Source organism: Sphingomonas sp. Leaf32 (assembly GCF_001421765.1).
Classification (GTDB): Bacteria; Pseudomonadota; Alphaproteobacteria; order Sphingomonadales; family Sphingomonadaceae; genus Sphingomonas.
This window is the reverse complement of the sequence record NZ_LMLA01000013.1, coordinates 1-57,671: the sequence shown is the minus strand read 5'-3', so window position 1 is coordinate 57,671 and position 57,671 is coordinate 1. Positions and strand designations below refer to the sequence as shown.

The 57,671-nt window shown below is 66.0% G+C and carries 47 protein-coding genes and 1 pseudogene; 24 read left to right on the top strand and 24 right to left on the bottom strand.

Annotated elements, in window-relative coordinates:
* Nucleotides 1–209: 209 nt before the first annotated feature.
* From ASE83_RS16965 to ASE83_RS16925, 9 genes are all read right to left on the bottom strand, one after another.
* Nucleotides 210–1,148: a fumarylacetoacetate hydrolase family protein gene (locus tag ASE83_RS16965; protein WP_055793204.1), complete on the bottom strand. Its 939-nt coding sequence runs from the start codon at nucleotides 1,146–1,148 to the stop codon at nucleotides 210–212.
* The gene (locus tag ASE83_RS16960; RefSeq protein WP_055793201.1) at nucleotides 1,145–1,945 is read right to left on the bottom strand and encodes a cyclase family protein; all 801 of its coding nucleotides are present in this window, start codon (nucleotides 1,943–1,945) and stop codon (nucleotides 1,145–1,147) included. The genes ASE83_RS16965 and ASE83_RS16960 overlap by 4 nt, the downstream gene beginning before the upstream one ends.
* Nucleotides 1,942–3,099, bottom strand: a complete 1,158-nt coding sequence (locus ASE83_RS16955; protein ID WP_055793198.1) for an alpha/beta hydrolase family protein — start codon at nucleotides 3,097–3,099, stop codon at nucleotides 1,942–1,944. The genes ASE83_RS16960 and ASE83_RS16955 overlap by 4 nt, the downstream gene beginning before the upstream one ends.
* Nucleotides 3,100–3,104: 5 nt before the next feature.
* Nucleotides 3,105–4,007, bottom strand: coding sequence for a VOC family protein (locus ASE83_RS16950; RefSeq protein ID WP_055793193.1), 903 nt, complete (start codon nucleotides 4,005–4,007; stop codon nucleotides 3,105–3,107).
* 62 nt (nucleotides 4,008–4,069) lie between these two features.
* The gene (locus ASE83_RS16945; protein ID WP_055793190.1) at nucleotides 4,070–6,388 is read right to left on the bottom strand and encodes a TonB-dependent receptor; all 2,319 of its coding nucleotides are present in this window, start codon (nucleotides 6,386–6,388) and stop codon (nucleotides 4,070–4,072) included.
* 126 nt (nucleotides 6,389–6,514) lie between these two features.
* Nucleotides 6,515–6,967, bottom strand: a complete 453-nt coding sequence (locus ASE83_RS16940; RefSeq protein WP_055793187.1) for a nuclear transport factor 2 family protein — start codon at nucleotides 6,965–6,967, stop codon at nucleotides 6,515–6,517.
* The gene (locus tag ASE83_RS16935) at nucleotides 6,964–9,309 is read right to left on the bottom strand and encodes a glycoside hydrolase family 3 protein (RefSeq protein ID WP_055793184.1); all 2,346 of its coding nucleotides are present in this window, start codon (nucleotides 9,307–9,309) and stop codon (nucleotides 6,964–6,966) included. Before ASE83_RS16935 ends, ASE83_RS16940 begins: the two co-directional genes overlap by 4 nt.
* Nucleotides 9,306–9,872, bottom strand: a complete 567-nt coding sequence (locus tag ASE83_RS16930; RefSeq protein ID WP_082443100.1) for an NADPH-dependent FMN reductase — start codon at nucleotides 9,870–9,872, stop codon at nucleotides 9,306–9,308. Before ASE83_RS16930 ends, ASE83_RS16935 begins: the two co-directional genes overlap by 4 nt.
* 5 nt (nucleotides 9,873–9,877) lie before the next feature.
* On the bottom strand, nucleotides 9,878–10,981 hold the full coding sequence (locus ASE83_RS16925) for an LLM class flavin-dependent oxidoreductase (RefSeq protein WP_055793177.1): 1,104 nt from the start codon (nucleotides 10,979–10,981) through the stop codon (nucleotides 9,878–9,880).
* A 128-nt stretch (nucleotides 10,982–11,109) separates the two neighbouring features.
* Between ASE83_RS16925 and ASE83_RS16920 the strand changes: the two genes are divergently transcribed.
* The 4 genes from ASE83_RS16920 (at nucleotide 11,110) to ASE83_RS16905 (ending at nucleotide 15,675) form a co-directional block, all read left to right on the top strand.
* Complete coding sequence (locus ASE83_RS16920) at nucleotides 11,110–11,778, top strand: TetR/AcrR family transcriptional regulator (protein ID WP_055793175.1); 669 nt, start codon at nucleotides 11,110–11,112, stop codon at nucleotides 11,776–11,778.
* A gap of 87 nt (nucleotides 11,779–11,865) precedes the next feature.
* Entirely contained in the window at nucleotides 11,866–12,495 is a 630-nt protein-coding gene (locus tag ASE83_RS16915; protein ID WP_055793172.1) for a gluconate 2-dehydrogenase subunit 3 family protein, read from the top strand.
* On the top strand, nucleotides 12,495–14,189 hold the full coding sequence (locus ASE83_RS16910; RefSeq protein ID WP_055793170.1) for an FAD-dependent oxidoreductase: 1,695 nt from the start codon (nucleotides 12,495–12,497) through the stop codon (nucleotides 14,187–14,189). The genes ASE83_RS16915 and ASE83_RS16910 overlap by 1 nt, the downstream gene beginning before the upstream one ends.
* Before the next feature lie 166 nt (nucleotides 14,190–14,355).
* A complete protein-coding gene (locus tag ASE83_RS16905) occupies nucleotides 14,356–15,675 on the top strand; it encodes an MFS transporter (RefSeq protein WP_200921921.1) in 1,320 nt (439 codons plus the stop codon).
* Nucleotides 15,676–15,720: 45 nt separating this feature from the next.
* On the opposite strand, the gene ASE83_RS16900 is transcribed toward ASE83_RS16905, so the two are convergent.
* From ASE83_RS16900 to ASE83_RS16885, 4 genes are read right to left on the bottom strand one after another with little or no spacing between them, the layout of a single operon-like run.
* The gene (locus ASE83_RS16900; protein ID WP_055793163.1) at nucleotides 15,721–16,569 is read right to left on the bottom strand and encodes a 3-keto-disaccharide hydrolase; all 849 of its coding nucleotides are present in this window, start codon (nucleotides 16,567–16,569) and stop codon (nucleotides 15,721–15,723) included.
* Entirely contained in the window at nucleotides 16,566–16,943 is a 378-nt protein-coding gene (locus tag ASE83_RS16895; protein ID WP_055793160.1) for a C-glycoside deglycosidase beta subunit domain-containing protein, read from the bottom strand. Before ASE83_RS16895 ends, ASE83_RS16900 begins: the two co-directional genes overlap by 4 nt.
* Nucleotides 16,944–16,954: 11 nt before the next feature.
* On the bottom strand, nucleotides 16,955–17,965 hold the full coding sequence (locus ASE83_RS16890; RefSeq protein WP_055793157.1) for a sugar phosphate isomerase/epimerase family protein: 1,011 nt from the start codon (nucleotides 17,963–17,965) through the stop codon (nucleotides 16,955–16,957).
* Nucleotides 17,966–17,985: 20 nt separating this feature from the next.
* Nucleotides 17,986–19,218: an MFS transporter gene (locus tag ASE83_RS16885; protein ID WP_055793153.1), complete on the bottom strand. Its 1,233-nt coding sequence runs from the start codon at nucleotides 19,216–19,218 to the stop codon at nucleotides 17,986–17,988.
* Between the two features lie 109 nt (nucleotides 19,219–19,327).
* Between ASE83_RS16885 and ASE83_RS16880 the strand changes: the two genes are divergently transcribed.
* Complete coding sequence (locus ASE83_RS16880; protein WP_055793150.1) at nucleotides 19,328–20,758, top strand: MFS transporter; 1,431 nt, start codon at nucleotides 19,328–19,330, stop codon at nucleotides 20,756–20,758.
* Nucleotides 20,759–20,932: 174 nt separating this feature from the next.
* Here ASE83_RS16880 and ASE83_RS16875 read toward each other — a convergent pair whose 3' ends face one another.
* Complete coding sequence (locus ASE83_RS16875; RefSeq protein ID WP_082443111.1) at nucleotides 20,933–22,060, bottom strand: DUF3667 domain-containing protein; 1,128 nt, start codon at nucleotides 22,058–22,060, stop codon at nucleotides 20,933–20,935.
* A 196-nt stretch (nucleotides 22,061–22,256) separates the two neighbouring features.
* On the opposite strand from ASE83_RS16875, the gene ASE83_RS16870 reads away from it, so the two are divergent.
* The gene (locus tag ASE83_RS16870) at nucleotides 22,257–23,105 is read left to right on the top strand and encodes a formate/nitrite transporter family protein (RefSeq protein ID WP_055793144.1); all 849 of its coding nucleotides are present in this window, start codon (nucleotides 22,257–22,259) and stop codon (nucleotides 23,103–23,105) included.
* A gap of 53 nt (nucleotides 23,106–23,158) precedes the next feature.
* Here the strand turns inward: ASE83_RS16870 and ASE83_RS16865 are convergent, their stop codons facing one another.
* Nucleotides 23,159–24,049 (bottom strand): hypothetical protein, encoded by an 891-nt coding sequence (locus ASE83_RS16865; protein WP_156353270.1) that lies wholly within the window; start codon nucleotides 24,047–24,049, stop codon nucleotides 23,159–23,161.
* Nucleotides 24,050–24,295: 246 nt separating this feature from the next.
* Here ASE83_RS16865 and ASE83_RS16860 point away from each other — a divergent pair, with 246 nt between their 5' ends.
* From ASE83_RS16860 to ASE83_RS16845, 4 genes are read left to right on the top strand one after another with little or no spacing between them, the layout of a single operon-like run.
* The gene (locus ASE83_RS16860; protein WP_235513033.1) at nucleotides 24,296–24,574 is read left to right on the top strand and encodes a hypothetical protein; all 279 of its coding nucleotides are present in this window, start codon (nucleotides 24,296–24,298) and stop codon (nucleotides 24,572–24,574) included.
* A 57-nt stretch (nucleotides 24,575–24,631) separates the two neighbouring features.
* Nucleotides 24,632–25,945 carry a TolC family protein gene (locus tag ASE83_RS16855; protein ID WP_055793133.1) on the top strand — a complete coding sequence of 438 codons (1,314 nt, stop codon included), beginning with the start codon at nucleotides 24,632–24,634 and terminating at the stop codon, nucleotides 25,943–25,945.
* Nucleotides 25,942–27,102 carry an efflux RND transporter periplasmic adaptor subunit gene (locus tag ASE83_RS16850; protein WP_055793130.1) on the top strand — a complete coding sequence of 387 codons (1,161 nt, stop codon included), beginning with the start codon at nucleotides 25,942–25,944 and terminating at the stop codon, nucleotides 27,100–27,102. The genes ASE83_RS16855 and ASE83_RS16850 overlap by 4 nt, the downstream gene beginning before the upstream one ends.
* A 4-nt stretch (nucleotides 27,103–27,106) precedes the next feature.
* Nucleotides 27,107–30,328 carry an efflux RND transporter permease subunit gene (locus ASE83_RS16845; protein ID WP_055793126.1) on the top strand — a complete coding sequence of 1,074 codons (3,222 nt, stop codon included), beginning with the start codon at nucleotides 27,107–27,109 and terminating at the stop codon, nucleotides 30,326–30,328.
* Here ASE83_RS16845 and ASE83_RS16840 read toward each other — a convergent pair.
* Nucleotides 30,250–30,726, bottom strand: a complete 477-nt coding sequence (locus tag ASE83_RS16840; RefSeq protein WP_443024331.1) for a MerR family transcriptional regulator — start codon at nucleotides 30,724–30,726, stop codon at nucleotides 30,250–30,252. The two genes, ASE83_RS16845 and ASE83_RS16840, sit on opposite strands and share 79 nt — an antisense overlap.
* Nucleotides 30,727–30,798: 72 nt before the next feature.
* Here ASE83_RS16840 and ASE83_RS16835 point away from each other — a divergent pair, with 72 nt between their 5' ends.
* The 7 genes and pseudogenes from ASE83_RS16835 (at nucleotide 30,799) to ASE83_RS16810 (ending at nucleotide 38,167) form a co-directional block, all read left to right on the top strand.
* Nucleotides 30,799–31,566: a glutaredoxin family protein gene (locus tag ASE83_RS16835; RefSeq protein ID WP_055793121.1), complete on the top strand. Its 768-nt coding sequence runs from the start codon at nucleotides 30,799–30,801 to the stop codon at nucleotides 31,564–31,566.
* Between the two features lie 173 nt (nucleotides 31,567–31,739).
* Complete coding sequence (locus ASE83_RS16830; RefSeq protein ID WP_055793117.1) at nucleotides 31,740–33,689, top strand: beta-N-acetylhexosaminidase family protein; 1,950 nt, start codon at nucleotides 31,740–31,742, stop codon at nucleotides 33,687–33,689.
* A gap of 66 nt (nucleotides 33,690–33,755) precedes the next feature.
* Nucleotides 33,756–34,985: a glycoside hydrolase family 5 protein gene (locus ASE83_RS16825; RefSeq protein WP_055793115.1), complete on the top strand. Its 1,230-nt coding sequence runs from the start codon at nucleotides 33,756–33,758 to the stop codon at nucleotides 34,983–34,985.
* Between the two features lie 50 nt (nucleotides 34,986–35,035).
* Nucleotides 35,036–36,457, top strand: a pseudogene (locus ASE83_RS16820) (GH39 family glycosyl hydrolase); the annotation flags it as partial.
* A 232-nt stretch (nucleotides 36,458–36,689) separates the two neighbouring features.
* Nucleotides 36,690–36,812, top strand: coding sequence for a hypothetical protein (locus ASE83_RS18720; RefSeq protein WP_443024329.1), 123 nt, complete (start codon nucleotides 36,690–36,692; stop codon nucleotides 36,810–36,812).
* Nucleotides 36,781–37,491: a sigma-70 family RNA polymerase sigma factor gene (locus ASE83_RS16815; RefSeq protein ID WP_082443098.1), complete on the top strand. Its 711-nt coding sequence runs from the start codon at nucleotides 36,781–36,783 to the stop codon at nucleotides 37,489–37,491. The genes ASE83_RS18720 and ASE83_RS16815 overlap by 32 nt, the downstream gene beginning before the upstream one ends.
* Nucleotides 37,481–38,167, top strand: a complete 687-nt coding sequence (locus ASE83_RS16810) for an anti-sigma factor (protein ID WP_055793110.1) — start codon at nucleotides 37,481–37,483, stop codon at nucleotides 38,165–38,167. The genes ASE83_RS16815 and ASE83_RS16810 overlap by 11 nt, the downstream gene beginning before the upstream one ends.
* Before the next feature lie 87 nt (nucleotides 38,168–38,254).
* On the opposite strand, the gene ASE83_RS16805 is transcribed toward ASE83_RS16810, so the two are convergent.
* From ASE83_RS16805 to ASE83_RS16795, 3 genes are all read right to left on the bottom strand, one after another.
* On the bottom strand, nucleotides 38,255–39,199 hold the full coding sequence (locus tag ASE83_RS16805) for a glycerophosphodiester phosphodiesterase family protein (RefSeq protein WP_055793107.1): 945 nt from the start codon (nucleotides 39,197–39,199) through the stop codon (nucleotides 38,255–38,257).
* Nucleotides 39,193–41,685 carry a TonB-dependent receptor gene (locus tag ASE83_RS16800; protein WP_055793104.1) on the bottom strand — a complete coding sequence of 831 codons (2,493 nt, stop codon included), beginning with the start codon at nucleotides 41,683–41,685 and terminating at the stop codon, nucleotides 39,193–39,195. The genes ASE83_RS16805 and ASE83_RS16800 overlap by 7 nt, the downstream gene beginning before the upstream one ends.
* Nucleotides 41,686–41,758: 73 nt before the next feature.
* Entirely contained in the window at nucleotides 41,759–42,901 is a 1,143-nt protein-coding gene (locus ASE83_RS16795; RefSeq protein ID WP_235513031.1) for an ROK family transcriptional regulator, read from the bottom strand.
* A gap of 65 nt (nucleotides 42,902–42,966) precedes the next feature.
* Between ASE83_RS16795 and ASE83_RS16790 the strand changes: the two genes are divergently transcribed.
* Entirely contained in the window at nucleotides 42,967–44,235 is a 1,269-nt protein-coding gene (locus ASE83_RS16790) for an MFS transporter (protein WP_055793101.1), read from the top strand.
* A 31-nt stretch (nucleotides 44,236–44,266) separates the two neighbouring features.
* Here ASE83_RS16790 and ASE83_RS16785 read toward each other — a convergent pair whose 3' ends face one another.
* From ASE83_RS16785 to ASE83_RS16770, 4 genes are all read right to left on the bottom strand, one after another.
* A complete protein-coding gene (locus ASE83_RS16785; RefSeq protein ID WP_055899503.1) occupies nucleotides 44,267–46,963 on the bottom strand; it encodes a TonB-dependent receptor in 2,697 nt (898 codons plus the stop codon).
* Between the two features lie 707 nt (nucleotides 46,964–47,670).
* On the bottom strand, nucleotides 47,671–47,856 hold the full coding sequence (locus ASE83_RS16780) for a hypothetical protein (protein WP_055793094.1): 186 nt from the start codon (nucleotides 47,854–47,856) through the stop codon (nucleotides 47,671–47,673).
* 163 nt (nucleotides 47,857–48,019) lie between these two features.
* Entirely contained in the window at nucleotides 48,020–49,096 is a 1,077-nt protein-coding gene (locus ASE83_RS16775; RefSeq protein ID WP_055793091.1) for an ABC transporter ATP-binding protein, read from the bottom strand.
* The gene (locus ASE83_RS16770) at nucleotides 49,093–50,169 is read right to left on the bottom strand and encodes a LacI family DNA-binding transcriptional regulator (protein ID WP_055793088.1); all 1,077 of its coding nucleotides are present in this window, start codon (nucleotides 50,167–50,169) and stop codon (nucleotides 49,093–49,095) included. The genes ASE83_RS16775 and ASE83_RS16770 overlap by 4 nt, the downstream gene beginning before the upstream one ends.
* A 135-nt stretch (nucleotides 50,170–50,304) precedes the next feature.
* On the opposite strand from ASE83_RS16770, the gene ASE83_RS16765 reads away from it, so the two are divergent.
* Genes ASE83_RS16765 through ASE83_RS16740 form a run of 6 tightly spaced genes read left to right on the top strand, consistent with a single transcriptional unit; the run spans nucleotide 50,305 to nucleotide 56,693 of the window.
* A complete protein-coding gene (locus ASE83_RS16765) occupies nucleotides 50,305–51,588 on the top strand; it encodes a hypothetical protein (RefSeq protein WP_055793085.1) in 1,284 nt (427 codons plus the stop codon).
* The gene (locus ASE83_RS16760) at nucleotides 51,585–52,868 is read left to right on the top strand and encodes an ABC transporter substrate-binding protein (RefSeq protein ID WP_055793081.1); all 1,284 of its coding nucleotides are present in this window, start codon (nucleotides 51,585–51,587) and stop codon (nucleotides 52,866–52,868) included. Before ASE83_RS16765 ends, ASE83_RS16760 begins: the two co-directional genes overlap by 4 nt.
* The gene (locus ASE83_RS16755; RefSeq protein ID WP_055793078.1) at nucleotides 52,865–53,746 is read left to right on the top strand and encodes a carbohydrate ABC transporter permease; all 882 of its coding nucleotides are present in this window, start codon (nucleotides 52,865–52,867) and stop codon (nucleotides 53,744–53,746) included. Before ASE83_RS16760 ends, ASE83_RS16755 begins: the two co-directional genes overlap by 4 nt.
* Entirely contained in the window at nucleotides 53,743–54,591 is an 849-nt protein-coding gene (locus ASE83_RS16750) for a carbohydrate ABC transporter permease (protein ID WP_082443094.1), read from the top strand. The genes ASE83_RS16755 and ASE83_RS16750 overlap by 4 nt, the downstream gene beginning before the upstream one ends.
* A gap of 30 nt (nucleotides 54,592–54,621) precedes the next feature.
* On the top strand, nucleotides 54,622–55,680 hold the full coding sequence (locus ASE83_RS16745; protein WP_055793075.1) for a glycoside hydrolase family 130 protein: 1,059 nt from the start codon (nucleotides 54,622–54,624) through the stop codon (nucleotides 55,678–55,680).
* Between the two features lie 20 nt (nucleotides 55,681–55,700).
* The gene (locus ASE83_RS16740; RefSeq protein WP_082443093.1) at nucleotides 55,701–56,693 is read left to right on the top strand and encodes a DUF1861 family protein; all 993 of its coding nucleotides are present in this window, start codon (nucleotides 55,701–55,703) and stop codon (nucleotides 56,691–56,693) included.
* A gap of 48 nt (nucleotides 56,694–56,741) precedes the next feature.
* Here ASE83_RS16740 and ASE83_RS16735 read toward each other — a convergent pair whose 3' ends face one another.
* Nucleotides 56,742–57,305 carry a TetR/AcrR family transcriptional regulator gene (locus ASE83_RS16735; RefSeq protein ID WP_235513029.1) on the bottom strand — a complete coding sequence of 188 codons (564 nt, stop codon included), beginning with the start codon at nucleotides 57,303–57,305 and terminating at the stop codon, nucleotides 56,742–56,744.
* Between the last annotated feature and the right edge of the window lie 366 nt (nucleotides 57,306–57,671).

Sequence of the window (57,671 nt, the reverse complement as noted above, 5' to 3'; positions counted from 1 at the left end):
CCGTTCCTTAGAACAGGATGCCAGCCATCCAGAACGATCCCACCAGGGTCGTCAGTGCGCCGATCGCCATCGCGGCGCAGCGCAGATTGTCCAACCGGCGCATACTCGGTCGATCGTCTGTCCGCATCGTCCCACTCCCATGATCGCCGCCCTGGCATCGTTGGCCCCGGTGGCGGCAGGTTGAAATTCGTCACGCAGCCCGGTCATCGTCAGCCCTGCACGACCCGCTGGTCGATCCGGCCGAATAGTTCCCCGGCGTGCATCGTCACGCGGTCGCCGAAGCGGAGGAACGGAGTCATCGCCCGACCGGCGATGGCGTCGATGGCGCGACGTTCGGACAGGCACGTCGAACCGACATCTGCGTGGTTCGCGTTCGACACGGTGCCCGAGCCGATGATCGTGCCAGCGGGCAAGTCGCGGGACCGCGCGGCATGGGCGACAAGGTCGTGAAAGCCATGGGCCATCGCATCACCGACCGGACTGCCGAACCATTCGCCGTTGATCTCGACCGTCAGGGGCAGGCAGACGCGGCCATTGGCCCAGGCAGTGCCCAGTGCGTCGGGCGTGACCGCGAACGGCGCGACCGAACAGGCGGGCTTGGCCTGTACCCAACCGAAACCGGTCTTCATCTCGACGGGCGCGATCGTGCGCAGCGACCAGTCGTTGAGCAGCAGGACCAAGCGGATATGGCCCAGCGCGTCCTCAGGCGTGCAGCCCATCGGCACATCGCCGGTGACGACCGCGAACTCGCCCTCGAAGTCGATGCCGTCCGCTTCGTCAGGCAGCGGCACGTCCTCGCGACCCGACAGGAAACGGTGCGACATGCCCTGGTACATCAGCGGCCTGTCCGTCTCGATCGGCGGCAGGTTGAACGCCTGCTGCATCAGGTCGCCATGGGTCGGGAACGCCGACCCATCGAGCCACTGCCACGCGCGGGGCAGCGGCGCGAGCAGGGTAGCGACGTCGAGGCGGTCGCCCTGCCCCGCCGCCAGTCGCTCGGACAGCGCCCTGAGCACCGGTTCGCTCCGCGTCCAGTCGTCGAGCGCCGCCTGCAACGTCATGCCGGCTGACAGGCAGCGGCGCACGTCATCCGATACGACGATCAGCGTGCCGTCGCGGCTGCCATCGGCGCGGGTGGCGAGCCTCACTCGCCGTCCTCCAGGAACGCGACCGCGCGGCACCAGCCCGCCGAACCGCCCTTCACCTTGACCGGCAGGCACGACACGGTGAAGCCGGTCGCGGGCAGCTGGTCGAGATTGGTGAGCTTCTCCATGTGGCAGTACCCGATGTCACGCCCGGCCTTGTGCCCCTCCCACACCAGCGCATAATCGCCGGTTTCGGCGACCTTGGCGGCGGTGTGGCTGAACGGTGCGTCCCAGCTCCACGCATCGGTGCCGGTGACACGGACTCCCTGGCGGGTCAGGTACATGGTCGCGTCATAGCCCATGCCGCAGCCTTTCCCGAGAAAGTCAGGCCGCCCCAGCGCCGCACCGGCGGCTGTGTTGACCAGCACGATGTCGAGCGGTTGCAGGGTGTGGCCGATCCGCGACAGTTCCGCCTCCACTTCGGCCGCGGTCACGACATGACCATCGGGCAGGTGGCGGAAGTCGAGTTTCAGCCCGGGTCGCAGGCACCAGTCGAGCGGCACCTCATCAATGGTCAGTGCCGGTTTCCCGCCGTCTCCCAATGCCGCATCCATCGTCGGATGATAATGCCATGGCGCGTCGAGATGCGTGCCGTTGTGCGTGCTGAGCGTCAGCGTCTCCGATGCGGCGAAGCCTTCGCCCCCGGCCATCTTGTCGGCGGTGATGCCGGGAAAGAACATCGCCGCCTCGGCGACCGTCCCGGCATGGTTCTGGCGGGTGATGGTCGGGCGCATGAACGGCGGGTCGGTGACGACCTCCGGATCGATCGCGATCGACAGGTCTATGATGCGGCGGGTCATGCGGTGGCACCCCCCAGCGTCTCGGCGAACCAGTCGGCCAGCAGGTCGCGACCATAGGCCATGTTGTCGGCGCCGACATGCTCGACCCCACCTTCACGGGCAGTGAAGATCACCTTTTCACGGCGGGGGGAGTTCACCAACTGGTCATAGAGATCGTCGGCATAGGCGACGCCGATCTGCCGGTCGTTGGCGCCGTGGGTGACGAGGAACGGGACCTTGATCCGGTCCATGTGGCCGTTGAGGTTCATCGCCTCTGATTTGCCGAGGAAATCGTCCTGGTCGCTCGCGCCGAACGCCCAATGGACATGGCGCCAGTAATGCGGGACCGGGTTCTCGCCCTCGCGCGCCATGCGCCTGTCCTGCACCTCGCGCCAATTGTGGTTCGCCCCCCACACCGCGCCGCTGGCGAAGCGCGGTTCATAGGCGACGGCGCGCGGGGCGAAATGGCCGCCCAGCGAAATGCCGGTCATGCCGATGCGCCGGGGGTCTACATCGTCCTGCTGCTCCAGCCAGTCGACCGCCCTGCCCGCCCAATGTTCGCTGTGCGGATCGACGGGCAGGTCCTGCAATCGCAACGCCTCGCCAGACCCCGGCTGATCGACGCACAGCGTCGAGATGCCGCGCCGTGCCAGTTCATGCGGCAGGCGCGTCCAGAACAGCAGCTCCTTACAGCTGTCGAGACCGTTGCAGAACACGACCACCGGCTTGGCACCCTCGCCCGGCGCGCGGGTGTAGAGCGCCGGCATCGTGCCCTTCGCCAGCGGGATCTCCACCCGTTCGCGGTTCAGCGCACCCAATGCCGTCGACCGGTCGAACGCCTCCCTGGCGCGGGCATAGGTTTCCTTGCGCCCCGGCGCGCCGTGGCCCTGCATCCGCTCGGCGGTGAACATATAGAGCGATGCCCGCTCCAGCTTGTTCGATGCCGAGAAGGATCGCCCCTTCGCCGCATCCTCGGCCGCCAGCGCGATCAGCTTGTCGCCGACCGAGGCCCATGCCGCCATGAACTGCGGCGTGCCGGCATCCGCCCCGGTCGCCGCCGCGTCCTTGAGCGGCTGACACATGTCGATGATCTCGCCGAGCTGCGCGCCCGACTCCATCGCGATCGCGACCGACAGGTTCCAGATATAATTGGGGAAGGGTTCGTACAGCGCCATGTCGGTTACGCCACCGCCGCCTGCCACAGCCCGGCATCGGGCTTGGGGCTCGGCATGGTCTGCGGACCGCCGATGCCGCTGCCCCACTGGTCCATCGTATCGGGGCGCGGCACATGAACCTGATGCTGGTGGTGGTCGTCGTCGACCTCCTCCAGCTCCGAAGTATACTCGACGACATTGTTGTTGGGCGTCGTGAAGTAGCTGAAGGTGTTGTTGCCGGCGGTGTGGCGGCCCGGCCCCCATTTGATGTCGACGTCATGCTTCTTCAGCCGGCCGACGCCCTTCATCATGTCGTCGATGGTCAGCACATCATAGGCGACGTGGTTGAAGCATGGCGGTCCGGGCAGGAAGGCGAGCCGGTGATGCCAGCTGTTGCAGCGCATGAAGCACATGAAATCGCCCAGCCAGTCCGACACGCGAAAGCCCAGCGCCTTTTCATACCATGCGACCAGCGCCTTGTGGTCGGGCGAGTGCATGACGACGTGGCTGATCTTGACCGGGATCGCCTCGCCGCGAGTCAGGTCGCGCTTCGTCCCGCGCTCGACATCCGCCGAAATCTGGAGCGTGAAGCCGTTGGGGTCGAAGAAACGAAAGCCATAGCCGCCGCCCAGCGTGTCCAGTTCGTGCGGCGCGCTGATGATCCTGCCGTCATTGGCCTTTACCTGTTCGAACAGGGCATCGACATCGGCGCGCGTCTCGGCGGCCCAGGCGATGACGTCGATCCGCTGGGTCGCATCCTCGCGCAGGCGGACGACATATTGTTCATCGGTCCCCTCGGCCGCGAAATAGACCATGCCGTCGTCGGCCGGCACTCCGCGCAGGCCCCAGACATCGGCGTAGAAGCGGCGCTCCGCCACCAGATCGGGAACGGCATAGCCGACGAAACGGATTTCAGACACGCGGGCCATGGTCGCCTCCTTCGTAACGCAAAAGGATGGGCCGGCGGGGGAAGCGCCGGCCCAGTTGGGGATCAGAAACGGAAGGTGCCCTGCACGCCGTAGGTGCGCGGCTGGCCGAAGTTCCAGTTATAGATGTTAATCCCGCCGCCGGTGAACGCGGCATAAGTCTTCACCCGGTTGTTCTCGACGTTGCGGACATAGCCCTGGATGCTGAGCGTATCGCCCGGCAGCTTCAGTTCGAGGCTGAGGTCGGTCGTCGTGAACGCCTCCACCCGATCGCCGCGATAGTTGAACGCGGTCAGGTAATATTCCGACTTGAACCGGCTGAACCCGTTGGCCACCAGTTCATAACCTTGGCCCAGATCGATCGACTTGTTGTAGTTAATGCCGATCGTCCATTTCGGCGCCTGCGGCGGAGCATTGCCGGCAAGGTCGAGCGTCAGCCGGGCCACATTGGCAGGCGGGTTCGACAGTGTCGGCGCGGGGATACCGGCGAAGTTCTGGAGCTTCGCATCGATGTAATTGACGATCAGGCTGATCCGGTCGTTCGGCGATAGCTTGACCGTGGTATCGGTCTCGATACCCCATACCCGGCTCTTGCCCGCATTGAACGTCCGCGCGCCGACCGTGGTGTCGATATAGACCTGCACCTGCTGGTCCTGGTAATTATAGTAGAAGGCCGATGCGTTGAACTCCAGGGTGTTGTTCAGGAACCGGTTCTTCGATCCGATTTCATAGGCGGTCAGGTTTTCCGCATTGAACGCGCCGACCAGATCGAAGCCGCCGCTCTTGAAGCCGGTGCTGACCTTTGCATAGAGCATGTTGTCGCGCGCCGGCTTGTATTCGACGCCGGCGGTCCAGGTGACCTTGTCCTCGGCGTAGCTCGGATAGCGGATGACCGCCCCCGCGCCGCTCCCATCCGACGGCGGGCGGACCATGTTCTGGGTGCGGAAGAAGCCGTAGTTGATATATTCGGCGTTCTTCTTGTCATCGGTATAGCGCACGCCGCCGGTGAAGCTGAGCGTGTCCGGCACCAGCCAATAGGTCGCCTGGGCAAAGGCGGACTTGGATTCCGACTTCACATAGGGGCGATAGAAGAAGTTCGCGAAGGCACCGACGAGCGGCAGGTACAGGCCGCGGGCAATGATCTGGTTCTCGTGGAAATAGAAGCCACCGACCTGCCAGACGAAGCTGCCCTGCGTGCCGCCGTTCAGCCGGAGTTCGTGGCTGTGGGTGCGCGTGTCGTAGCGGTCGTTGTAGAAGGTGAACTGTTCGGGAAGATACCCGTTCTGCGGCAGGATGACCTGGTTGTCGACGTGGCGATAGCCGCCGATATAGCTGAGCGTCGCCGGTCCGAAATCATAGGCGACGCGGCCGCGCACCGCATATTGCTGGCTCTTGAAATTGCCGCGACGGCCGAGCGGGAAGCTCGCCGGATCGAAGGTCTGCGGCAGGTCGACGAAGCTCGGCACCAGGCGCTGCGTCAGCGTCGGATAGGTGGCGGGCGGCGCGACCGACGCGGGCAGTTCGGTCAGGCCCGGCGTCGCGCCGTTGACCTGCAGGCCGTACTGGACTGGCCCGGTCTGGTTCACGTCGACATATTCGCCGGCCAGATAGACTTCGAGCGCGCCCGGCGCGAACAGGATGCTGCCGCGCACCGCATCGACATTGGCATCGTCGCCCTTGCCGGCCAGCGACCCGTTGTCGACATAGCCGTCATGTTCGTTGTGCAGCCCGGCAATGCGGATCGCGACGTCGTTGCCCAGCGGCACGTTGACCGCGCCGGTCGCATAGATCGCGTTGTAGTTGCCGTAGCCGGCCGTGGCCGATCCCTCGAAGCTGCCCAGCACCGGCTTGGCCGCGACGATGTTGAGCGCGCCTGCGGTCGAATTGCGGCCGAACAGCGTCCCCTGCGGACCGCGCAGCACCTCGATCCGTTCCAGATCGAAGAAATTGGCGTTCAGCGCGACCGGGCGGTTCACATATTCACCGTCGATCGACACGGTCAGGGCCGGGTCGGCGCTTTCGGAAATGTCCTGGCTGGACACGCCGCGGATCGCGATCTTCGTGAAGACCGAGTCCGGCGTGATGCCCAGATCGGGGGCCACACGCTGCAGGCCGCTGACGTCGGTGACCGCCGCCTTGGTCAGGTCCGCACCGCTCACCACGCGGATGGCGATCGGCGTATCCTGAAGCCGGGTCGTGACCTTCGTCGCGGTGACGACGATCTCCTCGAGCTGGTTGTCGTCCACCTGCTTCACAGTGGTCGCGTTGGCGGTGGTCGGCGGCGTAGCGCCCGCCGGTTCGGCAGTCTGTGCCCATGCCGGGGCAACCACCCCGATGGCCGTGCTAGCAAGCGCCATGCTGGCGATGCGGCGGAACGTCGTCATACGATCCCCTCTCCATAATAGTCGGGGACGTATTCGCCCCTCGTTTAGAACTAGAATTGCTATTCTATTTAACAGCCATGTCAAGCGACTGAATCGGCCATCGCGTCGATTTAATCCCGGTCGTGGTCAGAACATCGGATGCGGATTGCGCGCCGTGGCCGGCATCGGTTGGATCACGTCCCAATGTTCGACGATCTTACCGTCCTTCAGCCGGTAGATGTCGGCGACGGCACCGCCGGCATTGGCCGGATCGGTGCGCCCGTGCAGGTGGATGACGGCCAGATCGCCATCGACGATGATCCGCTTCACGTCAAAGCGCGCACCCGGTGCCGAGAATTTCGGCGCCAGCGCGGCGACGGCGGCATCGCGCCCGTCGGGAAGGCCGGGATTATGCTGGATGTAGTCCGGCACGACGAACTTCTCGAACGCGCCGGCGACGTCGCGACGGCCGTAGAACTGGTCGGCGAACGCGGTGACGATCGCCCGGTTGCGCTCGGTTTCCGACGCGCGCGGTCGTGCCGGTGCGGCAGAGGCGAACAGCGTCGCGGCGAGCAGGGCGGAAACAACGATCCGGGTCATAGGGCAATCTCCACGGTGAAGGGCAGACGGTCGCTGGCCGGTCCGGCGGCAATATGCGCGGTGGCCGGCCGATTCCGCCAGCCATCGCCCTGCCAGATGCGGAACAGGCGCGGTTCGGGCGTGACGCGAACGACCGCCATTTCCCCGGCCGCCAGCGTGACCTTGGCAAAGCCGACCAGCGCGAATTCGGGATCGTGGCGATAGAGCTGGACGACCTCGCTGCCGCTCCGCGCGCCGGTGTTGCGCAGCGTGACCAGCACGTCGCCGCCATCGGCAACCGCATCGATCCATTCGAAGCGGGTATAACCCCGCCCGGCCCCAAAGGCGTACAGCGGTGTATGCCCTCGCGCGACCAGTCCGCGATAGCCCACCAGCACGTCATCGTCGTAGCGCAGGTCGCCGGCCGCATCGGGTTGCAGGGACAGCGCGGGATACTGCGCTTCGCTGCGTGCCAGCGTCACCGGCAAGCGTCCGCCCGGCTCGACATCGCCGGACAGCACCGCCGCCAGCGCCGGACCGAACCCCTCCCCCGGATACCATGCCGATAGCAATGCCGCCGCCCGGTCGCCCCAGCGCGCGTCGAAGGCGTGACCGATATTGGCGACGATCGCGACGTTGCTGTTCGCGGCACACACCGCCTCGATCAACGCGACCTGATCGGCCGCCAGCGTGGTATCGGCGCGGTCCTTGCTCTCGACGCTGGAATCCGATGTCTCGCCGACCATCAGGATCACCGCGTCGGCCTGGCCCGCCGCCTCGACAGCGCGGGCGAGCATCGCCGCCGCGCTATCTGGACCGCGAACGCCGTACCACAGGCCGTGGACCCGCGCGCCGTCATAGATGAACTCGACCTCGACCAGCACGCGCTGCCCGGCGGTCAGGTGCACCTCGACGCTGTCGGCATCCCCACGCTTGAGCGATCCCATGACGTCGGATGCGGCCATGCGTTCGGCATGATCGTGGACGACGCGGCCATCGACCCGCATCCGCACGGCACCGGTCGCACCGACATAGAAGCGATGCGCGCCCTCCGCCGCAGCGGTGAACCAGCCACTGGCGCGCACTCCGGCGGGACGGTCGAACACGCCATCGTCATGGACCCCGACGAACCAGACCAGCGAATTGGTGTCGCGCAACTCGCGAAAGATCGGATCGCCGGTCAGATCGGTGTCGGCGAAATACTCGACGGTCATGCCCCTGCCTTCGCCGTAGAGCGATGCCACCGGCATCGATGGCAGGCGCGGCTGTGGATCGACGCCCGGTTCATAGACGATGGCATCATCGCCATAGCGCGCGCGGAGCGCGTCGAGTGGACGCAGCGCGTCGGGCGACAGCGCGATCTTGGCGAACGTGCCGCCCTGATAGCAGGGGGCAGCGGCATTGGGGCCGATCACCGCGATGCGGGCATGTCGCCCCGGCACCAGCGGCAACAGCTCTCCTTCGTTGCGCAACAGCACCATGCCCGCCGCCGCCGCTTCGACCAGCAGCGCGTCGGCGTCCTCGGTCGGCGGCGTCTTGACACCCGACCAACGCCGCCCGGCCCGCGCCACCCGGTCGGCGGCATCGGCCAGACGGTCACCCGGTACCTCGCCACCTTCGACCGCATTGACCGCCTTTGCGCCGACGAAGCGCGCGGGGCCGGGCATTTCTAGGTCCAGCCCGCCGTTCAGGCTGCCGGCGGTCGAATGGGTCCCGAACCAGTCGCTGATGAACGGACCGTCGAAGCCCCATTCCCGTTTGACGATGGTCGAGATGTGACCGTGTTCGGCGCACCAGGTGCCGTTGACGCGGTTATAGGCGGTGAGCATCGCCCCTGCCCCCGCCGCCGCGCAGAGTTCGAATGGCAGCAGATAGATTTCGCGCAGCGCCCGTTCGCCGACGACCGCGTTCATCCGGTCACGATCGGTCTCGCTGTCGTTGCATACCAGATGCTTCACGCACGCGCCGGTACCGGTCGATTGCAGCCCGCGCGTCCATGCTGCGCCGGCAAGGCCGGTCAGCAGCGGATCTTCGGAATAATATTCGAACGCCCGCCCCGCGAGCGGGCTGCGCGCCAGGTTGACGTTGGGGGCCAGCACCATGTCGACGCCGCAGCGCACCGCCTCTCCCCCGACCAGCGCGCCCATCCGTTCGATCAGCGACAGCTCGAAACTGGCGCCGAGCGCAGTGGCGCAGGGCGATAGCCGGGCGACGTCGCGTTCGTCGACCCGCCCGCTGGCGATGCCCATCGGCCCGTCGCTCAGGTGCAGCGAGGGGATGTCCGCGCCCGGAATGGCGACGGTGCGCCACATCGATGCACCGGCGGTCAGGCTCGCCTGTTCGGCGATGGTCAGCGCGGTCATGCGACCGGCTCCAGTCGAAACGCCATGATCTGTCGCGCCATCGTTGCGATCTGTCCGGCGATGCCGGCATCGGCCAGCGCGCCATCGGCCCCGAACGGCTTTTGCGCGATCGAGTTGATCGCGATGCCGGCCGGCGTCGGCCAGCCGCGCATGGCGTGGACGATGCCGCGCAACGCGGCCAGCGTGACGCCGCCCGCCTGCCAGCCCGCAGCCGACACGATCAGCCCGACCGGCATCCCGTCGAAATAGACGCGTTCGTCGCCGCGCAGATCCTCCAGCAGGTCGATCGCGTTCTTCACGACCCCCGACACACCGCCATGATAGCCCGGCGTCCCGATCACCAGCGCATCCGCGTCGCGCAGCGCGGCGACGAACGCCGCCTGTTCGGGCGTCCGTTCGGGCCGTTCGGGATTGAAGTGTGGCAGGGCGGCGAGTGCCGGGCCGTCGAACATCGTCGTCCGTGCGCCCAGCCCTTCGCATTCGCCCAACACGGCGCGCACGAGCATCTCGCTCGACGAACGCGGGCGGAAGGTGCCGCCGATCCCCACGATATGCCGGGCCATCGCGCTCAAGCCTTCCGGAACGCGGGCATGACCTTTTCCGACAGCAGCCGCAGCGTCTGGTCGCCCAGGCGCAGCCGTTCGTCGGTCAGCGGCCCGGTGGTGGTGCCGCACAGGATGTTGCCGATCCCGAGTTCTTCATAGGGCTTGAGGTGCTCGATCACCGTTTCGGGCGACCCGTACAGGCACCAGGTGCCGATCCAGTCCTCGGTCAGCGCGTTGGGCGTCCGGTCGGTCTTCTTGTTCGCGTCGTCGGATTCGGCGCGGGCGTTGAACGCCGCCTCGCGTTCGATCGCGTCCTGGTAGGCGCGCAGGATCGCCATCATCTCGTCGCGGGCCTGTTCGTCGCTGTCGGCGACATGGACGAGCTGATAGGTATGCGTCGTCCAGTCGAGCGCGCGGGCGATCTTGTCGGCGCTGTGCCCGGCTTCTTCCAGCATCGTGCGATAGATCCCGAAGAACTTGGCGACATGCTTCATCGGTTCGGTGCCGCCGATCTGCGGCGGGGTGAAGGCAGGGATGAACGCTGGCCACGCATTCTCGGCGGCGCGGCGGGCGCTCGATTCCTTCATCGCCACCGGCATCAGCCGCGCATGGCCCTCGCTATAGGCGGCGGGCGCGATACGTTGCAGGACGCGGCCCTGGTGCGGACCGTTGTCGATCTCGACCGCCGGATCGTCCATCGTCTTGGCCCATAGCCGTTCGGCGAGGGCGAGGTTCTTTTCGGAGATCGCACCGGCATCGCGGTAGTCGACGCCGAAGCCGATCATCTCTTCGGGCGTGGTGCCCGATCCGACGCCGACCAGCAGCTTGCCGTCGGTCAACTGGTCGAGGATGTTGATGCGTTCGACAAAGCGCACGGGGTGATGCAACGGCACCGACGTCACCGAAAAGCCGAAATGCATGTGCGGGAACTTTGCCGCCAGATAGGATGCGAACATGTAGCTGTCGCTGGCGATCGGCATATAGCCGTTGAAATGATGGTCGGGCATGAACAGCGCATCGAAGCCGAGCGCGGCGGCGCGTTCGGCATGGCTGGTCAGGTTCTGGATCAGCGCGCGGTCCTGCTCCGGCGCCATCGAACGTGCATTGAGGAACACCGAAAACCGCATCCGACCTCTCCCTTTTCACGCCCGGTTATCCCGGTGCGCGGTTGCCGCTCGCTGCCGAACGGACTAAACTGAAATTAGAACTGTTATTCTGATATGCTCACGGTCCGGGGGCTGTCAATGGGGTGCCTATGGATATCGAAACGATCATGGCGAAAGCGCGCGTGCCGCAGCAGGGACGCAGCAAGGCCAGCTTCGAACGGATGCTGGCCACCGCCGAGCAATTGATGACAGAGCGGGGATCGGACGAATTCACGCTCAACGAGGTAGCGAAGCACGGCAAGGTTTCGATCGGATCGATCTATTGCCGGTTCGACAGCAAAGAGGACCTGGTCCATGTCGTACAGCTGCGCGTGTTGGAGCGGGTCGACACCGACATGCTGGCGGCGATCGCGGCGGTGCAGGAGCGTGGTGGCGACCTGATCGACCTGGTGCATGATCTGGTGCAGTCGATCGCCGACGTCCTGCGTCGCTATGCCGAAGTGATGCGCCCGCTGATGCTGCGCGCGAGCGGCGATCCCGTCATCGCCTCGATCGGCAAGCGCAGCTATTCGCGGACCAGCGATGCGGTAATCGATGCGCTGCTGACCTGCGAAACGGAAATCCGTCACCCCGACCCGCGCCACGCCGCCGATGCCGGGTTCCGCATCGTCTATGCGGCGATCGCGCGCTATCTCGGCTTCGGGTCATCGCTCGACGCGGCCGGCGAAGGCGACTGGAACCAGCTGAAGAACGACTTGGGCGACATGCTCGCCGCCTATATGACGACAGCGCCCAAAGGAAATCACCGGCCCGCTTGACAACGCCCACGATCCACGTTCAAATCAGAATAATAATTCTGATAAGCGTCGGTTTCGTCGGCGCACGGGACGAGGATGGGAAGCGTCATGGCCGATACGGGCTGGACCCGGCGCGATACGCTGGGGGGTGCCGCGCTGTTCGCGCTGGTGGTGGGACTTCCCGTCGCGGCGGTGCGGATGAGCGATGCCGCCGCCGATGTTACCGACCGGCAGCGCCGGATTCTGCGCGTCGCGGCGCAGACGGTCATCCCGCGCACCGCCACGCCCGGCGCCGGCGACATCGGCGCGCATGACTTCGTGATTCTGGCACTGGCGCACGGCCTCGACGGCACCCGCGCGCCTACAGCCGGGGCGGCGCTGCCCGCGACCGTGGCGCGCCATCTGCGGAGCGACGGGACGCTGGATTATCTCGACTGGCTGGAATGGCAGCTCGATGCCCGCGCCCATGGCGATTTCCTCGCCGCCGCGACCGCCCGGCGACAGGCCGCCCTCGGCGCCATCGATGCCGAGGCCTTTGCCGAAAGTGATCGCGACGCGCCGGAATCGCCGTGGAAGAAGCTGAAGGCGCTGATCCTGACCGCCTATTACACTTCCGAAACCGGTGGCTCGCGCGAGCTGCAATATGAGCTGGTCCCTAGCAAATGGGAACCGGACCTCCCCTTTGTCCCCGGCAGTCGCGCATGGTCGAGCGACTGGACCGCGGTGGAGTTCAGTTGATGAGCGATGCACTGTTCGACGCGATCGTGATCGGGTCGGGAATTACCGGCGGCTGGGCGGCGAAGGAACTGACCGAGGCGGGACTGAAGGTCCTGATGATCGAACGCGGGCCGATGATCGAACATGGCACGGGCTATGTGAACGAAACCAAGGCGCCATGGGACCTTGAGTTCCGCGGCCTGGGCGATGCCGCGCTGTACGAGACCGACTATGCGGTCCAGCGCAAGAACCGTCATTTCACCGAATTCACGCAGGACCGGTTCGTCAACGACCGCGAAAATCCGTACACGACCGAAGGCGACACGCAATTCAATTGGTGGCGCAGCCACGGCCTGGGCGGGCGCTCGCTCGCCTGGGGGCGGCAATGCTATCGCTGGTCGGATTACGACTTCGACGCCAATCGCCGCGACAGATACGGCACCGACTGGCCGATCCGCTATGCCGACATCGCCCCGTGGTATGACAAGGTCGAGGAGTTCGTCGGCGTGGCGGGGATGGCCGAGGGGCTGCCCCAGCTACCCGACGGCCGCTTCCTGCCGCCGATGGCGCTGAACCCGGTCGAAACCCATGTCCGGTCGGTGATCGGCGAACACTGGCCCGAACGGCGGCTGACGATCGGGCGCAACGCCAATCTGACGCAGGCCAAGCCCGAACAGGGTCGCGCGGCGTGCCAGTATCGATCGATCTGCCCGCGCGGCTGTTCCTATGGCGCTTATTTCTCGACCCAGAGTTCGACGCTGCCCGCCGCGCAGAAGACCGGCAACCTGACGCTCATCACCGATGCGGCGGTCGAGGCGATCGAACAGGACCCCGCCACCGGCCGGGCGACCGGCGTCCGCTTCATCGACACCAGGAGCGGCGAGCGCAAGCGCGTGACGGCACGGATCGTGTTCCTGAACGCGGGATCGTTCAACAGCGTCGGCGTGCTGCTGCGATCGGTGACCGAGGCCAACCCGAACGGCCTCGCCAATTCGAGCGGCGTGCTGGGCACGCACATCATGGATCATGCTCAGACGGTCGCCGGCATCGCGATCATGCCCGGGTTCGAAGAGCACACCTATTTCGGTAATCGCCCGACCGGCGTGGTCATCCCCCGGTTCCGCAACCTCGATACGATGGACGGCAAGGGGCACAGCCGCGGCTTTTCCTATCAGGGCGGGGCGTTTCGTGCCGCCTGGACCCGAGGCAAGCGCGACGCCGGAATCGGTGCCGACTACAAGGATGCCCTCCGCGAACCGGGTCCGTGGCGGATGGTGCTGGTCGCCTTTGCCGATTCGATTCCGCGCGCGACCAACCGCATCACGCTCGACCCGACCGTAAAGGATTCGATCGGCCTGCCCGCGCTGCGCATCGCGTTCGAGCATGGTGCACAGGAACATGCCGCCCTGGCGGATGCTAAGGCAGAGGCCGCCGCGATGCTGACCGCAGCCGGCGGCCATGTCATCATGGGCCTCGACCAACCCAGTCCCGGCGGGTCGGCAATCCATGAAATGGGCGGCGCGCGCATGGGGCACGACCCCCGGACCAGCGTGCTGAACCAGTGGAGCCAGGCGCACGACGTCGCCAACCTCTTCGTCACCGACGGCGCCCAGATGTCGTCTTCGGCCTGCCAGAATCCGTCGCTGACCTACATGGCGTTAACCGCGCGTGCCTGCGCGAACGCCGTGTCGATGCTGAAGGAAGGCGCGCTCTGAACCCAGTTTGCTAGCGGGCACATCCCGCCAGGTGCCGCGACGCCGGCGCCGCCCGGAGTGAATGAAGATGGTCGTTGCCGCATCTACCAAAGGGCCGTTCGCCGCCGGGGAACCGCACGCTCCCCTCAGCCACCGCACCGCGCCGGGGCTGTAGGCCATGCAGGCGGTGCGGGAAGACCTTCCGCTCGCTTCGCGGCCGCTCCGTGCGTCGGCGAAGCTCGCTTATGGCCTGGGCGATTTTGGTTTCGGCCTGTCGTGGAACATGGTGGGCGCGTTCCTGCTGTTCTTCTACACCGATGTCGCATTGTTGCCGGCGGCGGCGGTCGGCACGCTGCTGCTGGTGTCGCGCCTTGCCGATGCCGCGATCGATCCGGTGATCGGCGTGCTGGTCGACCGGACACGCGGCCGCAGCGGCCGGGCGCGGCCGTGGTTCAAATCGGGCGCGGTCCCGTTCGGGCTGCTGTGCGCCGCGACCTTCTGGATGCCGCCGCTGGGGGAGAATGCCCGGCTGATCTGGGCGATCGCGACCTTCGCCGCGCTCGGCATCCTGTTTTCGGTCATCAACATCCCGTACGGCGCGCTGTTGCCGATGATGACCAACCGCAATGGCGAGCGATTGACGCTGGGCAGCCTGCGCGCCGCCGGCACCGCGGTCTCGGTGATCGTCGCGACGGCGGCGACGATGCCGTTGGTGAATATGTTGGGCGGTGGCGACCAGCGGCAGGGCTTCCTGCTGGTCGCCGCGCTGTTCGGCCTTGTCACCACCTTGACCACGCTCAACCTGCTGCGCTGTCCCGAACAGGTCGAGGCGCTGGAAGCCCCGCGCGATCGGGCGATCTGGCCGCAGGTGCGCGCGATGGTCGGCAACCGGGCGTGGAACACCGTATTCCTGTTCGCGCTGCTCAACTTCGTCCGCTTCGGCGCGGTGCTGGCGATCACGCCGTTCTTTGCGATCAACGTGCTGGGCAAGCCGTGGATGATCTCGATCCTGCTGCCCGCGGTATCGGGCACGCTGCTGATCGGATCGATCCTCGCCCCACCCTATTTCAAACGGATGGGGATGCGACGCGGCAACCTGATCGCGCTGCTGGCGGCATTGCCGCTGTTCGCCGCGTTGCCGCTGGTGGAGGGATCGACCGCCGGGTTCCTGACCCTGTACCTGCTGGGATCGGTGTTGCTCAGCATCACCATGACCGCGATCTTCGCGATGGCGGCCGAAGCGATCGAATATCACGAACAACTGACCGGCACCCGCAACGAGGGGTTGCTGTCATCGGGCATCAGCTTGTCGACCAAGATCGGCATGGCGCTGGGCGGCGCGCTGGTGGCGTTCGGCCTTGCCAGCATCGGCTATGTACCGGGCAAGGGCGGCGCGGAGGTCGTGACCGGGCTGCGCTGGCTCTATTACGCGCCGATCGTCGCGTGCCTGATTGCGCAGATGGTGGCGATCGCGCGGTATCCGACGATCGGTCGCCCGGTCGGGTAACGGTCCTGCTCCCCGACCGCCCGTCGGGGAGCAGCCCTCTTGCGATCAGGCGCCGCCCGCCTTCAGCCGGTCGATATCCCGCGCCGAAAGCGACCGGATCATGACGTTGCGATACAGGATTTCCGCCGCCTCGAATTCGAGGGCGATACGACCACCGGTCAGCGGCACGTTGCCCCGGTCGCGCATGGCGAACAGGGTCATGACGATCCGGCCGTTGACCAGATGCGCGGCCTGATCGCCGAAAGCGTAGAGGTCCAGCGTGTTCCACCCGTCCAGCGTTTCATAGGCACCTGCATGGCGGAACCATTGGCGGGCGATGCCGCCCGCGACGACGGGCGGCTCATAGGTCGTCGGCAGTCCGGGGAAATAGGTCGGCCAAAGCGGCGTGCCGCCCAGCACCGGACCGGCCAGCGCCCGCGTGTTTATCATGATCGCGTCGCCGACATCACCCTCTTCGACCTGAAACTCGACGCCGTCGAGAAACAGCCAGTCCCGTTCGGGACCGAGATGATACAGGATGCCGCTGTTGCGGCGTTGCAGAGCACGCGGTGCGAACCGCGCCTGGCCCCAGCGATAGTCCAGACGCAGGTGATAGTCGGACCAGCGGTCGACCGTCGCGATGTGACCGAAGGCGGCCTTCTCCGGTCCGCGATAGTCGCGGCCATGGAAATGCAGCACCCCGTCGTCGATCGCGACGACGCCCAGCGTATCGCGCGCGCCGATACCATCCTGATTGAAGGTCCAGCCATCCAGGCTGTCGCCATCGAACAGCGCCCGCCAACCGGCCTGCGTTCGCGGCCCCGCCGCGCCCGCCATCCCCGGCAGGCCGAGCAGCGCACTGCCCGCGACACCCGCCAACACCGCGCGGCGGTCGACGCGGGGGCAGGCGTTCATGCCGCCAGCCGAAGCGTCTTGGCATCCTTCGTCGTCGGCACGAACGGCAGATAGGAAATCCGCATCGTCTCCGCGAGTTCGATGCGGTGCTCGCCCGGCATCAGCCCGCCGGCACGCTTCACGCCGATCACCGCCTTCTCGCCGAAGTTCCAGCGGTCGCCATATTCGCGCTCCATCTGGTCCAGCGTCCACGTCCGGCCGCGCAAGGTCACGGTGATGTCCTCGCGCGGCACCGCCTCGCCATCGATGGTGACCGCCACATTCTCGATCATCGACAGGCCGAGGCCGCGATAATAGGGCAGCCGCGCCTCGATGCTGAAGCCGTCGGAGGTGCCCTTCAGGCTGTTTTCCACGATCATCTTGTTGTCGAACATCTGCGCTTCCTTCAGGCGGCAAGGGCGGTGTCGGCGGGGCCGTCGATCAGGGTCTTCAGCATCTCCTGATGGCGGCGGACCTGTTCGACCGAGTCGACCTCACAGGCGTCCTCGATCCACCGATTTCCCTCATATTCCGAACAGATATAGCCGTCATAGCCGCCCTGTTTGAGCACCCGGACGATCTGGTCATACGGAATGCAGGGTTCGAACAGATCGGCGTCCATCTGATAGAATTTGCCGTGGATGTTGTGGATGCGGGGCATGTAGTCGAGCATCCGCTTCGGCTCGAACGCGGCATTGTGGCGCAGCGTCTCGGCCATCGCGATGGCAGGTCCGGTGCCGCCCATCTCGCGCACGTTCAGGATGACATATTCACTGAGAACGCGGTCTTCATACGCCTTCACGATATAGTCGGCGATATGCTGCGGCACGCCGTTGCGGATGAAGCGCTCTTTCCACACCGGCGGAAAGGCGAACAGGAACATGCCCATGTCGGGCAGGAAGCCCAGCGCATCGCTGCCCGCCTTCTCGAAAGCCTCGGCATGGCGGACGATCCACGGATGATCGAAGTGCAGCGGGGCGTGCACCTCGATCAACAGCTTGATGCCCTTTTCTTCCGCATAGGGGGCGGCGGCGACCAGCACGCCGGGGGCGATCGAAACCAGCGCGCGCAGATATTTCATGCCGAGGCGGGCACCGAAATCGATGTCCTTGCGGATGCTCGCGACCTGTTCGTCGAACGGCATCTCGCGGCCCTTGTACCGTTTGTAATCGAGCATGAAGTCGTGCGCGACGGGCACCGCGTCGTACTTCTCGATCAGCTGATGCCACTCGGTGATCTTTTCATCGGCGACGCCGGCTTCGGGCCAGCCCCAGAAGGTCTGTTCGCCGATGACCTCGATCCCGCGCGCGCCGAAGCCGACGCTGGTGCGGATGCAGTCCTCCAGCGTCATTTTGCCGAGGAAGGTTTCGTGCTGATAGCTGTAGAGGCTGACGCCCCGCTTGATCGTCATGACCATCGTCCTGAAAAGGGGGTGGATCAGGCGACCGCCGGCGTGGCGGGGTTTGACCCGCCGCGCCGCGTCACCGCGAGAAGGAAGGCGACGACCGCGCCGACGACGCCGGCCGCACCCATGATGAGGAACGCGCCCTGCATTGCGCCGGTCTGGACGCGGAACAGCGACACCAGGAACGGGCTGGAGAATTGTCCGAAGAAGAAGCAGGCGGTCCACACCCCCATGCCACGCCCGCGATGTTCGAACGGCAGCTTGGTCTGTGCCCAGGCGATCAGCGTCGGCACAGCCATGCCCGCCCCCGTCTGCTGCACCACCAGCCCCGCCACCATCCAGCGCCAGTCGGGCGCCAGTCCGATCATCGCCAGCCCGCCACCGATCATCGCCAGGAAGATGCCGAGCTGCACGACCGGGCGGGCGCGGCCCGTGGCCCAGAAGATCGCCGAGCCGACCATGACGAACAGGCTGGGGATGAAGGTCAGCTTGCCCAGCTCCTGCGACGACTGGATGCCGACCTCGCGAAACGCCATGCCGCCGTTGATGATAAAGACGTAATAGAGCGCCGACGCGAACAGCGTGACTGCGCCGATGATCGCGACCGATGCCGCCGGGAACGCGGTGCGCGCCGGTTCCGCACCGATCCCCAGCATCTTGCGCGCGGTGGCGTCGCTGGCTGGCTCGTAGAGGAACTTCGCGGCGGCGAGGAAGGTCGGAAACGCGATAAGATAGATCAGGAAGATACCGTTCCAGCGCAGCCCGGTCAGGAACCCCGACGCCAGAATGACGCCGCTGGCGAGGAACGGTCCGGCCAGTCCCTGCAGCGTCAGCCAGTTGCGCCGCCCCTTCTCATCCCAATAATCGCCGATCAGCGTGTTCATGGTCGTCAGGATCGCCGCCTCGGCGACACCCAACAGCAGGCGCGAGGCATAGATCGCGTTCAGGTCGTTCAGAAAGAACGGTGCCGTTCCGAACACGCCGAACAGCAAGGTGGCCACCAGCAGCAATTTGCGCCGACCGAACCGGTCGACCAGAATCCCCGCGAACAGCGCGAAGATAGCGATGGTGAGGCCCGGTGCCGATACCATCGCCGGCACCTTCCACGCGGCGGTCGGCTCGGCGGCGAAGTGATCGATGATCGACGGGACCGCCGGGAACAGCGATACGATGGCCAGGATCGGCAGGAAGCCGGCGATGATGACGGTCAGCCCCTGACCAAGGCCGGGGCTGCGCACGCGCAGTTGCTCTGTATCGGCGGTCATCCGAATCCTCTCCCACATCCATCGACCGGTATGCCGGCTTAATTAGAACTTGCATTCTGATACGTGGTATCGTCATGACCTGCAACCCTGTCAAGCAAGGATCGATCAGGTGGCGAATGCAGCGGTTTCGGAACGGTTGAGCGAGCGACAGCGCACGCTGGCATTCGCAACGGTGCTGGTCGCGTTCGTCATGGACGTGGTCGATTCGACGATCGTCAACACCGCGTTGCCCGCGATCCAGTCGGGGCTGGCCGCATCGGACAGGGCGATTCAGTGGGTCGTGTCGGGCTATTTCCTCACCTTTGCCGTGTTGTTGGTGGTGGGCGGTCGGCTGGGGGACCTGTTCGGCTATGCCCGCATGTTCGTGATTGGGGTGGTCGGCTTTACCTTGGCCTCGCTGGCCTGCGGGATGGCCGGGGGCGGCAGTTCCCTGGCGGTAGCGCGACTGGCGCAAGGCGCGGCGGCCGCAATCATGGCACCGCAGGGGGTCGCGCTGATCCAGCTTCTGTATACGCCGACCGAGCGTATCGGTCGCCTGGCGGCATTCGGCGTGATCGGCGGCTTGGCGGCAATCGGCGGTCCGGTGTTGGGAGGGCTGCTGATCGAGTGGAGCCCGTTCCAGCTAGGGTGGCGCAGCGTGTTCCTCATCAACCTGCCGTTCGGCATCCTGGCGCTGATCGCCGGCATTGCACTCTTGCCGCCGGGCCGGTCCGGCCATGCCCTGCGCCCCGACGTGCCGGGATCGCTCCTGCTGTTCGGCGCCCTTGGTCTGCTGCTTCTGCCGATGATCGAGGGACGAGCGGCCGGATGGCCATGGTGGACGGCGATGATGGTGCTGGTCAGCAGCGGCCTCTGGTGGGCCTTCTGGCGCTACGAGCGGCGGCGAAGAGCGATGATCGGTTCGGCGTTGATCGAACCATCGCTGTTCGCGGACCCCAGCTTCCGCATCGGACTGGTCGCCACCACCGGCTTCGCAATGGCATCGGCCGGCTTCCTGCTGACCTTCAGCCTGACGTTGCAGCGGGGCCTGGGCTATGAGCCGATCGATGTCGCGCTTCTGCACATCCCCTTTGCGCTGGGTGTGATGGCGGGGATCAGCCAGATCGGGCGCAAAGCGCTCCCCCGCCACGGCAAGCGCGTGCCGATGATCGGGGCATTTGTCATGGCCGCCGGCTGCCTGACGACCGCGCTTGCGATCCGGCTGGCGCTACCGCCGGGGATGATTGCGGCAACGCTACTGGTCGCCGGCATCGGCATGGGTACGCTCAGCGGGCCGCTGGGACCGATCACGCTTGCCGCCGTCGACCGGAACCATGCGGGCGTTGCCGGTGCGATGCACAAGACCGTACAGCAGATCGGCGGCGCGCTCGGCACCGCCCTCATCGCCACGATCTACTTCACGATGACGGCCAACCGGTCCGCGCAAGCGGCGCCGGCGGCGTTCTTCGTGGCGACCGGGATCGTCGCGATCGATCTGGCCGGACTGGCATGGCTCTTGAGCTTTCTGCCACGCCGGCTGTTCGATCAACGCCCGGCATAGAATGGCGGAAGACCGAGCGGTGATCCATGCCTCCACGCACTGCCGTGCCTATAGTGCAACTCCGCCGGATTATTGCGCCATCCGCAACAACGCAGGCCCGGTCGGGACAACGCTCACATCGAAAGCATTAGTCGGTCCTGCGGTAAGGATGTTCCGGGTCACAACCTTAGCCGATCAGTCCGCCAGCCCGAGCGAAAGGAGCAACAGGAAGAACGCGAGCGACGTGAACGACACGACGTGCAGCAATGCGACGGTTCGCCAGAACGCACTGAACCGACGCAGTTCGTAGCCATGGCGCAACTGCTTGTACATGTGCACCGGGGGCACCAGGAACAGCGCGCCCCACGCGATCGTCCGCCCGAAACTGCCAAAGGTCCAGCCGACGAGCGTCAGCACCACCACGAGCAGCGACATGAACGCGATCGAATAGGTGGCGAAGACCGCATGGTCGTACAGGCCGAAACGCCGCCGCCAGGCGAACATGGCCCACAGGAACGGCAGCGACATCGGAATCAGCGCCCAGCTATATTTATACCCGCTGCTCTTCATCTTGTAGAACAGCAGTTTGGGGTTTTCGCGTGCGTGGTCGAATTTCTGCTGGAGCCAGGTGCCGGTGCGATCCTGTGCCGCCGCCCCCAATAACGGCGACGTGACCCGCAGCTTGGCCGCATCCGCCGCCTGACCGGGGATGAAGCGTTCGGCGACGCGCAGCCCGCGCAGTGCGTTGCGTGTCTCGGCCAGCTTCCGGTCGATCGGAGCGGTGTCGCCGCCCGCCCTGGCCACCGTTGTGCGCTGGGCGACAAGCCGGTCGAGCCGCGCCTGCCCCCTGCCGATCGACTGGGCGATGTCCTGCCGCGCCACCTCGACGCTCGGGCCCTTCGCCTCGACCTCGTCCGGGGAGAACCAGCCGGGCACGTTGCCGACGACGAGGAACATCAGGAACACCGAGAACAGGAACATCGCCATCGGGGTCACGAACTTCGCGCGTTCGCCGTCGATATAGCGGCGCGTCAGCCTGCCGGGCTGAAAGGCCAGCAGCGGCAGCGTCGACCAGAACTTGCCGTCGAAATGGAACACGCCGTGCAGCACGTCATGCGCGAAGCCGACCATGTCGCGGTGCAGATGCGCAGCCTGGCCACAGGCCTGGCAATAATCGCCGGTCAGCCGCGCGCCGCAATTGGCGCAGTCATGGCCCTGCAAATGGTGCGCGTCGGCATGACCGGGGGTTTGCCCCGCATGTTCCACCGTCCGCGCCGCCATGCCCGCGGTCACCAGCGCCCCTACATCATCGATACTGTCCATGCTGCCGTCCCCCCGGTCGGTCATTCTCGATTGTTGCTGACTGTGCAGTCCAACCGTTGCGCAAAATCGTCTGTCGGCGAGGGTGTAGTGAAGAACGGCGCAGTGTGCGACCCCCGAACGTCACGGCGCGGTGGTCCATCGCCGCCTGCATCGGCAGGTTGTCGGACCTGCCTCGTTTGTCGAGCGTTCGCACCTGATGGAACCGAACAGCCGCGCCGATGATGTCGAAGCCCGGGAACAGGACGTCGACCTGTCACCCGACGAACGCCGTGACGTCGAGGACCGCGAGGTAGCCAGCGCCCTCGTCACCCACGAAGTGATCCGGCGTCATGGCGACGAGGAAATGGAGCGTCCCGCGCTTTCGCTGGCATGGTCCGGGCTGGCCGGCGGCGTGGCGATCAGCGCATCCGTCATGGGTCAGGCTCTGATCGCGGACACCCTGCCCCCTGCCCCGTGGGCGGATGCGGTTGCCAGCATCGGATACACGCTCGGGTTCCTGATCGTCATCCTTGGCCGGATGCAGTTGTTTACGGAAAGCACCCTGTCCGCGGTGATACCGGTCGCGACCCACCCGACGCTGGCGAACTTCGGGCGGCTGGCCCGGTTCTGGATCATCGTCCTGGTAGCCAATCTGACCGGCACGTTCCTCGTGGCGCTGATGGTCGAGAGCGGTGTGGTGGGCGAACCGGGCCTGCGCCTGGCGATGCTCGATCTGTCGCGGCATCTTCTCGAGCGCGAACCGCTACAACTGATCGCCATGGGCATCCCGGCCGGATTCCTGATGGCCGCCATCCCTTGGGTGCTTCCATCCGCAAAGGGGCAGGAGTTCTGGGTAATCCTGTTCATCACGTGGTTCATCGCGGTCGGCAAATTCGCACATGTCGTCGCAGGCTCGGGCGAGGCGTGGCTGTTGGTCCTGGCCGGTGAGGCATCGGTCGGATACGCGCTTGGCGGCATCATCCTGCCTGCCCTGATCGGCAACATCATTGGCGGGACCGGCTTGTTCGCGCTTCTGGCCCATGCCCAGGTCCGTCAGGAACTTTGAAGACATGATGGCTCATCATAGCGCTTCTCTCCGTCCCTCTCCTCTATCGCGCGTTACGGAAGCAGGACGGCATGATCCGACGCAATCTTCTGAAAGTACGGATCGCGCGCCACCGCCGCTACCGATCCCACTTCCTTCGAGTCGTCCTCCACACTGCCGATGATGGTTCCGAAAGCGCTGGCAACCTTGGCTCCCATCTGACGCCATACCGGGGTTACGGTCGAATGCGCGCCGCCCATGACGAAGTCCGTCGTGTGTTTGAAGACGGCATGGCTGTACCGTTCCGCCGCTGCGGTTTCGAACACCCAATGATCGCCCCGTTCCCCGAAATCTGCCGCCGTACCCATGTGAAACGAGCGCCGGCCGGCGAGGAAGTGATACTGATTGATCTCGATGGCGATGTCCGCGAGCGGCTTCGACAGGCGCTGGCCGTATAACGCGATGAGCGCAACGAGCGGCGGTATCGATGTGGCGGCCAGAACGAACGCCATGTGCACCGCCGCGCGGATCTTTGCATCGTCGCCCGTTTCGAACCGTCGGCGCAGCGTCTGCACGGTAAAGGCCGAAGGCTTCAGCGATACCAGGCCTACGGAGTCGGTATGAACATCCGGCATCATCCAGTCCCGAATACTTTCCGGAACGCCGATCCGCTTCACTGATTCCGGCACCCAGTCCGGCAGCGGGAGGGGGATCGAACCAAGCATCGCGAATGGCCGCACCCGGGCGACGCCACGAAACATCAGCGTCGGCCTGCCATGATGGGAATGCGCGGCGTCTCGCCAAACCGCCGCCGTCTTCGCATCCATGAACTTGGGCATCAGCTCCGCCAGTCCAAGCCCGGTGGGCATCTTTACCCCTGGTCGCGGCTTGATGCGCGTCCTGAACCGGTTGAGGTGAACGGGGCCGACACCGTTGCGGATCGGAAGCTCGTAAAACGTCGGCAAAGGCCATTCCCTTCATCGAGTTCGGACTACCGCTTGCACCGCGGCATATCGCTGCCGTCAGGAATGGAGATGCCGTGCATTAGTTCCGCAATACGGCGTCGGCGACAGCTATCGGGTTCAGCACTCGGTTACCTGCACACCGCCGCATGTTAAACGATGACACTAAACACCGTTTCGGCTAGGCGGTACAGGATGCTGCTCAGGCTCTGGTCCCTCTTGCTGATCGTGATCGCCTCGTCCCTCGTGATGACGGCGGCCGTCCACGCGCGGGAGATTCCGGGGCCGGTCACGATCGAATGCACCGGGATCGTACATAGCGACGGCGATGCCGATCAGTCGCAGGGCGATGGCGATCAGGCGATGCCGCACCATCATGGCACCTGCCACGGTCAATCGCTCGATATGCCTGCGGGCAATATGTTGTCGTCGTTGACCCGTGCCGATGCCCTGCGTCCGGTCCCGGCACCTGCCAGCGCGATCGCGTCGCATCCGGTCGATCCCGCGCTGAGGCCGCCGGCCGCCTGACGATACCCGCCGACCGGCAGCCGCCGGTCCGACGTGTTCTGTCAGGATCGATATTCCATGAAAACATTGCTCGCGGCCCTGCTGGCCGCGGCGTCCTGCGCTTCGATCGCGCAGGCGCAACCGGGGCAGTCGCCACAGTCGACCGCTCCGTCCGAAACGCCGACCGCAACGCAACCGCTTCCGACTTTATCGCTGGATGAGGCCGTGTCGGCCGCCGGCGGGGCCGCACCGGCGGGAGCAGATGCCACCGCTTCGGTCGAGGCGGCACAGGCGGCGCGCACGGTGGCCGGGCTGCGCCCCAACCCCGTGTTCCAGGGGCAAGTCGAGAACGTCGTCGGTTCCGGTCCTTACCAAGGCTTGCGGAGCGCCGAGACGACGGTCGGGGTCGCGATCCCGATCGAACTCGGCGGTAAGCGCGGCGCACGCATCGGCGTGGCTGACGCCCAGCTGTCGCGCGCGCAACTGCAGCGCGCGATCGTCGCTGCCGATATTCGCGTGCAGGTCACGCAGCTCTATATCGAGGCGATCGCCGCCGAACGCCGGCTGGTGACCGCACGCGACCAGGCACGGATCGCGGCCGAGGTGCTGCGCGGTGCCGGCGTCCGTGTGCAGGCCGGGCGCGCCTCACCGCTGGAGCAGCAGCGCGCCGACGTCGCGCGGATCAACGCCGACGCCCATGTCGAGCGATTGACCCGGCTGGCCGAGGCGGCCCGGACGAACCTCGCGCGGCGGCTCGGTCGTCCGATCGACGGTACGCTCGACGCAGACCTGCTCGACCGGTTGCCACCGGCGACCTTCGGCCCGACCGCACCGGTGCAGACCAGCGGCACGCTGGCGCTGGCGGCGGCGGACGCCGATCTCGCCATCGCCGATGCCGGCATCCGGCTGGCGCGCGCCAACCGCGTGCCCGACCTCAATGTTGGCCCGGCGCTCCGGCGACTGGAAGCGACCAACGATACCGCAGCCGTGTTCGCGGTCTCGGTGCCGATCCCGCTGTTCAACAACGGCCGCGCCGCCATTGCGCAGGCAACGGCGGAGCGGACCCGCACCGAGGCATTGCGGCGCGTGACGGCGATGGACGTCGAACAGGCGATCACCGACGCGCAGGCGGAAGCGGCGAATGCGGCGACGACTGCGCGCACCGCCGTCGGGCCGGCGCTGGCGGCGGCGAGCGAAGCCGCCCGGATCGCCCGGATCGGTTATCGCGAAGGCAAGTTCGGCCAGCTCGACCTGCTCGATGCAGAACGCACGCTCGCCGAAACCCGCGTCGCCGCGATCGACGCGCTCGCCAATTACCAGAATGCCCGTGCGCGACTGGAGCGGCTGACCGCACCCGCGCCGACCATCACCACCGGGGGAACCGACCGATGAAGACCATCCTGACCGGCGGCGTGCTGCCGTTCGCCCTCGCCTTGTCGCTCGTGGCCTGCGGGGGCAGCACCGAACCGGCCGCAGACGAGGCCGCGCCCGGTGCCAGCGCGGACGGTCACGAAGCCGATCATGGCGACGAAGGCGCGGTGACGCTCACGGCGGACCAGATCGCGGCGGCCGGCGTCCAGATCGGCCGACCACTGACCGGCGGTGCGGGGACGATCGACCTGCCGGCAACGATCGAGGGCGATCCGGAGGGCACGCAGGTCGTCTCGGCCGCGATCGGCGGGCGTGTCGTCGCGCTGACCCGCAATCTCGGCCAGTCGGTTGGGCGCGGACAGACGATCGCGATCATCGAAAGCCGCGAGGCCGCGCAACTGAAGGGCGAGGTCGAGGCATCGCGCGCCCGGCTCGCGCTCGCCAATTCCAATCTCGCCCGCGAGCAACGGCTGTTCGCGCAACGCGTGTCGCCCGAGCAGGACCTGATCGCCGCGCGCACCGCCGCGGCCGAGGCACGCATCGCCTACCGCCTGGCCCAGAGCCAGGTGTCGGCGGCGGGCGGCGGCGGCGGTGGGCTGAACCGGATCGGCATCGTCGCGCCGATCGCCGGACAGGTCATCGCCCGGCCGGTCGTGCTGGGGCAGACGGTCGCGGCGGACAGCGAACTCTATCGCATCGCCGATCTCGGCCGGGTGTCGCTGGCGCTCAACCTCAAACCCGAAGACGCCGGCCGGGTGAAGCCGGGCAACATCGTCACGGTGACGGCGCCGGGGCGACAGGCAAGCGCACGGATCAGCTTCGTGTCGCCCGCGCTCGATCCGCAGACGCGGCAGGTGCCGGTCATCGCGACGCTCGACAATGGCGGCGGCCAGTGGCGCGTCGGCGAACCCGTCACCGCATCGGTCCAGTTGAGCGGCAGCGGCGGCGGCAGCGCGGTTCGCGTCCCGACGACGGCAGTCCAGACGGTGGAAGGCAAACCGGTCGTATTCGTCCGCACGGCCAAGGGGTTTCAGGCGACCCCGGTCACGCTGGGCGACGCGGCCGGCGATACCGTCATCATCCGCTCCGGCCTGACCGGCCGCGAACAGATCGCCACCACCGGCAGCTTCACCCTGAAAGCCGAACTCGGCAAGGGCGAAGCGACGCACGAGGATTGATGCCATGATCGCGCATATCGTCAACTGGGCGGTGAACAAGCGCTGGCTCGTCCTGCTCCTCACCGCCATCGTCGCCGTCATCGGCGGCTATTCGCTCTACCGGCTGCCGATCGACGCGGTGCCGGACATCACCAACAACCAGGTGCAGATCAACGTCCGCGCGCCCGCGCTCTCGCCCGAGCTGGTCGAGAAACAGGTATCGTTCCCGATCGAGACCGCGCTGGCCGGCATTCCCGGCCTCGAAAACACCCGCTCGCTCAGCCGCAACGGCTTCGGGCAGATCACGGCGGTGTTCGACGATTCCACCGACATCTACTTCGCCCGCCAGCAGGTGGGCGAGCGGTTGCAGGGCGTGGCCGAAAGCCTGCCCGATGGCGTGAACCCCGAAATGGGACCGATCGCGACGGGCCTCGGCGAAGTCTATATGTGGACCGTCCGCCTCGAACATCGCGAGGACGACAAGCACCGCCCCGGCGAACCGGGCCAGCAACCCGATGGCAGCTACATCACCCCCGAAGGCGAGCGGCTGACGAGCGAGGAGGACAAGGCGACCTATCTGCGCACCGCGCAGGACTGGATCGTCACGCCGCTGCTGAAGAACGTGCCCGGCGTCGCCGGGATCGATTCGATCGGCGGCTATGCCAAGCAATATCTGGTCGTCCCCGACGTCCAGAAGCTGGCGTCGCTCGGGATCACGCTGACCGACCTCGGCACGGCGTTGGAAAAGAACAACACCAGCGTCGGCGGCGGCTTCGTCAACCGCAATGGCGAGGGGCTGGCGGTGCGCTCGGACGCGCTGGTCCGCAACGCGACCGAACTGGCGCGTACCGTCGTCGCCACCCGCGAAGGCGTGCCGATTACGCTCGATCAGGTCGCGACCGTGCGTACCGGGCAGGCGATCCGGATGGGGTCCGCGTCGGAGAATGGTACCGAAGTCGTCGTCGGCACCGCGATCATGCGGATCGGTGAGAACAGCCGCAACGTCGCGACTGCGGTGTCCGACCGGCTGAAGGCGATCAACGCCTCGCTGCCGCCCGACGTGGTGGTGCAGCCGGTCCTTGATCGCACCGCGCTGGTCAATTCCACCATCAAGACGGTGGCGAAGAACCTGTCCGAAGGCGCGCTGCTGGTCATCGTCGTGCTGTTCCTGCTGCTCGGCAACTTCCGTGCCGCGCTGATCGCGGCGGCGGTCATTCCCGTCACGATGATGCTGACCGGATTCGGGATGCTGCGGCTGGGGGTGTCGGCGAACCTGATGTCGCTCGGGGCGCTCGACTTCGGACTGATCGTCGACGGCGCGGTCATCATCGTCGAGAATGCGCTCAGGCGTCTCGCCGAGAAGCAGCATCACGAAGGTCGCCTGCTGAGCGTCGGCGAGCGGCTGGAGGCGGTCGCGACCGCTGCGCGGGAGATGATCCGGCCATCGGTCTACGGACAGGCGATCATCATCCTCGTCTATGTGCCGCTGCTGACCCTTACCGGCGTAGAGGGCAAGACGTTCGTGCCGATGGCGCTGACCGTCATCATCGCCCTGCTCTTCGCGTTCGTCCTGTCGCTGACCTTCGTGCCCGCCGCGATCGCCATATGGCTGTCGCGCAAGGTGAACGAGGAGGACGGGCGGATCATATCGTGGCTGAAGCAGCGCTACGAACCGGGTCTGGGAAAGGCGATGCAGCGGCCGTCGATCACCATCGGCGCCGGTCTCGCCAGCCTCGTCGTCGCGGCATTGGCCTTCACGACCTTGGGCCAGGTGTTCCTCCCCCAGCTCGATGAGGGCGACCTGCTGATCCAGGCGCTGCGCATCCCGGCGACGTCGGTGCAGCAGAGTCAGGCGATGCAGGTGCCGATCGAACGGATGGTATCGAAACAGCCCGAGGTGCGGTTCGTCTTTTCCAAGACGGGCACCGCCGAACTGGCGTCGGACCCGATGCCGCCCAACGCGACCGACATGTTCGTCATCCTGAAACCGCGCGACCGATGGCCCGATCCCAAACTGGACAAGGCGGCGCTGGTCGAGCGGCTGGAAAGCAACCTCGCCCGGATTCCCGGCAACGCCTATGAGATCACGCAGCCGATCCAGATGCGGTTCAACGAACTGATCGCCGGGGTGCGCGGCGACATCGCGGTGAAGGTCTTTGGCGACGACTTCGTGGCGATGAACCGCACCGCCGAACAGATCGCCGGCGTCCTGCGCCGGACGAAAGGGGCGGTGGACGTGAAGGTCGAACAGACGACTGGTCTCCCGATGCTCGACATCCGGGTGAACCGCGACGCGATGGCACGCCTCGGCGTCACTGCGCAGGACGTGCAGGACACCATCACCGCCACGCTCGGCGGTCGCGAGTCCGGCATGATCTTCGAGGGCGACCGCCGCTTCCCGGTCGTCATCCGCCTGTCGGATGCCGAACGTGCCGATTTGGGGCTGCTCGAACAGGTGCAGGTGCCGGTCGCCGGCGGCGGCTATGTGCCGCTGTCCAGCGTCGCAGACATCGGCGTCGTCGACGGACCGAACCAGATCGGCCGCGAAAACGGCAAGCGCCGCGTCGTCGTCCAGGCGAACGTGCGCGGGCGCGACGTCGGCAGCATCGTGGCGGACGCACAGGCCGCCGTGGCGAGCGGCGTGCGCCTGCCGGCGGGCACCTATCTCGAATGGGGCGGACAGTTCGAGAATCTGGAATCCGCCAGCAAGCGGCTCCAACTGGTGGTGCCGGCCTGCTTCGTACTCATCCTGCTGCTACTCTATGGGGCGCTGGGATCGGTGCGCGATGCCGCGATCGTGTTCACCGGCGTACCCTTCGCGCTGGTGGGCGGCGTGCTGCTGCTGTTCGTGCGCGGCATGGACTTCTCGATCTCGGCGGCGGTGGGGTTCATCGCATTGTCGGGCATCGCGGTCCTCAACGGCCTCGTCATGGTCAGTTCGGTGCAGGACCTGATCCGGTCCGGCATGGACCGGGCCGAAGCGGCGCGGACCGGCGCGATCCAGCGATTGCGCCCGGTCGTGATGACCGCGCTGGTCGCCAGCCTGGGTTTCGTGCCGATGGCCTTTGCCAGCGGGGCCGGCGCGGAGGTACAGAAGCCGCTGGCGACGGTCGTCATCGGCGGGCTGATCTCGGCGACGCTGCTGACGCTGTTCGTGCTGCCCACGCTCTACGCGCGGTTCGGGCAGCGGGCGGTGAAGGTCGAAGACGAAGCGGACGCTGCCACCCCTTTGTCGCACCCGGCATGATCGTGGGGGGAATGCCGGTCGAACGCGGTCAGGATCGGGCATGGTCCTTCCGCGCCGGACCCGCATTCCCGCGCGAGCCGGCGAAGCGAATCGCGTACCCGTTCGAGTTCCGCGATCTGCGCATCCAGCGCGTCGACACGGTCGTTGGCGAGTTGGCGCGCCAGAGCGCGGTCGTCGGTGGCATCGAGCGCCAGCAGTTCGCCGACCTGTTTCAACGTGAACCCGGCCGCCTGGGCGGAGCGGATGAAGCGGAGGCGGCGGACGTCGTCAGGACCATAGCGCCGGACGGCCCCCGCCCCGCTCGGCCGGTCGGGTTCGGCTAGCAGGCCGCAGCGTTGATAGTAGCGCACGGTTTCCACGCCCACGCCGCCTTCGCGCGCCAGTCCCGCGATCGTCATGCCCGCCATGCCTTGACTCCGTACCATGGTACGGACCCCATATAGGCGGCGCGAACAAGCTGGAGAAGCGACATGGCGAGCGCCCCCGCCAAACAGGCGACGATCTACCGGATGGTGATGCCGAACCATATGTGCCCCTATGGCCTGAAGGCGAAGGACCTCCTCCGCCGGGAGGGCTATGCGGTCGACGACCGCTGGCTGACGACCCGAGAGGAAACCGACGCTTTCAAGGCGAAGCATGGCGTCAGGACGACTCCACAGACCTTCATCGCGGGCGAGCGGGTCGGCGGCTATGACGATCTCCGCCGCTTCCTCGGCAGGAAGGTCCGCGATCCGAAGGCCGTGACCTATCGACCGGTGATCGCCGTCTTTGCGATGACCGCGCTCATGGCGCTCGCCGCCAGCTACGCCGTGCTCGGCACGCCCTTCACGGTGCGCGCCGGGGAATGGTTCGTCGCCTTCTCGATGTGCGTGCTCGCGATGCTCAAGCTCCAGAATGTCGAGAGCTTTTCGTCGATGTTCCTCAACTATGACCTGCTCGCCAGGCGCTGGGTGCCCTATTCGTACCTCTACCCCTATGCGGAAGGGGCGGCGGGCGTGCTGATGGCGGCGGGCGCGCTGACGTGGCTATCGGCGCCGGTCGCGCTCGTCATCGGCTCGATCGGTGCGGTGTCGGTGATGAAGGCCGTCTATGTCGACAAACGCGACCTGAAATGCGCCTGCGTCGGCGGCGACAGCAACGTGCCGCTGGGCTTCCTGTCGCTGACCGAGAATCTGTTGATGGTGGCGATGGCGATCTGGATGGTCGCGGTCGCGCCCCTGCTTTCGATCGCGCACTGAGCTGGCGCGAAGTGATCGAACGGTTCGCGATGACGCGAATGGACGCAGGACAAGTCGCCGTAAAATATCGGTTCTTCCAAACCATCGGCGCTGCGGGCACGATGCAGGCGCTTGCCGCCCGTCCGTAAACAATCCATTCATTGGCGAAACGACCCTTTTACGGCGAGAACCCCATGACGCGACGTTCCGGCAACCCGGCCATTCTGCCCTCGCTGATGACGGCAGCCAGTTTCCTCGGCATCGCAACGACGGCCGCCGCCGAGCCGGTGACGCTTCCCGCCCTGGTCCCCGCGCCCGTCTCGCTCGAAGCGACCGGTGGCGCTATCGCGCTTGGTCGCTCGGTGGTCGTGGTCGAGGCACCAGGCACCGATCCCGACACTGCCGCCCTCGTCCGTCAGATCCTCACATCCGCCGGCGTCGACACCATCGCGACGGCCAACCGCGTGCCGGCCACCGTCGACCGCCTCCACATCGTCCTCGGGGTCGGCAATACCGGCGAGGTGCGGGCGGCGCTCGCGCGGAGCGGCGCGAGCGTTCCGGACCGGGCCGAGGGCTATACCATCGCCAGCACGGTGGCGGGCGACAGCGGCATCGTGACATTGGCGGGGCATGATGCCGACGGCCTGTTCCACGCCCTGCAGACGTTCCGGCAACTGGCGATGCGCGGCACCATTCCGGCGATGGTCGTCACGGACCATCCCGCGATGCCCATCCGCGGCACGATCGAGGGATTCTACGGCAAGCCCTGGACGATGGCGGATCGTACCAGCCACCTGAACTTCCTCGCGACGGTCAAGGCCAATACCTATGTCTACTCGCCCAAGGACGATCCCTATGCGCGGGATCGCTGGCGCGAAGCCTATCCGGCGGCAACCCTGAACGCGTTGCGCACGCTCGCCGCCACCGCGCGGCGCAACCATATCGACTTCGTCTATGCCATTTCGCCCGGCCCTTCGGTCTGCTTTTCCGACCCCGCCGACGCCCGGACGCTGGAGCAGAAGTTCGATGCGCTGCGCGGGATCGGCATCACGAGCTTCTATGTGGCACTCGACGACATCGAATATGCCAAGTGGAATTGTGAGCGGGACAAGGCGACGTTCGGTCCGTCGGGACCACAGGCCGCCGGTGTCGCGCAGGCCCGGTTCCTGAACGGCGTGCAGGCGTATCTTACCGCGAAACTGCCGGCCGCGCGACCGCTCATCATGGTCCCGACAGAATATTACGATGCAAAGGACAGCCCGTACAAGGCGGCGCTGCGCAAGGACCTCGACCCGCGGATCGTGGTGCAATGGACCGGCACCGATGTCGTGCCGCCCGCGATCTCGATCCCCGATGCGAAGGCCGCGACCAAGGCGTTCGGCCGCAAGACGCTGTTGTGGGACAATTATCCGGTCAATGACTATGCCCAGACGACCGGACGGCTGCTGCTGGCCCCCTATGTGCGGCGGGAAGCAGGTCTGGCGGGCGAACTGACCGGCATCCTGTCGAACCCGATGAACCAGGAAGCGCCCAGCCGCGTGGCAGTGGCCGGGGTCGCCGCCTTTGCGTGGAACGACAAGGGCTATGACGCGGAAGCCACCTGGATCGCCTCCGCGCGCGACTTGGCCGGCGGCGACGAACGCGCCACGCGGGCGCTGCTGACCTTCTTCGATACGCAGCACATGGCGCCAACCTTCGGGACCCAGCCGTGGCAGGAACAGGCGCCCCGGCTCCGGATGCTGTTCGATCACGTTCGCGACGCCATCGCCAATGGTGACGCGGCCGCGCGCGAACGCGCGATCGCCGATCTGGCCGAGCGGGCGGACGACCTGGCGAACGCCCCGGACATCATTCGCGCCGGCACGATCGACCCCGCCTTCGCCGCGCAGTCGCGTCCTTGGCTGGATGCGATGCAGCTATGGGGTCGGGCGTTGCAACTGACCGCTGCCGGCCTCCACGCCGCCGATCGGGGTAGCGCCACCGCGCCCCGCTATTTCGCCGATGCGCGGGAGATCGCCGGCAAGGCGGCGGCGATCCCCTCGATACCGGGTGCCACCCGGTTCGATGGGCCGATCAAGATCGCCGACGGGGTGCTCGACCGGTTCATCGCCGATGCGCCGACCCTGTTCGTGATCCGGCGATAGGCCGGCCAACGTCTCAGACCGCACTTTCAACGAAAATATAAACCTCAGGACAGGATGACCCGACCCATGCAAAATCTTTCGGCCTCCGCGCGCGCGGGGCGCAATGTCGCCCTGTCCGCCCTTGCGATCGGGCTCGTCGTCAACTGTTCCGGGGCGGGCAGCGCGTCGGGAACCGTATCGGCCGCACCAACCCCGGCCCCGACGGCGACCGCGACACCCACGCCGTCACCATCCCCGACGCTGACGGCGACCCAGTTCGCGGCACAGATGGCGCCGGGCTGGAACCTCGGCAACACGCTGGAGGCGATCGGCACCGCTCCTGCCCCGGCCACGACCTCGCAGGAAACGGCATGGGGCAATCCGGCGGCGTCGCAGGCGCTGCTGAACGCCGTCGCGGCAGCGGGTTTCAAGAGCATTCGCGTGCCGGTGTCGTGGAAGCAATATGCCGACGCCAACGACCGGATCGGATCGGCGTGGTTCGACCGCGTGGCGCAGGTGGTCGACCAGGCGCGACAGGCCGGGCTGGTCGTCATCATCAACGTCCATTGGGACGGTGGCTGGCTGCAACCGACTTATGCCGATCAGGGGGTCGCCAATGCGCGGCTCAAGACCTTCTGGACACAGATCGCGACCCGGTTTCGCGACTATGACGATCACCTGTTGTTCGCCGGCACCAACGAAGTGATGGTCAAGGACAACTACAACGCGCCGACGGCCGAACATTGCGCCGTGCAGAACGGCTTCAACAAGGTCTTCGTCGATGCCGTTCGTGCGACCGGCGGCGGCAATGCGAACCGCTATCTGATCGTACAGGGGTTCAACACCAACATCGATCACACCATCGCGTGCAATTCGACGCTCCCGACCGACAGCGTTGTCGGGCGGATGATGATGGAGGTGCATTATTACGACCCCTATGATTTCGCGCTGAACGAGAAGAGCACGATCTGGCAATGGGGCGCAGGCGCGACGGACCCGAAGGCGGCGCAGGCGTGGGCGAACGAACAATATGTCGATGCCACGTTCCAGAAGGTGAAAGTGGCGTTCGGCGACCGCGGGATACCCGTGATCCTCGGCGAATATGGCGCGATCGCCAAGACGGAATATGACCCGACCGGCAAATATCGCACCGAATGGGATCGCTACGTCACCCGGTCGGCGGTGCAGCACGGCATGGTCCCGATCTACTGGGACAATGGCCCGACCGGCAATCACACCCTCGGCCTGTTCGATCGCGCCACCGGGCGCGTGGTCCATTCGGATATCGTCCAGGCGATCGTGGGTGCCGCGAAGTGAAGGCAGCGTCGATCGGGAAATGCCTGCGGACCGCATCGCTCGCGTCGACGATGGCCCTCGGCGTCATCCTGTCGCCCGCAGGCATCGCACCGGCGGTGGCGCAACGCGCGACGGTGCGTGAGATCGCCATCGACATGCACGGCGAAACCAGACCGCGCGATCGCATGGCGCAACTGTCGATCGGGTCCGATTTTCCCGGCACGCTGATCCGCGAGGACAGTTTGGCGCAACTGGCGACGGTGCAGAAGGAACTGCGGTTCCGGTACATCCGGTTCCATCACGTCTTCGCCGACGAACTGGGGACCTACCGCGAGATCAATGGCAAGCCGGTCTATGACTGGACGCGGCTCGATCGTCTCTACGACCGGTTGCTCGGCATGGGGCTGAAGCCGTTCGTCGAACTGGGGTTCACGCCCGATGCGATGAAGCAGTCGAACCAGACCATCTTCTACTGGAAGGGCAACACGTCGCACCCGCAACCGGAGAAATGGACGGCACTGGTCGACGCATTCGTCCGGCATCTGATCGCCCGCTACGGCCGGCAGGAGGTCCGCAGCTGGTATTTCGAATTCTGGAACGAGCCGAATCTGGCCGGATTCTGGGAAAAGGGCGATCAGCAGGCCTATTTCGACTATTACGGACGCACCGCGCGCACGATCAAGGCGATCGACCCCGCCCTGCGCGTCGGCGGACCATCGACCGCCGGCGCTGACTGGGTGCCGGAGTTCCTGCGCCATGTGGAGCGGGAGAAGCTGCCGATCGATTTCGTCACCACCCATACCTATGGCGTGGAGGGCGGCTTCCTCGACGAAAAGGGCGAAGGCGACAACAAGCTGTCGCGCAATCCCGATGCCATCGTGCAGGACGTCCGCAAAGTGCGTGGGCAGATCGATGCCACGCGCTATGCCGGTCTGCCGCTGTTCTTCACCGAATGGAGTACCAGCTACAATCCGCGCGATCCGATCCACGACGACTATCTGGGCGCGGCCTATATCCTGTCGAAGCTGCGCCGTACCGAAGGGTTGGCGCAGGGCATGAGCTACTGGACCTACAGCGATCTGTTCGAAGAGCCGGGACCGCAAGGCAAACCGTTCGAGGGCGGGTTCGGGCTGATGAACCCGCAGGGCATTCGCAAGGCGTCGTGGTTCGCCTACAAATATCTGGCGGAACTAGGCGACCGCGAACTCCGCACCACGGACGAGGCGAGCATCGCGACGCTGAAGGGCAACGCGCTGAAGGTGCTGGCGTGGCGCGACGTGCTGCCCGAACAACCGTCAAGCAACCGCCCCTTCTTCACGAAGATCCGGCCGCCCGCCGACACCACGCCGCTGGCGCTCAAGGTCAGCGGATTGAAGCCGGGACGGTACAGCCTGCATATCCGGCTGACCGGTTTTGATCGCAACGATGCCTATACGACCTATCTTCGGATGGGTCGCCCCTCGACCTTGACACCGGCCCAACTGGACAAGCTGCAATCGCTGACGACCGATACACCAGCCGTCACGCAGGTACAGGTGGGGCGGGACGGCATTGCCCGTACGCAGATACCCATGCGCGAGAATGACGTGGTGATGGTCGAGCTTAATCCGTCGTAGGACTAATCGACATTCAGCTACACCCGGTGTCGTTCCTGATCGCCGCCTCCAGCCTCTCCGTCACCCCGGACTTGTTCCGGGGTCCACGGCGCAGCAATCGGGGGCATATGTGACCCGCACGGTGCTGGTAGATGGCGAGCGTATCCGGTCATGCCTCGCGCTGGCGGTGAAGTATGATGGCCGGCACGTGACGACGATCGATGGGCCGGCGGACGGCGACGCGGTCCCTTGATCGACACCCAGTATCGCCTGATCGGGCGGTTAGAGGGCGGCGTGGCAACGTCATTCGGGAACGGCGGCAGGTTGCGCGCGATCCGTCGTTCTACTACCCCGTCGCCGTGGAGAAGAGCGCAACCGATCCCTACGATGCCCGCCTCGCGATCTGCGAGCTGCTGGCGCGCGTCGGCCGGGAGGATCGCGAGGCGCTTGGCCAGCTCTACCGCCTGACATCGGCGTCGCTGTTCGGCATCTGCCTGCGGATCTGCCGGGAACGCAGTGCCGCCGAAGATGTGCTGCACGAAGTGTTCAATCTGATCTGGAAACGCGCGGACGGCTTCGTCCCGGGAAAAGCCCATCCGATGTCGTGGCTCGGCACGATCGCGCGCAACCGATCGATCGACTGGGTTCGTTCCTATAGCGCCCGCATGACGCGTCCCATCGAAGACGCCAGCGAGGTTCAGGACGACCGCATCGACCAATATGCGCAAATGGCCCGTTCGGAGGAAGCGCAGCGATTGCACGATTGCCTCGACGCACTGGACGCTAGACACCGCGACGCCATTCGGACCGCGTTCTTCAACGGCCTGACCTACGCGCAACTCGCCAGTGCCAAGGGTGTCCCGGAACCGACGGTACGCAGTTGGGCGCGTCGTGGATTGCTCAGCCTGAAGGGGTGCGTCGGTGACGACTGAACCCGACATGCTTGCAGGCGAATTCGCGCTTGGCCTTCTGGACGGCCAGGAGCGCGCGGAAGCGCTTCGCCGTACGCTGGCCGATCCCGCCTTTGCGCGCGAAGTGGAATGGTGGCGGACGCAGTTCGCCGAACTTCTCGCGGAATATCCCCCCGTCGCCGCACCTGCGGGCTTGATTGACGACATCGGCTTGCCGGCGGCCCTGCCGAACCGTCGCCTTGGCAGGATGTTGATCCCGTTGACGATCGTAGCTGCGGCCGCTGCCGCCGTGCTCGTCGTCATGCTTCCCGCCCCCGTCAGCACGCCGCCGGTAACGACACCGCCAGCCGCGCGTCCCGAGCGGGAGGTCCTGGTCGCCGCGCTTGCCCCGGCCACCGGTGCCGGACCGTCGATTGCCGCCATGATCGATCGCGAAGCGGGAAGCATCCGGATCGCGTCGACGACGATCGCCCCCGTCGGCAAGGTCGCGGAGCTGTGGCTTATCGAGAACGGTGCACCACGGTCGCTCGGCCTGTTGTCGACCGGTGCCGCGACGCGCCTGACCCTGCCGGCAGCTAGGCGGAACGGGTTACGGCCCGGTGCGGTACTGGCCATCTCGATCGAGCCGGCCGGCGGTTCTCCCCTGTCCACGCCCACCGGACCCGTCGTCGCCACCGGACCGCTTTCGATTGCATAGCGGTCAGGCATGTCGGGGCTGCCAACCAGCCCCCGATCGCTGATCCGCAGTCGCAGGAGTGCCATAGCGACACTCCCGCGTTTCCCATCACTTCGCCGTGCCGGCGCTCCGCTTCCGCCGCCAGTCGAGCAGGGCCTCGACCGCATCGGTCTGGATCAGGCGCACGCCGCTGTCGGCAAGGCGTCCCCACACCGCGTCGGGATCGCGCGCAGCCGCCGCGTCGCCGCCCAGATCGGTGACGAAGCCTTCGAACAGCGTATTGACCCACACCGCCATGCCAGCCCGCCGCGCCGCCGCTACGCTGGCCGGCAGTGTCGCCAGCGGCAGTCGGGGCAGTTCGACCGCGATCGGGCGGCGCCCCCCGCCGGCCTGCCGCGCGATGATCGCGGGCACGTCGCCCGCCTGCGGTGCAGCGGTGATCGGGATGATCGCGAACGGCACCCGGTCATAGGGAGCCATCGACGCCAGCGGGGAGGAACCCATCCCGGCAAAGGTCTTGACGATCACCCGGTCGACCGCGCCCGCTCGCACGACGGCATCGACCACCTCGCCATAGATCGCGTCCTTCACGTCGAGGTTCAGGACGATCCGGCCCTTCGCCAGCGCCAGCAGTTCGTCCAGCGTCGGCACGCGTTCATCGGTCAGCGTCGCGCCGGCCCCGCCCAGATCGTCGCGCAGCCGCAACGCGCGGATCTGGGCGAGCGTCAGGTCGGCGACCCGCCCCGTGCCGTCGGTCGTGCGGTCGACGCTATCGTCATGCACCATGACCAGATAGCCGTCGCGGGTGCGCCGGACGTCGGTTTCCATCACCTCCACACCCATCGCAACACAGCGCAGCAGCGCCGCCCGTGAATTTTCAGGCGTCGTGCCCAGCTTCCGTGCCGGCGCGGCGGCATGGCAGCCGCGATGCGCGATCGCGATGATCCCGCCCTTGGGATCGCCGATACGGCGCATCGTATCGGCCGGGGCCGCCTGTGCCGCCGAAGCGACGACACAGGCGGCAAGCGCGGCGAGCAGCGGCCGGATCACCATTTGCGGCTCACGATCAGGCGGAAGTTGCGCCCGAACAGCGGCCGGCCGAAGATCGCGGTCGGCACGCCCTGTCCGAACCGGTCGCCCGCCGTATTCCCCTCGGTAAAGCCATGTGCGTTGGTGATGTTGTCGCCGACGACCTGCACCTGCCAGTCGCCGCTGCTGACCGTGCCGCCCAGGCCGAACGCGCCATAGGCGGGCAGCGCGGTACTGTTGAAGAAGTCGGTATAGCGACGGCCGACATAGTCGTAGCGGCCATAGACGCTGACCGCCGCCGCGCCGACATCGAGGTCGACGGTCGGACGCACGTTCAGGAACAGCTTCGGTTCGCGGATGATCTGCTTGCCGCTCGCCCGGCTGCCATCCGCGCCGGTGTTGCTGCTGAAGTTCAGGTAGCGCGGGTTCTGGAACGTGACCGACCCGGCGAGCGAGAAGGGTCCGGCGACGCGCAACTGCCCATCGGCCTCCATCCCCCTGGTCTCGGCGGTGCCGATGAAGTTCGTCACCTGGTCCGCGCGGCCCGTCGCCGGGTTGAACGCGGCGAAGCTGGCATTGAGCGGATCGAACTTCGTGTAGAAGCCCGTGACGTAGAGGTACGACCGCCCGGCGGCGAACTTGACGCCCGCTTCATACAGCTTGGCCTTGGTCGATACGATCGCGGCGACTGGATAATTCAGCGTGATGGTGGTGTTGGGCGGCACCTCCAGCTGCGACGCGCGGATGTAGGCGCCGATATTGCCGGTCGCGTCGTAATTGGCGCCGATCGTCCAGTTGGTCGCCTGCTGCTTCAGCTTGAGCGTGCCGATCGCGCCGGTGAACCCGCGCGTACTGTTGTCGGCCAGCGTCGTCGGATCGCCCAGATTATAGTTGGCCGACAACCGCCCGAACCCGTCATAGCTGTACCATTCGTGCCGCAGCCCGGCATCGATGCGCAGCCGGTCGGTCAAGTCCCATGTATCGGTGCCGTACAGCGCGAAGAGTTGCCCATCGGCCGCGCCCCCGCCCAGCGTCGCCGCCTCGGCCAGCGCGCCCTTGTCGGTGACGAAGCCCAGCACGTTGCCGGCGGCGTCATAGGCGGCAAGGTCCAGCGTGCGCGGACGCGACTTCACCTCGACCAGCAGGTTCTGATAGGCGTTGAATGTCTTCTGGCCCCAGAAGGACGTATAGACCCCGGCGCGCAGATCGTGGGACCCGAACCCGGTTTCCAGCTTGCGCGTGACCGACAGGTCGCCCTGCGTCGAATGGAAATCATTCTCGATCGACCGATATTGCGCCTGCATCACCAGCCCGGAATCGGCGGCGGGGTTGTAGGCGGTCGCGCCGTTGGTGCCGGCGATGCTGTAGCCCAGCCGGCTGACATTCGCGCCGAACGCGGTCGTCGCCGCCGCGCGGAAATTATTGGCGAAGGTCGTCGCATCGGCCGGGTTCGACGTCGAATAGAAGGCGTCGAAATGCAGCTTGCCCTGCGTCACGCCGCCCTTGGCCGACACGTGCCAGTCGCCGAAGTCACCTTCGTAATTCAGCGTGACATTGCCGAACCGCAGATGCCGGCCGTTGGCCAGGTCGCCGCGCTGGTTCTGGATCACGCCTGCGCCGTCGCGATACTTGATGTTCACCTGGCGCAGCGACGGGCTGTTCAACGTGCCGGTGAAATAGTCGATATATTTGTCGAGGCTGACCGACGGATCGCGCGGATCGGCGGTCGGGATCGACAGGTAGAACAGGTTGTGGTCGTCGGTATACTGGCCCGACAGCTTCACGAAGCCGTTGGCCAGGTCGTGGCGGATATTGGCGCGGATCTGTCCGCCGCGATCCGACGGGAAGCCCGAATTGCGATAGCCGTCATGGTGGCGCAGGAAGCCGCCGACCGCATAATAGGTATCGTCCGACACCGGCCCGGCCTGATAGGCATCCAGTCGATAAAGCCCGGTATCGCCCAGCGTCAGCTGCGCCTTGCCCCGCGTCGTCGCGGTGCCGGTGACGGTGATGACGTTGGCGATCGCCGCCGCGGTGCTGGCATAGATCGGCGCCGGTCCGCCGCGCACGACCTCGATCCGGTCGGTCATCAGGTCGAGGCGGTTCATGCCGTCGCCCTGGTTGAAGAAATAGCCGTCCAGCTCTTGAAACAGCGGCAGGCCGTCCTGCTGATAATAGAGGAACCCGCGATCGGTCGGGATGCCGCGCACGCGGGTGATGTTCTGCACCTCACCCCCGGTCGCCTCGGCATGGATGCCGGGCAACGTGCCGATCAGGTCGGTCGTGCTCTTGGGCGCCAATTTCTGGATTTCGGCCTGGCTCAGCGAATTGACGGCATAGGACACGTCGAACCGGCGCTGCTGGCGCGCCGATCCGGTGACGATGATGTCCGATGCCGGCGCGTCCTCGGTCGACTCGTTCGTCGTGGTCGTGGCGGTCTGCGCAGCGGCCGGATGGATACAGGCGAGCAGCGCGCATAGCGCCACGCCGCCCAGAAAATTGGTCTGCATTGGTAAGCCCCCAGTAAGTCGATGGCGGCCCGCTTGGCGGTTCTGCGTGACAGTTTTATTTGCTTACACGCAATTAAATCGTCGATGGTTGCGTGGTAATCGCGTGGATCGGGATCATCGCCGCGCCGATCACCACCGCCTTGCTGCCGATCGGGGACGCGAGGACGGGCGGCAGGATCGCACGGTATCGGTCGTCGCGGTGACGGCCGATCTCGTCGAGGCCGGCTGCGATGGTCCTGAGCAGCCGGAGCGGCAGCGCCCCCGACAGGATGATCGCGCCGGGGTCGAGCCAGACGATGCCGCTCAATACCGCCTGTTCCAGTTGTTCGATGACCCGCCGGGTCCAGCGGTCGATCAGCGGGCGATGCATGTCCATCAGCGCGTCGATCTCCGCCAGCGACGTGACGTCGACCCCCGCCTCGCGCAGCGTGCGCAGCAGGTCGATGCCCGATGGTCGCTCGCCATGACCGGGAAACAGCCGGCCGACCTCGCCGGCATTGCCATGTTCGCCCAGGAACAGATCGCGTTCGGCGATCAGCCCGCCGCCGATGCCATGCCCCAGGAACAGCGTCAGCACCGACCGATAGCGACCGATGATCCCGTCCTGATAATATTCGGCCAGCGCCGCGACGCTCGCGTCGTTTTCGATCCAGACCGGCATACCCAGCGCATCGCCGATGATGTCGGCCAGCGGCACGTCGTCCCATCCCGCTACCCGGTCGACCACCGCGCGGCGGTTGCGGTCACCGGGGAGCGCATAGCCCGGCACCGCCACGCCCAGTCCCAGGAACTTGCCCCGCATGAAACCGTGCGACGCCGCCAGCGCCTGCAATCGCGCCTCCACCGCACGGGCGAAGACGCGCGGGTCGGGGCTGTCGAACGGCGTGGTGTCGTGGACCAGCGGCCGGCCCCGAAAATCGACGAGCACTAGTTCCAGCCAGCCGGGATGCGGCGTCGCGCCGATCGCCCACCCGCCCCGCCCCGATACCGTCAGCGGTACGGTCGGACGACCGCGTGCCGCCGCTCCGGCGGTATCCATCTCTTCGATCAGGTCCAGCGCGAGCAGGGTCTGCGTCAGCCGCGTGACCGTCGCGCCGTTCATCCCCAGCGACTGCGCAAGCCGGATACGCGGAGCGGCCCCCTCGATCCGCAATTGCATCAACAGCCGGCGTTGCGGTTCGCTCAGCGGGATCGGCGGGCGGTTCGGGCGGGTCATGGTGCGAGGGGTATAGTTGCAGCATGTCAAATAAATGAAATCGCAGGGCGCTAGGCCGTGACGTCATGTCGCCTTCCCCCGCCCCCACCCCGTCGTCGCTGCCGACGAAGATCGGCTACAGCATCGGCAATTTCGGCAAGAGCGTGGTGTGGACCAGCTTCGACAATTTCATGTTGTTCTATCTGGTCACGATCGCCGGCCTCCCGCCGATGATCGCCGGGGGGCTGCTGGCGGCGGCGATGCTGTGGGACGGGTTGTTCGATCTGGGCATCGCGTTGTGGGCGGACGCGCATGGCGGCGGCGACCGGCTCGGGCGACTGATCGTCATGGGCGCGCCGATCTGTGCGATCGGGTTCTGGCTGGTGTTCACGCTGGATCGGCCGATGGCGATCGCGGCGGCGATCCTGCTGTGTCGCATCGGCTATTCGCTGTGCGATGTCGGCCATAACACGCTGCTGGTGCGGGTCGCGCGGACGCCGGCCGATGCGACGTCGGTATCGGGCTATCGCCTGATCTTCAGCGCGTGCGGCGCAGGCCTCGTCGCGCTGGCATCGACCTGGAGTCTGGCGCCGGCCAACGCGGCCGCACGGCAGGACGCCTTTGCCACCGGCGCGCTGGTCGGCGGTGCGCTCTATACCGCGACGCTCGCCACCGCGCTGGTCGCGACGCGGCATCTGGGCGGGCGGCCCACCCCGCCGCTACGGCAGTCGCCGAAGGGCCGGCTGCGTGCCCTGTGGCAGCACGACCCGTTTCGCCGCACGCTGCTGGTAATCGCGGTGCAGGCGGGGCTGGTGCCGCTGTTCCTGCGCACCCTCCCCTTTTTCGGGCAGGCGGTGCATCACGATGCTGGCTGGGCGGGACCGGCACTGGCGACGATCACGCTCGGCCAGTCGCTGTCGCTGCCCGGATGGATGGCGCTGTCCCGCCGCCTGCCGCCGGTCGCCATCGCCCGGATCGGCTATGGAGTGGCGATCGTCGCAATGGTCGGGCTGATGATCGGATCGCGCAGCATCGGCGGCACCTTGCTGCTCCTGCTGCTCGGCGCTGCGCTGGCCGCGATGAACATCGCGATCTGGGCGATGCTGACGCTGGCGGTACAGCGCCCGGCCGGCGGAGAGGTTTCGACCGAAGCGACCCCGGTCGGCTTCTTCCTCGCCGTTCTGAAGGGCGCTGCGGCCGCGGGTAACCTGATCTCGGCAACCATCGTCACCATGACGGTCACGCCCGTCGCCGATACCGCCGACCAGTCGCTGCTGGCCGGTACCGTCCTGCTGCTGCCGGTCGGCGGATGCCTGCTCGCGCTGCTGTTCCTTCGGCGCCGATCGGTAGGGTAAGGGCCGGTCGCAGGACCAGCCCCGCCAGCCTTCAGAAGTTCAGCCGCACGCCCATCGCATAGCGGGGGCCATAGGTTTCGAACGCGATCACCCGCTCCTTGTACACCGAATAGAGCAACGTCTTTTCGTTGAACAGGTTGAGGCCCTGCGCGAACAACGTCACCTTGTCGTTCACCGCATAGTTGATGCTCGCGTCCCAGATACCATAGGCATCGACATTGACCGGTTGTCCGCGATTGCCCTGCTGCGTCTGTTCATAGGCGTTGCGGTAATTGTACGCGATACGCGCCTGGAGCGGCCCCTTTTCATAAAAGGCGACGGCATTATACGTCGTCGCATCGGGATCGACGAAGCTGAGGTTCGCCTGCACGCCGAAGCCATCCAGGGGCGCGGGCAGCCCGGTAAAGGTGTACTGCCCCGAAAACTCGATGCCGCGATAGCTGCGGCTGCCGATATTCTCCGGCCGGGTCCGCCGGAAATCGAGGCCGAGGACCTGGATCGTCGTCGTCGTCGATTCCGACAGGTTGTCGAGGTCCTTGGCGAACAACGCGACACTCAGGAAGCTGGACCGGTCGAGATACCAGGTCAGCGCCGCGTCGTAGTTCCACCCGATCATCGGCTCCAGACCCGGATTGCCATCGGTGATCGCCCGCTCGCGCGGGCGGGGATTGATGTTGCGGATGAGCAGCAGGTCGCTGAGCGTCGCGCGGGTCAGCGTCTTGGCGACCGCCGCCTGGAACACGACGTCCTCGAACACGTCCAGCTTGAAGTTGGCGCTGGGCAGCAACTGGCTGTACGATCCCTTCTCGGTGATCGGCTGCGGATTCGACAGGTTCACGATCGGATCGCCGCCGCCGGCCGGCGTGGTGATGCCGAGGATTTCTTGCCCCACGCCGCGCGACGTCACGTCGGTCCGGGTATAGCGCAGGCCGATATTGCCGCTCCAGCGCCGCGACCCGAAATCGCCACCGAACGACGCCTCGACAAAGCCGCCGATGGTCCGTTCCTGCGCCGACCCGCTATTGCCCGGTACCGGGATCACGCCGAAGCCGCCGCCATTCGCCGCCAGCGCCGCGCGCGCCGCCGCCGGATTGGCCAGCTGGTTGATCGCCGCATCGCTCAACAGATATCTGGCAAGGTCCGCCGCCGAATAGGTCGGATAGGCGCTGTCGAACATGCCGGTGCCGAGGAAGTTCGTCGCATCCGCCGTGCCGGTGAACACGCTCGACGGGATCGAAACCCCCGCCCCGCAATACAGGCATTGCAGCGCGTCGGGCGTCTTGAACGAAAAGCGCGACTTCTTGCGGTCCGAATAATTCACGCCGCCCGAAATCCGCCGGACGATGCCGGTGTCGACATTCCATTTCAGGTTCGAATTGACCTGATAGATCTCGTCCTCGACGCTGACACCTTCATAGGTCAGGAACCCGGCCTTCGCGTTCGACGTGTCGAGGATATTGCCCAGCCCCGTATAGACCGGCATCCCCGTGGGGCCGATGGCGAACTTCACGCCCGCCGGCGAATAGCCGGGCGTGGCGAGGTTGCTTTCGAACCATGCCTGGTTGCCGCCGGTATCGTCCTTCGCCTTCGACCACGAGAAATCGAGCGTGCCGGTCAACCGGTCGGACGGCGTCCATGCGAGGTTCGCGCCGGCCTGATAGGTTGTGGCAAGGCGCGGGCGAATCTGGTTGGTGAACATCGGTCCCGACGCGATGCCGGTATAGCTGGTGACGGTGTTGTTCTGGTCGACCGTCGCGGCGGTCACGTCGCCGGGGCCGCCATAGACGAAGAACACCTTGTTATCGTCGTTCACGTCCAGCTTCGAATACAGCCCGTCGAGCGTCAGCAGCAGCGTGTCGCTGGCCCGCCACTGCGCGGTCAGCAGGCCGGACATGCGCTTGCGGTTGGTGCTGTTGGTGCCCCATTCGACGTAGGTCGGGATCGACACGCCGCGAAACTCCGGCGTGCCGTCCTTGTTCAGATCGAGATTCTGGTTCGCTTCCCACCCGTCGGTGAAGATGCGCCGCCCCTCGATCTTGCGGTCGATATAGGAAAAGGCACCGAGAATACCGAAATCGCCGTCGCCGAACGTCTTGCTCAGCAGGCCGGAGAACTGCGGCGAGAATTGCCCGCGCAGCTTGTCGTAATTGGCCTGTGCCGACAGCGCGACCTTGCCCTCTTTGAAATCGAACGGCCGCGCGGTGTACATGTCGACCGTGGCAGCGATCCCGCCCTCGATCATCGATGCGGTCGGCGTCTTCGACACGTCGACCCGGTTGATGAGTTCGGCGGGCAGGATGTCGAAGCTGAACTCGCGCCCCTGATTCTCGGTCGCGAGGATGCGGCCATTGTACAGCGCGGTGCTGAACGCCGGCCCGAGGCCGCGGACGGTGATGAACTGCCCCTCGCCATTGTCGCGCGAAATGGTGACGCCCGGAATACGCTGGATCGCCTCGGCGATGTTCTGGTCGGGCAGCTTGCCGATGTCGTCGGCGACGATCGAATCGACGATGTTATCGGCGTTGCGCTTGATGTCGACGGCGCGGCGCAGACTTTCGCGCAGGCCGGTGACGATGATTTCGCCATCGTCGGTCGCGGTCGCCGCATCCTGCACCGCGCCGTCCGGGGCGGTTGGCGGCGGGGTCTGCGCCAGTACGGGCGTCGTGGCGATCAGAATCATGGCCGTGCCGGCCAGGCTGAACAAGCGGAACCGCGTTACGGATGACATGCCGTGTCCTCTCCCTATCGCTTCCGGTGGGTCGTGGCCGTTCATGCGGTCATCGCTGCGGAAGTTAATGATAGGTTTAACGATCAACCAAGCGGGCGACAAGCCATGATGTGCGCTAACGTACCGTGGATGTTGGCGGTTCATGCGGCCCCATCGTCACGTGGCGGCTAGGCGGGTTTCGCTTCGCCGGTGCTGCGGAATGGGGTGCTGTCGGGGAAACGTCAGGTAACACAGCACAAAAAGCCGGCGAGCCATCAATTCTGACGGAACAGTCTGCCCTACGTTTCCAGATCCGGCTATACTGCTGCAAGTCTTCCGGTAGGGTGATCGCTGTCAGGGCCGATCGTCATTCAGCTATTCCCTGTGCCGTTCCTGATCGACGCCTCCAGCCCCTTCGTCACCCGGACGTGTTCCGGGGTCCACCAAGCCGCAATCGCGGTCGATAGAGGCTCATACCGCATTGATTGCCGCGTCGTGGACCCCGGAACAAGTCCGGGGTGACGAAATAGAATGTGAATATCGATCGGCCCTACGATCGTTCGACATTCAGATGATGACGTGCCGAAAGCAGTGGTTTTGTGCGACCAGGAGCGCAGCGTACTATCGGTACGTGAGCACCCGAAGCGCACGAAACCGACGTTTGCAGGCCGTCAGGGCTGAATGTCGATCGGCTCTGACAAGCACTCCGCGCCCGGACGGCTACCGCGTCAGATCAGCTGCCACAGCGCATAGCCGGTCAGCAGCACGGTGGCCGCCACCGACATGCCCAGCAGGACATAGCCGATATAGTTCATGATCGGCGGGTTCGGTCGTTGCGCGCGCTGGTTATGCGATGCCGCCGACAGCACGAAGCTGGCCAACAACCCATAGGTGAACACCGCCGTCTCAACCATCGCTCGCTCAATCCCGTGCAGCCCATGCGGGTCGCCCCCCGGCTACCCGCTTCGGTCGCTAACATCATAGACCGGGATGCCTAGCAACTGGTTAAGCCGGAACCGATCGTGCAGTCGAGGCGTTTTGGCGTGTTTTGTCTTCAGGATAGCCGGGGCCTGCGGTTCAATCCACCGCCTGCCCCGCGGCGTCGAACACCAACATCCGCACCGGATCGGCATGGAGCGTGATCGCGCCATCGATCGCATGATGTCCGTCCAGCTTCGCGCGAAACGCATCGCCCGATGCAAGCTGGCCGTACAGATAAGTCGAATGACCCAGCGCCTCGACCGCCTCGACCGTCATCGGCAACGCGATGGCGTCGCCGCCGCGATCCAATCGGACGTGCTCGGGCCGCAGCCCCAGCGTCACCCGCTCGCCGATCGCCAATGCCGCCCCCCGTGCCGACGCGACCCGCACGCCACCAGCCATTTCGAACAGGGTCGACGTTCCGTCCCGGCCAGCGACCACCGCGTCGAATAGGTTGATGCGCGGGCTGCCGATAAAGCCGGCCGTGAATATATTGGCGGGACGATCATAGACCTCCAGCGGCGTACCGACCTGCGCGACCCGCCCCTTGTCCAGAATGACCAGACGGTCGGCCAGCGTCATCGCCTCCACCTGATCGTGCGTCACATAGATCATCGTCGCGCCCAGCCGCCGGTGGAGCGCCGCCAGTTCATGCCGCATCCGCACGCGCAGGTCGGCGTCAAGGTTGGACAGCGGCTCGTCGAACAGGAACAGCTCCGGATTGCGCACGATCGCGCGGCCGATCGCCACCCGTTGCCGCTGTCCGCCCGACAGCTGGTGCGGCATCCGGTCGAGCAGCGCATCCAGTTCGAGGACCTGCGCGGCATGGGCGACCTGTTCGGCGATCGACGCCTTTGCCACCCGCATATTCCTGAGGCCAAAGCTCAAATTCTCGCGCACGGTCATATGCGGATAGAGCGCGTAGGACTGGAACACCATCGCGACGCCCCGGTCGGACGCTGGCACACGGGTCACGTCGCGCCCGCCGATGCGGATGCGGCCGCCGCTGACCGTCTCCAGCCCGGCGATCATCCGCAGCACGGTCGACTTGCCGCAGCCCGACGACCCGACCAGCACCACGAACTCGCCGGCACGCACGTCCAGGTCGATGCCACGGATGGTATCGACCCCGTCATAGGATTTGGTCAGCCCCTCCAACTGCAATGCGGTCATTCGGATTCCAGCTCCCATGCGGCGGCGCTGCTGTCGCCGCCGACGAATTCGGCGGAGATACGGATCGGCGATCCCGCCTTGCCCGGTTCCCGCAGCAACGCCTCCGCCGCGCGCCGACCCTTTTCGAACGCATTCTGACGCACCGTGGTCAGCCTTGTCCCCTCTGGCGGGCGGCCGGGCGGGTCGATTCCGTCATAGCCGGTCACCGACATGCGGCGCGGCACCGACAGGCCCAGCGCCTGGCACCGCGCCATGACGCCGTAGGCGAGCCGGTCGGAGAAGCAGACCATCGCGGTCAGGTCGTGCTGACGCCGCAGCAACCGGTCAACCGCGCGTGCGCCGCCTTCCTCGTCATTGGGTGTCTCGCATACCAGGATGCTCTCGACCGGCACGCCCGCCGCATCGAAGGCATCGCGGCATCCCAGCACGCGCTCATGCACGACATGATTCTCGTCCGATACGTCGCGGTCGAGCGCGAAGAGTTCGCCATGGTCCTGCGACCAGGGAAAAGTGACGATGCCGATATTGCGGTGGCCAAGGCCGATCAGATGCGCAACGACGCTGCGCATCATCTCGCGGTCGTTGGTCAGGACGCTGGGCAGTTCGGGCGCATCGAAATCGACCACCACCGTCGGCAGCCCGCGTGCCAGCGCCTTGCGGATCGTCGGATGGCTCCTGTAGGGCGCGTTCAGGATGTAGCCGTCGACGATCGCGGTCAGATTGTCCAATCGTTCCGGATGCTTGTCCTTCAGCGGGATGAGGACGATATTGGCGCCCTCCTCCTCGCACACCGACGATATGCCGCGCAGGAACGCGATGTCGTGGGCGTCGGTAAAGGCGTAGCTCAGCTGGTCGTTGAACAGCACCCCGATCGCGCCGCACCGCCCGGTACGCAGCGACCGCGCGGCCGGATTCGGCCCTTCATAATGCACCTCGGCGGCATGGGCGAGGATACGGTCGCGCAGGTCCTTCGACACCTTGGCCGGGTTGTTATAGGCGTTGGACACCGACGTATGCGTCACGCCCAGATCGGTCGCGATCGATTTCAGCGTGGCGCGTTTCGCGCGGGCCATGGCATCCTCTCCGGGTGGTTGCTCCACCATCATCGCCTGACTACCCCGCCGGGTTGACAGCCGCAACCGCCAAAGTTTAACGATAAACCTGCAACCCGGCAAACGGGGGCGATCGAGAGGAGCGACCCGCACCCCATGGCCCGCACGGCAAAGACCCCGCGCACCCGCTCCGCCCTGTTGCTGGCGCTTGCCCTGATCGGCTCGCCGACGCCTGCCCTCGCGCGCCCGCAAAGCGGCGTGGCGGCAACCGAAAAAACAGCGTTGCGCCGCAACCTGGCGCATTTCGACCATCTCTATGCCGAACGCGATTTGGGCGGCGAACGGGTCGGCATCCTGCATATCTACAGCGAGGCGCCCGACTATCGCTTCGCCATCGAACCGCGCGAGGGATATACCTGCGTCGACGACGTGGCGCGCGGCATTGTCCTGCTGGCCGCGACCCCGCGCCCCGATGCGCACCGCCGTCGCCAGATCGAGATGCTGACCCGCTTCGTCCTGCACATGCAGGCCGATAACGGCTATTTTCACAACTTCCTGTGGGGCGATGGCCGGATCAACCGCGACTATCGCACCTCGCTGGCCGAGCTGAACTGGTGGTCGCTCCGCGCGCTATGGGGACTGGAGGCCGCCCTGCCCCACCTGTCGCCCGACACCGCGAAGCGCGCCCGCGCGGCAACGGACCGACTGGTGGCGAACCTCAAACGCGATCTGCCCGTTTCGGCGAACGGCACCGTCCGGGTCGCGAACCTGATCGTGCCCACCTGGCTCCCGCTCGAATCCGGCGCCGATGCCGGATCGACCGCGCTGCTCGGATTGGTCCCGCATTACGCCCGCACCCGCGACCCGGCGACCGCCAAGCTGATCGGGCGGATCGGCGATGGCCTCGTCATGATGCAGGTGGGCGACGCGAAACGCTTCCCCCACGGCGTGCATCTGAGCTGGCGCAACCAGTGGCACGCATGGGGCAACGCGCAGGCCTATGCGCTGCTGCGCGCCGGCAAGCTGTTGAACCGCCGCGACTTCATCGACAGCGCCTTGCTCGAAGTCGATCATTTCTACCCTTATCTGCTGCGCACCGAGATGCGGTCGTCCTTCACGCTGGAGAACATGATCGACGGGTTCGCCACGCCCGAACACCAGCGTTTCCCGCAGATCGCCTATGGCCTCGCCCCGATGATCCTCGCCGCGACCGAAGCCTATCGCCAGACCGGTCAGCCGCGCCATCGCACCACCGCACAGGCGCTCGGCCGCTGGTTCGCCGGCACCAACGATACGCGCCGCCCGGTCTATGATCCCGCGACCGGACGGACCTATGACGGCATCGTCGGCCCGGGCAGGATCAACCCGAACGCTGGCGCGGAATCGACCATCGAGGGGCTGTTCGCCCTTACCGCGCTGGCGGGAACCCCGCTGCCATGACCACCCGGCGCGAAGCCCTGTTGCTGGCGCTGGGCGGGGCGGCGTTGCTCGCCGGCTGCGGGCGGCAACAGGCGGAGCGGCGCACCGACCGCATCCTGCTGTGGATCGCACCCAACGCGGCGGAGGAGAGTTTCTGGAAGATCGCCGTCACCCGGTGGAACGCCGCGCGCCTCGGCCTGCCGGTGCAGTTCACCACCATTCCCACCGCCGGCAATTCGGAAGACACCGTGCTGTCGGCGCTGGTCGCCGGCACCGAACCCGATCTGTGCACCAACGTCTTTTCCGGGTTCGCGGTACAGCTCGCTGCGCTGGGGCAGGTCGCCGATCTGGCGACGATGCCGGGCTATGACGCGCTGGTCGACCGGCGGCATATGCGATCGATCATGGCCGGCTGGACGCAGGGCGCACAAGTCGCCGCGCTGCCGATTTATTCCAGCCCGACGCTGTTGTGGTGGCGCGCCGACCTGCTCGAACAGCACGGCCTCGGCGAACCACCGGCGACCTATGACGATGTCTATCGCTTCTGCGAACGCTATGCGGTGCGCCAGTCGCGCTACGGGATGCAGGTCGTCGCCGGGCGTGCGTGGCAGGATCGCTGGTTCGATTTCATCTCCTATTATTACGCCGCATCCGGGGGCCAGCCCTATCTGGCCGGCGCCCACGCGCTCTATGACAATGCGGCCGGACGGCAGGCAGCTGGCTTCATCGACCATATGTACCGGCAGGGCTGGACCGCGCTCGACTTCGATGCTGAGGAACCGCTGGTATCCGGATTGGCGGCCGGCGCGGTGCGCGGCCCATGGGATGTCGAACGGTTCGCGAACATCTATCCCGACACGCTTACGCGGATCGCGGTCGGCCCGATGATCGCGCCGGCCGTGGGAAGCACGCCCGCCTCGACTTTTTCCGACAGCAAGGGCGCGGTGATCTTTCGCAGCAGCCGCGTCCAGCGTGAAGCATTCGCCTTCCTTGCGTGGGTGGTGGGCGAAGAGGCGCTGAACCTGTTGTGGCTCCAGCGCACCGGTCTGTCCCCGGCGCGCGACGATCTGCTGACCAACCCCGCCTTCGCCGATTATTATCGCGGCAACGCGATCGCGCGGGCCTATGCCGGCAACGTCGCGACCGCGCGGCCGCCGGCGCTGTCGGAACATACCATCGATATTCAAAAGATCATGAGCGCGCGCCTCGTCGAACCGCTGATGCTGGGAACGACAAGCCCCGCCCCCGCGCTGGCCGATGCGGCGGCGCGGACGGACCGGATGCTGGAGGTGGCGGCATGAGGACACGCGAACCCCTTTCACGAGAAGCGGTGGTCGGGCTGTCGCTCGCCGGCGCCTATCTGCTCTTCACCGCGATCTTCTGGGCCTATCCGTTCTTCTGGCTGGCGAAGCTGTCGGTCACCCAGTGGCGCTTCTTCGACGAGCCGGTCTTCACCGGCACACGCAACCTGCTGATGACGCTACAGGACCCGCAATTCCTGCAGGCGCTGTGGAACGTGGTGCGTTTCCTTGGGCTTTACCTGCCGATCGCGTTCGGGGGCGCGCTGATCGTCGCGTTCGGGTTGCAGCATGTCGGGCGGGGCAAGGGGTTCGTCGCCCTGTGTTTCCTGCTGTCGAACGTGTCGTCCGGGGTCGCGCTGTCGCTGGTGTTCGCGAAGGTGTTCAGTTCGACCGGACCGTTCAACACGATGCTGTTCGACACGTTCGGCGTGCGGGTGCCGTGGACCAACGATCCGACGCTGGCGATGCTCGCCATCGCGCTGGTCGTGGCGTGGAAGTTCGTCGGCTATTACGGCCTGATCCTCTATTCCGGGCTGCTGGCGATCCCGAAGGAAATCTACGACGCCGCGCGGCTCGACCATGCCGGGCCGTGGAAACGGCTGACCCGCATCACGCTGCCGATGATGAACCCGCAGTTGATGATGGTGCTGACCTTTGCGATCCTCGTGTCGTTCGGGCTGTTCACCGAACCCTTCATCATCACCGGCGGCGGCCCTGCGGACAGCACCGCCACGCCGCAGATGATGATCTACGAAACCGCGTTCCGCCGCCTGCAACCCAGCCACGCCGCGATGATGAGCATCGTCGTCTCCCTCGTCACCTATGCGCTGGTGCAGCTTGCCCGGCGGTTGTTCGAACGAAAGGTCGTGCTGGCATGACCCGCCTGAAGTCCCTGTTCGCCCGGCGCAGCCCCGGTGGCTGGATCGCGACCATCGCCATCTATGCGCTGGCGCTGACCTGGCTCTACCCGTTCGCATGGATGGTCGCCGCGTCGCTGAAACCCGCCGCGCAGATCTACAATACCGGCCTGTTCGAAGGCGACTTCACCCTCGGCAATTTCGCCTTCCTGCTGGCGACGGCGGACAAGCTCGACCGCCCGTTCGTCGGAGCGCTGGGCGTATCGGCGCTGGTGACGCTGACCGTCACGGCATCGGTGCTGCTCACTTCCGGCTTCATCGCCTTTGCGCTCGCCCGGATGCGGTTTCCGGGGCGCAAGCTCTTCGGCGACTTCCTGCTGTTGCAGATGGTCATCCCGACCAGCATGTTCATCCTGCCCCTGTTCGTCCTCATCAAGGAAATGGGCCTGCTCAACAGCCTGTGGGCGCTGATTCTACCGTCGATGATGTCGGGCTGGGGCATCTACATGATGTCGCAGTCGTTCCGGACGATGCCGGAGGAATATTTCGACGCCGCCCGGCTCGACCGCGCCAGCCTGTGGCAGACGGTGACGAAGATAGTCGTCCCCCTGAACAAGTCGATCATCGCCATCGTCGCGCTGTTCACCTTCACCGGCACCTGGGACAATTTTCTGTGGCCGCTGATCGCGATTTCCGACACCGACCGGATGCCGCTGTCGGTGCTGCTGGCGACGTTCAGCAAGCAATATGGCGGCTATGCCGGGCCGGTGATGGCCGGCGCGGTGCTACAGACGCTGCCGCTGGTGCTGCTGTTCATCCTGTTCCGCCGCCATTTCCTGCAGGGCATGTCGCTTTCGCTGAAGTGACCGCCGCCGATCCGAAAAGGAACTCTCTCCATGCTTCAGCGCAGCCCGCGCAATCCTATCGTCGCGCCCGAACAGGTCCGGCCCAGCCGCCCGGGCTGGCGGATCGACGGCACCTTCAACGCCGGTGTCGCGGCCAATGGCGGCGACACGATCCTGCTGATCCGCGTCGCCGAAAGTGTCATCGGTGACGATGACGAGACGGTCCATGTACCGCTGCTCGAAGAGGTCGATGGCGAATGGCGCTGCACGACCCGCAGCTTCCGTCGCGACGATCCCGCCTATGACTTTTCCGACCCGCGCATGGTGCGGTCGCGCGCCGACCCGCGCAACGTGTTCCTGACCTCGCTGTCGCATCTGCGCATCGCGCGCAGCCATGACGGAGCGACGTTCACGGTCGACGATGCCCCGTTCCTGTTCCCGGCGAACCGCAGCGAACGCTTCGGGTGCGAGGATGCCCGGATCACGCCGATCGATGGCCGGTTCTACATCAACTATACCGCCGTGTCAGACCTCGGCATCGCCACCGCGCTGGCGGTGACCGACGATTTTACCGCCGTCGAGCGCCTCGGCATCATCCATGCCCCCGACAATCGCGATGTGTGCCTCTTTCCCCGGAGAATCGGTGGCTATTACTGGTGCCTGCATCGCCCCGCCCCGCTGCATCTCGGCACGCCCGAAATCTGGATCGCGAAGTCGCCCGACCTGCTCCACTGGGGCGACCACCATCACCTTGCCGGGCGCAGCGGCGACGGGTGGGAGGCGATGAAGATCGGCGGCGGCGCGCAGATGATCGAGACCGATCGCGGGTGGCTGCAAATCTATCACGGTGTCGATGCGGAGCAGCGCTACAGCCTCGGCGCGCTGCTGCTGGACCGGAACGACCCGCGTATCGTCGTTTCGCGTCTGGCGCAGCCGCTGGCCGAGCCGGTCGAACCCTATGAAGTCACCGGCTTCTTCGATCAGGTCATGTTCAGTTGCGGCGCACTGATCCATGGCGACGAACTGCGCGTCTATTACGGCGCCGCCGATCGGGTGATGGCGCTGGGCACGGTGTCGCTCGCCACCCTCTGGCGCGCGATGGGCGTCTGATGCACGGAACAGGAGGATTTATGGACCCGAACGGCATCCCCCGCGTCCGCACCCGCTACGAAGCCTTTGCCGGCGCCGCCCCCTCCGGGCGGACCGGACGCCTGGTCTTCGCCGGGGTCGACGGCCTCGACGTCTACAACATCTCGGCCCCGTTCCGCTCCGCTGGACGGACCGTGATCGCCGGCCGGGTGGAACGGCGCGACAGCGAACATTCGACGGCGATCTTCTTCGAAGAGGTCGACGGCATCTGGCACCCGATCGACGGTGCCCCCCGCTTCGACCTGCAGGACCCGTTCGTCACCTTTATCGCGGGAGAGCTGGTGTTCGGCGGAGTCGAGGTCCGCTTCGGCGACGGTCTGCCCGAATGGTGGACCGTGTTCTATCGCGGCCGCGACATCTTCGCGCTGGAACGTTTCTTCGCCGGCCCGCTGGGCATGAAGGACATTCGACTGTGCGAACTGGCTGACGGACGCGTCGCGGTGTTCACCCGCCCGCGCGGCGCAAAGGGCGGGCGCGGTACGATCGGCTATACCGAGGTGCGGTCACTGGACGCGCTGACGATCGAGGCGATCGACGCGGCGCCCATGCTCGCCGATATGTTCCACCCGCTCGACTGGGGCGGCGTCAACGAGGCGCATCTGCTCGCGAATGGCGAGGTCGGGTTGATCGCCCATGCCGCCTATTTCGAAGACGATACGATGTACAGCGCACGCCATTATTACGCGATCGCCTTCGTCTTCGACCCCGCCGAACATCGCTGGCGCGACCTGAAAATTATTGCCGGTCGCAGCCAATTCGCCCCAGGAGCAACCAAACGCCCCGATCTGGTCGATGTGGTGTTTTCGTCCGGCATCGAACAGCGCGACACCGTCACACGGCTCTACGCCGGGACGTCGGATGCGGAGGCGCATTGGGTGGAGATAGCCTATCCGTACGACGTACCGCTTGCCGCAGGCGTGGCCGATCCGGAGAGTGCTCCCTTGTTCGGATTGCAAGCAGTCCCGCCGGGATAATTACGACACCGGTCGGCCGGCACCTCCGGGCGTGCCGGCGGCAATCGATCATGTCGCATAGCGCGCAGCCGCGGCGGTCAGAGATTCTCGCACACGGGCCAACGCCATCTCGACCGGTTCCTTCTCCCCCATCAGAGCGAACGAACCGGCAATGTCGAACATGCAATGCCCATGCACCGTCGCCACCAGCGACCTCGCGAGCGACGGAACCTGCGGCGCGGCAGCGGCGGGAAGCGCGGCGGCGACTTCGTCCATCACGATCCGCGTCAATTCACCACGCAGCCGGTCCTGATCCTCGGGCATGGCAAGGTCCGGCGGCAGGTGGTGATCGTAAATGGCCAGCCATAGCTTGCGATGGCTGCGTGCAAAGGCGAAATAGCTCTCAACCAAGCAACGGATGCGATCGTCACCGCCCTTGTCGAGCGCGGCTCGCAGGTCGCCGGTCCACAGTTGGAACGTGCGCGTATTGATCGCCAAGAGAAACCGATCGTAACTGCCGAACACATTGTACAGGGTGCCGATCGAATACCCGATCCGCTTCGCGACTTCCCGCGCGGAAAAGCGGGCGAAACCCACTTCAGCCATGTGCTTGTGGCCCTCGACCACTAGCATCTGTTCGATTTCTGACCGCGTATGATCCGATCGTCGTCCCATTACGACACTCTAGCGAGCCGGCAGTATTCGTCGAAGCAATTTATGTGTGGATTTTACATGTGCAACGCAGACCGTATTCCACGCGTGGAGGAGCAACCGTTAGATTTAAGGCTGTTCGCTAAGAAGCATCCATCTGCGACGACAAGTGGTGCGCTCTGCCCGTCTGAACCAAGGCGACACCCAACACGCTTACCGCTGTAGCGGGGGCTTGAGCGTTTCGTTTGCCCCAACGCCCCTAGCCCCATCTCTTTGGAGACGGGGCCTGGGGCGTTAGTGAAAGGGTTGGTTGCGGGGACAGGATTTGAACCTGTGACCTTCAGGTTA

Excerpts from the sequence above, each read along its gene's own strand:
- ASE83_RS16960 (WP_055793201.1), bottom strand. The coding sequence starts at position 1,945 with ATGACCCGCCGCATCATAGACCTGTCGATCGCGATCGATCCGGAGGTC.
- ASE83_RS16955 (WP_055793198.1), bottom strand. The coding sequence starts at position 3,099 with ATGGCGCTGTACGAACCCTTCCCCAATTATATCTGGAACCTGTCGGTC.
- ASE83_RS16950 (WP_055793193.1), bottom strand. The coding sequence starts at position 4,007 with ATGGCCCGCGTGTCTGAAATCCGTTTCGTCGGCTATGCCGTTCCCGAT.
- ASE83_RS16945 (WP_055793190.1), bottom strand. The coding sequence starts at position 6,388 with ATGACGACGTTCCGCCGCATCGCCAGCATGGCGCTTGCTAGCACGGCC.
- ASE83_RS16940 (WP_055793187.1), bottom strand. The coding sequence starts at position 6,967 with ATGACCCGGATCGTTGTTTCCGCCCTGCTCGCCGCGACGCTGTTCGCC.
- ASE83_RS16935 (WP_055793184.1), bottom strand. The coding sequence starts at position 9,309 with ATGACCGCGCTGACCATCGCCGAACAGGCGAGCCTGACCGCCGGTGCA.
- ASE83_RS16930 (WP_082443100.1), bottom strand. The coding sequence starts at position 9,872 with ATGGCCCGGCATATCGTGGGGATCGGCGGCACCTTCCGCCCGCGTTCG.
- ASE83_RS16925 (WP_055793177.1), bottom strand. The coding sequence starts at position 10,981 with ATGCGGTTTTCGGTGTTCCTCAATGCACGTTCGATGGCGCCGGAGCAG.
- ASE83_RS16920 (WP_055793175.1), top strand. The coding sequence starts at position 11,110 with ATGGATATCGAAACGATCATGGCGAAAGCGCGCGTGCCGCAGCAGGGA.
- ASE83_RS16915 (WP_055793172.1), top strand. The coding sequence starts at position 11,866 with ATGGCCGATACGGGCTGGACCCGGCGCGATACGCTGGGGGGTGCCGCG.
- ASE83_RS16910 (WP_055793170.1), top strand. The coding sequence starts at position 12,495 with ATGAGCGATGCACTGTTCGACGCGATCGTGATCGGGTCGGGAATTACC.
- ASE83_RS16900 (WP_055793163.1), bottom strand. The coding sequence starts at position 16,569 with ATGAACGCCTGCCCCCGCGTCGACCGCCGCGCGGTGTTGGCGGGTGTC.
- ASE83_RS16895 (WP_055793160.1), bottom strand. The coding sequence starts at position 16,943 with ATGTTCGACAACAAGATGATCGTGGAAAACAGCCTGAAGGGCACCTCC.
- ASE83_RS16890 (WP_055793157.1), bottom strand. The coding sequence starts at position 17,965 with ATGGTCATGACGATCAAGCGGGGCGTCAGCCTCTACAGCTATCAGCAC.
- ASE83_RS16885 (WP_055793153.1), bottom strand. The coding sequence starts at position 19,218 with ATGACCGCCGATACAGAGCAACTGCGCGTGCGCAGCCCCGGCCTTGGT.
- ASE83_RS16875 (WP_082443111.1), bottom strand. The coding sequence starts at position 22,060 with ATGGACAGTATCGATGATGTAGGGGCGCTGGTGACCGCGGGCATGGCG.
- ASE83_RS16870 (WP_055793144.1), top strand. The coding sequence starts at position 22,257 with ATGGAACCGAACAGCCGCGCCGATGATGTCGAAGCCCGGGAACAGGAC.
- ASE83_RS16860 (WP_235513033.1), top strand. The coding sequence starts at position 24,296 with ATGACGGCGGCCGTCCACGCGCGGGAGATTCCGGGGCCGGTCACGATC.
- ASE83_RS16855 (WP_055793133.1), top strand. The coding sequence starts at position 24,632 with ATGAAAACATTGCTCGCGGCCCTGCTGGCCGCGGCGTCCTGCGCTTCG.
- ASE83_RS16850 (WP_055793130.1), top strand. The coding sequence starts at position 25,942 with ATGAAGACCATCCTGACCGGCGGCGTGCTGCCGTTCGCCCTCGCCTTG.
- ASE83_RS16845 (WP_055793126.1), top strand. The coding sequence starts at position 27,107 with ATGATCGCGCATATCGTCAACTGGGCGGTGAACAAGCGCTGGCTCGTC.
- ASE83_RS16840 (WP_443024331.1), bottom strand. The coding sequence starts at position 30,726 with ATGACGATCGCGGGACTGGCGCGCGAAGGCGGCGTGGGCGTGGAAACC.
- ASE83_RS16835 (WP_055793121.1), top strand. The coding sequence starts at position 30,799 with ATGGCGAGCGCCCCCGCCAAACAGGCGACGATCTACCGGATGGTGATG.
- ASE83_RS16830 (WP_055793117.1), top strand. The coding sequence starts at position 31,740 with ATGACGCGACGTTCCGGCAACCCGGCCATTCTGCCCTCGCTGATGACG.
- ASE83_RS16825 (WP_055793115.1), top strand. The coding sequence starts at position 33,756 with ATGCAAAATCTTTCGGCCTCCGCGCGCGCGGGGCGCAATGTCGCCCTG.
- ASE83_RS16815 (WP_082443098.1), top strand. The coding sequence starts at position 36,781 with ATGGGCCGGCGGACGGCGACGCGGTCCCTTGATCGACACCCAGTATCG.
- ASE83_RS16805 (WP_055793107.1), bottom strand. The coding sequence starts at position 39,199 with ATGGTGATCCGGCCGCTGCTCGCCGCGCTTGCCGCCTGTGTCGTCGCT.
- ASE83_RS16800 (WP_055793104.1), bottom strand. The coding sequence starts at position 41,685 with ATGCAGACCAATTTTCTGGGCGGCGTGGCGCTATGCGCGCTGCTCGCC.
- ASE83_RS16795 (WP_235513031.1), bottom strand. The coding sequence starts at position 42,901 with ATGACCCGCCCGAACCGCCCGCCGATCCCGCTGAGCGAACCGCAACGC.
- ASE83_RS16790 (WP_055793101.1), top strand. The coding sequence starts at position 42,967 with ATGTCGCCTTCCCCCGCCCCCACCCCGTCGTCGCTGCCGACGAAGATC.
- ASE83_RS16785 (WP_055899503.1), bottom strand. The coding sequence starts at position 46,963 with ATGTCATCCGTAACGCGGTTCCGCTTGTTCAGCCTGGCCGGCACGGCC.
- ASE83_RS16780 (WP_055793094.1), bottom strand. The coding sequence starts at position 47,856 with ATGGTTGAGACGGCGGTGTTCACCTATGGGTTGTTGGCCAGCTTCGTG.
- ASE83_RS16775 (WP_055793091.1), bottom strand. The coding sequence starts at position 49,096 with ATGACCGCATTGCAGTTGGAGGGGCTGACCAAATCCTATGACGGGGTC.
- ASE83_RS16770 (WP_055793088.1), bottom strand. The coding sequence starts at position 50,169 with ATGGCCCGCGCGAAACGCGCCACGCTGAAATCGATCGCGACCGATCTG.
- ASE83_RS16765 (WP_055793085.1), top strand. The coding sequence starts at position 50,305 with ATGGCCCGCACGGCAAAGACCCCGCGCACCCGCTCCGCCCTGTTGCTG.
- ASE83_RS16760 (WP_055793081.1), top strand. The coding sequence starts at position 51,585 with ATGACCACCCGGCGCGAAGCCCTGTTGCTGGCGCTGGGCGGGGCGGCG.
- ASE83_RS16755 (WP_055793078.1), top strand. The coding sequence starts at position 52,865 with ATGAGGACACGCGAACCCCTTTCACGAGAAGCGGTGGTCGGGCTGTCG.
- ASE83_RS16750 (WP_082443094.1), top strand. The coding sequence starts at position 53,743 with ATGACCCGCCTGAAGTCCCTGTTCGCCCGGCGCAGCCCCGGTGGCTGG.
- ASE83_RS16745 (WP_055793075.1), top strand. The coding sequence starts at position 54,622 with ATGCTTCAGCGCAGCCCGCGCAATCCTATCGTCGCGCCCGAACAGGTC.
- ASE83_RS16740 (WP_082443093.1), top strand. The coding sequence starts at position 55,701 with ATGGACCCGAACGGCATCCCCCGCGTCCGCACCCGCTACGAAGCCTTT.
- ASE83_RS16735 (WP_235513029.1), bottom strand. The coding sequence starts at position 57,305 with ATGCTAGTGGTCGAGGGCCACAAGCACATGGCTGAAGTGGGTTTCGCC.